The organism is Marivivens aquimaris (genome assembly GCF_015220045.1).
GTDB classification, from domain to species: domain Bacteria; phylum Pseudomonadota; class Alphaproteobacteria; order Rhodobacterales; family Rhodobacteraceae; genus Marivivens; species Marivivens aquimaris.
In genome coordinates this window covers 1-57,671 of record NZ_JADBGB010000006.1, presented here as the reverse complement: position 1 = coordinate 57,671, position 57,671 = coordinate 1, and the positions used below count along the sequence as shown (strand labels likewise).

At 59.7% G+C, this 57,671-nt stretch carries 49 protein-coding genes and 2 pseudogenes (1 of these 51 running past the window's edge); 22 read left to right on the top strand and 29 right to left on the bottom strand.

Annotated elements, in window-relative coordinates; genetic code table 11:
* The 6 genes from IF204_RS19525 to IF204_RS19500 all read left to right on the top strand — a co-directional run.
* Window positions 1-119, top strand: partial view of a TrbG/VirB9 family P-type conjugative transfer protein gene (locus tag IF204_RS19525; protein ID WP_194098728.1) — the final stretch only. Its footprint begins 604 nt before the window's first position; the window shows 119 of its 723 coding nt (coding positions 605-723); its start codon lies beyond the left edge, outside the window; it ends in the stop codon at window positions 117-119.
* 2 nt (window positions 120-121) lie between these two features.
* Window positions 122-1,546 carry a TrbI/VirB10 family protein gene (locus IF204_RS19520; RefSeq protein ID WP_194098727.1) on the top strand — a complete coding sequence of 475 codons (1,425 nt, stop codon included), beginning with the start codon at window positions 122-124 and terminating at the stop codon, window positions 1,544-1,546.
* Entirely contained in the window at window positions 1,546-2,559 is a 1,014-nt protein-coding gene (virB11, locus tag IF204_RS19515) for a P-type DNA transfer ATPase VirB11 (protein ID WP_194098726.1), read from the top strand. Before IF204_RS19520 ends, virB11 begins: the two co-directional genes overlap by 1 nt.
* A 92-nt stretch (window positions 2,560-2,651) precedes the next feature.
* Window positions 2,652-3,734 carry an ABC-three component system protein gene (locus tag IF204_RS19510; RefSeq protein ID WP_194098725.1) on the top strand — a complete coding sequence of 361 codons (1,083 nt, stop codon included), beginning with the start codon at window positions 2,652-2,654 and terminating at the stop codon, window positions 3,732-3,734.
* Window positions 3,722-4,213, top strand: a complete 492-nt coding sequence (locus IF204_RS19505; protein ID WP_194098724.1) for an ABC-three component system middle component 2 — start codon at window positions 3,722-3,724, stop codon at window positions 4,211-4,213. Before IF204_RS19510 ends, IF204_RS19505 begins: the two co-directional genes overlap by 13 nt.
* Window positions 4,210-6,057: a hypothetical protein gene (locus IF204_RS19500; RefSeq protein ID WP_194098723.1), complete on the top strand. Its 1,848-nt coding sequence runs from the start codon at window positions 4,210-4,212 to the stop codon at window positions 6,055-6,057. Before IF204_RS19505 ends, IF204_RS19500 begins: the two co-directional genes overlap by 4 nt.
* A 15-nt stretch (window positions 6,058-6,072) precedes the next feature.
* Here IF204_RS19500 and IF204_RS19495 read toward each other — a convergent pair whose 3' ends face one another.
* The 7 genes from IF204_RS19495 to IF204_RS19465 form a co-directional block, all read right to left on the bottom strand.
* Window positions 6,073-6,888 carry a GIY-YIG nuclease family protein gene (locus tag IF204_RS19495; RefSeq protein WP_194098722.1) on the bottom strand — a complete coding sequence of 272 codons (816 nt, stop codon included), beginning with the start codon at window positions 6,886-6,888 and terminating at the stop codon, window positions 6,073-6,075.
* A gap of 73 nt (window positions 6,889-6,961) precedes the next feature.
* Window positions 6,962-8,308 (bottom strand): hypothetical protein, encoded by a 1,347-nt coding sequence (locus tag IF204_RS19490; protein WP_194098721.1) that lies wholly within the window; start codon window positions 8,306-8,308, stop codon window positions 6,962-6,964.
* A gap of 122 nt (window positions 8,309-8,430) precedes the next feature.
* On the bottom strand, window positions 8,431-10,344 hold the full coding sequence (locus tag IF204_RS19485) for a type IV secretory system conjugative DNA transfer family protein (protein ID WP_194098720.1): 1,914 nt from the start codon (window positions 10,342-10,344) through the stop codon (window positions 8,431-8,433).
* A gap of 15 nt (window positions 10,345-10,359) precedes the next feature.
* Window positions 10,360-12,288: a relaxase/mobilization nuclease domain-containing protein gene (locus IF204_RS19480; RefSeq protein WP_194098719.1), complete on the bottom strand. Its 1,929-nt coding sequence runs from the start codon at window positions 12,286-12,288 to the stop codon at window positions 10,360-10,362.
* Window positions 12,281-12,901, bottom strand: coding sequence for a helix-turn-helix domain-containing protein (locus IF204_RS19475; protein ID WP_194098718.1), 621 nt, complete (start codon window positions 12,899-12,901; stop codon window positions 12,281-12,283). Before IF204_RS19475 ends, IF204_RS19480 begins: the two co-directional genes overlap by 8 nt.
* A gap of 413 nt (window positions 12,902-13,314) precedes the next feature.
* On the bottom strand, window positions 13,315-13,491 hold the full coding sequence (locus IF204_RS19470; RefSeq protein WP_228069695.1) for a hypothetical protein: 177 nt from the start codon (window positions 13,489-13,491) through the stop codon (window positions 13,315-13,317).
* A 634-nt stretch (window positions 13,492-14,125) separates the two neighbouring features.
* Window positions 14,126-14,464 carry a DUF736 domain-containing protein gene (locus IF204_RS19465; RefSeq protein WP_194098716.1) on the bottom strand — a complete coding sequence of 113 codons (339 nt, stop codon included), beginning with the start codon at window positions 14,462-14,464 and terminating at the stop codon, window positions 14,126-14,128.
* Window positions 14,465-15,584: 1,120 nt separating this feature from the next.
* Here IF204_RS19465 and IF204_RS19460 point away from each other — a divergent pair.
* From IF204_RS19460 to IF204_RS20365, 4 genes are all read left to right on the top strand, one after another.
* Complete coding sequence (locus IF204_RS19460) at window positions 15,585-15,956, top strand: TIR domain-containing protein (protein ID WP_156209801.1); 372 nt, start codon at window positions 15,585-15,587, stop codon at window positions 15,954-15,956.
* Window positions 15,957-16,014: 58 nt separating this feature from the next.
* A complete protein-coding gene (locus IF204_RS19455) occupies window positions 16,015-16,521 on the top strand; it encodes a TIR domain-containing protein (protein ID WP_050524416.1) in 507 nt (168 codons plus the stop codon).
* A 77-nt stretch (window positions 16,522-16,598) separates the two neighbouring features.
* Window positions 16,599-18,038 (top strand): SIR2 family protein, encoded by a 1,440-nt coding sequence (locus tag IF204_RS19450; RefSeq protein WP_050524417.1) that lies wholly within the window; start codon window positions 16,599-16,601, stop codon window positions 18,036-18,038.
* Window positions 18,039-18,070: 32 nt separating this feature from the next.
* Window positions 18,071-18,580 (top strand): toll/interleukin-1 receptor domain-containing protein, encoded by a 510-nt coding sequence (locus tag IF204_RS20365; RefSeq protein WP_194098715.1) that lies wholly within the window; start codon window positions 18,071-18,073, stop codon window positions 18,578-18,580.
* 13 nt (window positions 18,581-18,593) lie between these two features.
* On the opposite strand, the gene IF204_RS19440 is transcribed toward IF204_RS20365, so the two are convergent.
* The 6 genes and pseudogenes from IF204_RS19440 to IF204_RS19415 form a co-directional block, all read right to left on the bottom strand.
* On the bottom strand, window positions 18,594-20,762 hold the full coding sequence (locus tag IF204_RS19440) for a DEAD/DEAH box helicase (RefSeq protein ID WP_194098714.1): 2,169 nt from the start codon (window positions 20,760-20,762) through the stop codon (window positions 18,594-18,596).
* Window positions 20,763-20,767: 5 nt separating this feature from the next.
* Complete coding sequence (locus IF204_RS19435) at window positions 20,768-22,075, bottom strand: ATP-binding protein (RefSeq protein WP_194098713.1); 1,308 nt, start codon at window positions 22,073-22,075, stop codon at window positions 20,768-20,770.
* Window positions 22,068-24,596, bottom strand: a complete 2,529-nt coding sequence (locus tag IF204_RS19430; RefSeq protein ID WP_194098712.1) for a tellurite resistance TerB family protein — start codon at window positions 24,594-24,596, stop codon at window positions 22,068-22,070. The genes IF204_RS19435 and IF204_RS19430 overlap by 8 nt, the downstream gene beginning before the upstream one ends.
* 116 nt (window positions 24,597-24,712) lie before the next feature.
* Window positions 24,713-25,999, bottom strand: a complete 1,287-nt coding sequence (locus IF204_RS19425) for a Fic family protein (RefSeq protein ID WP_194098711.1) — start codon at window positions 25,997-25,999, stop codon at window positions 24,713-24,715.
* A gap of 327 nt (window positions 26,000-26,326) precedes the next feature.
* Window positions 26,327-26,941, bottom strand: coding sequence for an SMC-Scp complex subunit ScpB (gene scpB, locus IF204_RS19420; RefSeq protein WP_194098710.1), 615 nt, complete (start codon window positions 26,939-26,941; stop codon window positions 26,327-26,329).
* A gap of 2 nt (window positions 26,942-26,943) precedes the next feature.
* Window positions 26,944-27,647 (bottom strand): annotated as a pseudogene (locus IF204_RS19415) (DUF1403 family protein).
* Window positions 27,648-27,760: 113 nt separating this feature from the next.
* On the opposite strand from IF204_RS19415, the gene IF204_RS19410 reads away from it, so the two are divergent.
* On the top strand, window positions 27,761-28,870 hold the full coding sequence (locus IF204_RS19410; protein WP_194098709.1) for a tyrosine-type recombinase/integrase: 1,110 nt from the start codon (window positions 27,761-27,763) through the stop codon (window positions 28,868-28,870).
* A gap of 12 nt (window positions 28,871-28,882) precedes the next feature.
* On the opposite strand, the gene repC is transcribed toward IF204_RS19410, so the two are convergent.
* The 4 genes from repC to IF204_RS19390 form a co-directional block, all read right to left on the bottom strand.
* Window positions 28,883-30,163, bottom strand: a complete 1,281-nt coding sequence (gene repC, locus IF204_RS19405; protein WP_194098708.1) for a plasmid replication protein RepC — start codon at window positions 30,161-30,163, stop codon at window positions 28,883-28,885.
* 220 nt (window positions 30,164-30,383) lie between these two features.
* Window positions 30,384-31,400, bottom strand: a complete 1,017-nt coding sequence (locus tag IF204_RS19400) for a ParB N-terminal domain-containing protein (protein WP_194098707.1) — start codon at window positions 31,398-31,400, stop codon at window positions 30,384-30,386.
* Window positions 31,397-32,755 carry a ParA family protein gene (locus tag IF204_RS19395; protein ID WP_194098706.1) on the bottom strand — a complete coding sequence of 453 codons (1,359 nt, stop codon included), beginning with the start codon at window positions 32,753-32,755 and terminating at the stop codon, window positions 31,397-31,399. Before IF204_RS19395 ends, IF204_RS19400 begins: the two co-directional genes overlap by 4 nt.
* Window positions 32,756-32,966: 211 nt before the next feature.
* Complete coding sequence (locus tag IF204_RS19390; RefSeq protein ID WP_017470241.1) at window positions 32,967-33,305, bottom strand: DUF736 domain-containing protein; 339 nt, start codon at window positions 33,303-33,305, stop codon at window positions 32,967-32,969.
* 596 nt (window positions 33,306-33,901) lie between these two features.
* On the opposite strand from IF204_RS19390, the gene IF204_RS19385 reads away from it, so the two are divergent.
* Window positions 33,902-34,237, top strand: coding sequence for a hypothetical protein (locus tag IF204_RS19385; protein ID WP_194098705.1), 336 nt, complete (start codon window positions 33,902-33,904; stop codon window positions 34,235-34,237).
* Between the two features lie 121 nt (window positions 34,238-34,358).
* On the opposite strand, the gene IF204_RS19380 is transcribed toward IF204_RS19385, so the two are convergent.
* The 11 genes from IF204_RS19380 to IF204_RS19330 form a co-directional block, all read right to left on the bottom strand.
* Entirely contained in the window at window positions 34,359-35,270 is a 912-nt protein-coding gene (locus IF204_RS19380; protein WP_194098704.1) for a DUF2493 domain-containing protein, read from the bottom strand.
* A gap of 298 nt (window positions 35,271-35,568) precedes the next feature.
* Window positions 35,569-36,615 (bottom strand): DUF7146 domain-containing protein, encoded by a 1,047-nt coding sequence (locus IF204_RS19375; RefSeq protein WP_194098703.1) that lies wholly within the window; start codon window positions 36,613-36,615, stop codon window positions 35,569-35,571.
* Entirely contained in the window at window positions 36,612-41,003 is a 4,392-nt protein-coding gene (locus IF204_RS19370; RefSeq protein ID WP_194098702.1) for a strawberry notch-like NTP hydrolase domain-containing protein, read from the bottom strand. Before IF204_RS19370 ends, IF204_RS19375 begins: the two co-directional genes overlap by 4 nt.
* Before the next feature lie 125 nt (window positions 41,004-41,128).
* Window positions 41,129-41,428 carry a type II toxin-antitoxin system RelE/ParE family toxin gene (locus tag IF204_RS19365; RefSeq protein WP_194098701.1) on the bottom strand — a complete coding sequence of 100 codons (300 nt, stop codon included), beginning with the start codon at window positions 41,426-41,428 and terminating at the stop codon, window positions 41,129-41,131.
* A complete protein-coding gene (locus IF204_RS19360) occupies window positions 41,421-41,672 on the bottom strand; it encodes a type II toxin-antitoxin system ParD family antitoxin (protein WP_093037612.1) in 252 nt (83 codons plus the stop codon). Before IF204_RS19360 ends, IF204_RS19365 begins: the two co-directional genes overlap by 8 nt.
* 50 nt (window positions 41,673-41,722) lie before the next feature.
* Entirely contained in the window at window positions 41,723-42,364 is a 642-nt protein-coding gene (locus IF204_RS19355; RefSeq protein WP_194098700.1) for a hypothetical protein, read from the bottom strand.
* Between the two features lie 106 nt (window positions 42,365-42,470).
* Entirely contained in the window at window positions 42,471-42,947 is a 477-nt protein-coding gene (locus tag IF204_RS19350; protein ID WP_194098699.1) for a DUF6915 family protein, read from the bottom strand.
* A gap of 1 nt (window position 42,948) precedes the next feature.
* Entirely contained in the window at window positions 42,949-43,332 is a 384-nt protein-coding gene (locus tag IF204_RS19345) for a DUF6878 family protein (RefSeq protein ID WP_194098698.1), read from the bottom strand.
* Between the two features lie 79 nt (window positions 43,333-43,411).
* On the bottom strand, window positions 43,412-43,708 hold the full coding sequence (locus IF204_RS19340; RefSeq protein WP_194098697.1) for a hypothetical protein: 297 nt from the start codon (window positions 43,706-43,708) through the stop codon (window positions 43,412-43,414).
* Window positions 43,709-43,824: 116 nt separating this feature from the next.
* Window positions 43,825-44,205: a DUF3768 domain-containing protein gene (locus tag IF204_RS19335; protein ID WP_194098696.1), complete on the bottom strand. Its 381-nt coding sequence runs from the start codon at window positions 44,203-44,205 to the stop codon at window positions 43,825-43,827.
* A 126-nt stretch (window positions 44,206-44,331) separates the two neighbouring features.
* The gene (locus IF204_RS19330; protein WP_194098695.1) at window positions 44,332-46,503 is read right to left on the bottom strand and encodes a ParB/RepB/Spo0J family partition protein; all 2,172 of its coding nucleotides are present in this window, start codon (window positions 46,501-46,503) and stop codon (window positions 44,332-44,334) included.
* A gap of 299 nt (window positions 46,504-46,802) precedes the next feature.
* On the opposite strand from IF204_RS19330, the pseudogene IF204_RS19325 reads away from it, so the two are divergent.
* The 10 genes and pseudogenes from IF204_RS19325 to IF204_RS19290 form a co-directional block, all read left to right on the top strand.
* Window positions 46,803-47,864, top strand: a pseudogene (locus IF204_RS19325) (hypothetical protein); the annotation flags it as partial.
* Between the two features lie 163 nt (window positions 47,865-48,027).
* Window positions 48,028-48,621: a TetR/AcrR family transcriptional regulator gene (locus IF204_RS19320; protein WP_194098694.1), complete on the top strand. Its 594-nt coding sequence runs from the start codon at window positions 48,028-48,030 to the stop codon at window positions 48,619-48,621.
* Between the two features lie 2 nt (window positions 48,622-48,623).
* On the top strand, window positions 48,624-49,703 hold the full coding sequence (locus IF204_RS19315) for an efflux RND transporter periplasmic adaptor subunit (RefSeq protein WP_095591008.1): 1,080 nt from the start codon (window positions 48,624-48,626) through the stop codon (window positions 49,701-49,703).
* 4 nt (window positions 49,704-49,707) lie between these two features.
* The gene (locus IF204_RS19310; protein ID WP_194098693.1) at window positions 49,708-52,758 is read left to right on the top strand and encodes an efflux RND transporter permease subunit; all 3,051 of its coding nucleotides are present in this window, start codon (window positions 49,708-49,710) and stop codon (window positions 52,756-52,758) included.
* 434 nt (window positions 52,759-53,192) lie between these two features.
* Window positions 53,193-53,546 (top strand): transposase family protein, encoded by a 354-nt coding sequence (locus tag IF204_RS20360; RefSeq protein WP_194098692.1) that lies wholly within the window; start codon window positions 53,193-53,195, stop codon window positions 53,544-53,546.
* 129 nt (window positions 53,547-53,675) lie between these two features.
* On the top strand, window positions 53,676-54,575 hold the full coding sequence (locus tag IF204_RS20170) for a DNA-binding domain-containing protein (RefSeq protein ID WP_228069693.1): 900 nt from the start codon (window positions 53,676-53,678) through the stop codon (window positions 54,573-54,575).
* 212 nt (window positions 54,576-54,787) lie between these two features.
* Window positions 54,788-55,012, top strand: coding sequence for a Mu transposase C-terminal domain-containing protein (locus tag IF204_RS20355; protein WP_407658952.1), 225 nt, complete (start codon window positions 54,788-54,790; stop codon window positions 55,010-55,012).
* Complete coding sequence (locus tag IF204_RS20350; RefSeq protein WP_407658951.1) at window positions 54,969-55,073, top strand: hypothetical protein; 105 nt, start codon at window positions 54,969-54,971, stop codon at window positions 55,071-55,073. The genes IF204_RS20355 and IF204_RS20350 overlap by 44 nt, the downstream gene beginning before the upstream one ends.
* Before the next feature lie 322 nt (window positions 55,074-55,395).
* Window positions 55,396-56,283 carry a TniB family NTP-binding protein gene (locus IF204_RS19295; RefSeq protein WP_322743315.1) on the top strand — a complete coding sequence of 296 codons (888 nt, stop codon included), beginning with the start codon at window positions 55,396-55,398 and terminating at the stop codon, window positions 56,281-56,283.
* Window positions 56,189-56,980 carry a TniQ family protein gene (locus IF204_RS19290; RefSeq protein ID WP_040610016.1) on the top strand — a complete coding sequence of 264 codons (792 nt, stop codon included), beginning with the start codon at window positions 56,189-56,191 and terminating at the stop codon, window positions 56,978-56,980. Before IF204_RS19295 ends, IF204_RS19290 begins: the two co-directional genes overlap by 95 nt.
* On the opposite strand, the gene IF204_RS19285 is transcribed toward IF204_RS19290, so the two are convergent.
* Window positions 56,977-57,671 (bottom strand): cation diffusion facilitator family transporter (locus IF204_RS19285; protein WP_194098691.1); only part of this gene is annotated, 695 nt, incomplete at its 5' end. The two genes, IF204_RS19290 and IF204_RS19285, sit on opposite strands and share 4 nt — an antisense overlap.

The following is a 57,671-nucleotide window of genomic DNA, read 5'->3' as shown; positions in this document are numbered from 1 at the left end:
GGACCCAGCAAGGCAATACCGTCCGCGTGCTCGGGGTCAACACCTACTGGACGCTGCGCATCGGCGACGAGGCGATCTGTGCCTGGCGCGACGAGAGCGCGATCTATGTGAGCAATTGACCATGGCCGATCAAACCCCTCCTGACCTTCAAAACCGCCTCGATCAATTCAGCCAGCGCGGTAAATCCAAACGCCGGGGTAACAGCCTCGGGGTCGGTGCGCTCGCCGCTGCCCTCGCCTTGGGCGGTGCCGGGGTCGCGTATTTCCTAGCGACTGGCCTGCAGGAGGGCGACAGTGCGCTCGAGACCTCCGATGTCGAGACCTTCCAGGACCGCCGCCCCGGCACCGGCGGGCGGCTGGAGTTTCCACCCGATGAGACCGAGCAACGGGTCAATGACGCGCTGATTGCGGTCGAGGAAGCGCTCGATGTCCCCGCCGCCCCTGCCCCCGAACCGAGCGCCGAAGTGCTGGCCGAGATCGCCAAGCTCCGCGAGGCGCTTGCCGCCAGCCAGGCCGCGCGCAATTCGGAAATCCAGTCCGCCGTCGCCGACCTGCGCGAAGCCTTCGACGAACAGAAGGCCGCGCTTGAAGCGACGCTCGCCGCCAAGGAAACCGAGCTTGCCAACCTGCAGCGCCAGAACGAGGCCCGCATCGAAGGGCTGCAAGCCATGCTCGATGCCGAACGCGCACAACGCGAAGGCCTCGAGGCCGAGCTCGATCGCGAAGGGTTGATCGCCGACCAGCGTCTTCTTGAAGAACGCCGGCGTCAGGAAGAGGAGCAGCGTCAGCGTGAGGCCGAGCGGGTTGCCGAGGAGCTTTTGACCGCGCAGATCAAATCGCCAGCGGTGGTCTTTGCCGATGGTCCACGTGGTGGCCAAAGTGGCGCGGCGTTGGCCGATCCGGCGACCGCTGGCACTGGCGGCCCGGTCCTCTCGGGCAATGAGCAGTTCCTGAAAAGCGCGCGCCCACTCGAGGTGCAGGAGGCCGCCCGCCTCGCTCATCCTGAACGCACCCTGACCCAAGGGTCCGTCATCCAGGCCGCGCTCCAGACCGCCATCAACAGCGATCTGCCGGGCTCCGTGGTCGCGGTCGTCTCCGAGCCGGTTCCGGCGTTTTCCGGGGACCGGATTCTGATCCCCCGGGGCTCCCGCCTTTTTGGCCAATATCGCTCCGGGATCGAGATGCACCAGAAGCGCATCTTGATCCTCTGGACCCGAGTCCTGACACCGGACGGCACCTCGATGGAGATCGCCGCCGTGGGCGGCGATCAACTCGGCCGGTCGGGCCTCACCGGTCTCGTTGACACCAAGTTTGCCGAGCGCTTCGGCGGAGCTGCACTGATTTCCGTGATCGGAGCGGCACCGGCCGTGGCGGCGGAGAGTGCCAACAACGAGACGACCAGCATCGTGTTGGGCGATGTCGGCAGCAACCTTCAGGACGCGGTCGGTTCGGTCATCGCCGACCAGGTCTCGATTGCGCCGACCATCTATGTCGATCAGGGGGCGTCGGTCACCGTGCTCGTGGACAGGGATGTGGTGATTTACTGATGGAGCAGGCGCCACCAGCCTCATACCTCGAGCGCTACCTCGACCCGTTCAGCGACCTGCTGAGACGCGATGACGTGGTCGAGATCGCGATCAACACGGATGGCAAGGTCTGGCTCGAGGTCGCGGGCGATGCCACCATGCGCCATGAGGGCCAGACCGTGGACCGGACCACCGCGCTCAACATGGCCCAGACCATCGTCGGCGACGCCAAGGCCCGCGTCTCTGAAAAGAACCCACTCGTCTCCGGTAAGGTGGAATATGCAGGCCGTCCGCTTCGGGTCCAGGTCGCCGTACCGCCCGCCATCGATCGCGGTGCCTCGATCACCATCCGCCTCTTCGCCTTAGGCAGCGTTCAGGACTACGCCCCTGCCTATCTTTTCGGCAAGGCCGTCTCGCTTGATGCGCTCCGTGCCGAGAAGATGAAGAACATTGCCAGTCTCGCCAAAGAAAACCTCGAGGTCGCGCTGCAGACCCTTGTCGAAGCGCGGCTCAACGTCCTGATCAGCGGAGGCACCTCAACCGGCAAGACCACCTTCGCCCGCCACCTTCTGACGCATGTGAGCGAGCATGAACGACTGATCACCATAGAGGACGCCTTCGAGCTCTTCCCCGGCCAGCCCAACACCGTCGCCCTCCTGGCCGACCGCGGCGCCGGCTCGCAACGCAGCGCCAACGCCCTCCTCCAGGCTTCCCTCCGCATGCGCCCCGACCGGATTATCGTCGGCGAGCTGCGCGGCGCCGAGGCCCTGACCTATCTCGAGGCCATCAACACCGGGCATGGCGGGTCGGTCTCCACCATCCACGCCGAAACCGCAGAACTCGCCATCGACCGGCTGGCGATCATGGTTCTGCAGGCTGGCACACCGCTGACATTCGCCGAGGTGCGCGAATACATCCGGAAATCCATCGATGTGATCGTCCAGCTCGGGCGGGCCGAGGGGAAGCGGGGGATTACGGAGTTCTATCTGCCGGGTGGAGACAAACGCCGCCCCGATCACTCTTTTCCAAGTTAGGCCTATCGCACTACAAATTGCAGATTGATCACCGAGGAACACTTGATATTGTGACAACACTTTTAGGTAGAGAAATCTGATAATTGGTCTCCATGATCGAGTTCGAATGCGCAATTAAGGAACTTCCCCACGATACGACCCTCTCCGCCGCAGGCTTTGAGGACGGCCCAAAGATCGATCCTTTAAGGCTGATCTTCACCTACGACTCCGATGAGTGGGAAACATTCGTCGATGAGTGGGTTCATTCACTGAAGGAGATCTATGCCGACGTGGTTCGCCCGACCGGTTCCGGCGACAAAGGGATCGACGTGGCGGGTTTCATGGATGCCGACTGCTTCTTGGGTGACTGGGACAACTATCAGTGTAAGCACTATGCACGACCACTTGGCTTCACAGACATCGCGCCAGAGATCGGGAAGATTCTCTGGTACTCGTTCTGCGGCGACTACAAAGCACCAAAGGCCTGCTTCTTCATCGCCCCAAAAGGCACAACACCCACTCTCGATCTGCTTTTGGGCAATGCATCCAAGCTAAAGGGAAAAGTGATCGAGGGATGGGAAAAATCCATCTCCAAAAGGGTGACTGACAAGCAGGTTATCGAACTCGTCGGCGACTTCTCGAAATACGTGGACAACTTCGATTTCCGTATCTTCAGTGCTCCTGCAGCACGAAAAGTGATCGAGCAGCACGGCAAGACTCGATATCACCAAAGGCGGTTTGGTGGCGGACTTCCGCCTCGGCCGAAGTCGGAAATGCCTCCCGAGGAAGTCGAAGCCCACGAAAGGAACTACGTAGACCGGTTGCTCGAGGCCTATGCGGACCATGCCGGCGAAGCGCAGATATCCTTGTCAGAGATCACAAAGTGGAAGCCTCTCAACGACCATCTCAAACGCTCTCGTGAAGCGTTTTTTCACGCTGAATCCCTACGTGTGTTCGTTCGCGACAAAACCGAACCCGGCACATTCGAGTCGCTTCAGGATGAGATCCACGATGGCGTCGCTGACACGCATGACAAATCACACCCGGACGGCTACGCGAGAGTTGTCGCAGTGACGGACATGGCTCAGACCTTGGCTCTCGATGCGCATCCCCTTAATAGAGCCGCACGGCCGGCGGACAGAAGAGGCGTTTGCCATCAACTCGCCAACGATGGAAGGCTGACATGGAAAAAGTAGACAGCCTGGACCGATCACCATTCAACGGCGCGCTTGAGACCGGGTTACGAGCGGTTATGGCCCTGCACGCAAGTTTTCCGCGGGAGCTCGACATTCAGCGGCTCACTGCTCTCGACTACCTGGTCGTCAGAACGAGTTTGCTTGATGGCCCCGAAGACCTGCATCCGTCGACGCCGATCACCGCACCGGTGACACAGGTTAGGAGAAAGGCGGTTTACGCGGCGCTGGATCTACTCATGTCTCGCGAACTTGTTGAGCGTTCAATTACCGATCAGGGGATCTACTACCGTGCAGGGGAGTATTCGTCCTTCTTTGTTGAAGCATTGACCACATCGTACGCGCAGCGCTTGCTCGATCGTGCCAAATGGGTCGCGCAGTACTTCGAAGAGTACAATGAAACCCAATTCGACGCGTTGATGTCTGAGCTCTTGGATGACTGGGTCGCCGAATTCCAAGACGATTTCACAGGTTCCGAATGACCTATCGCGGGATTCAAATCGAAAGCCTTGCTTTCCATGGCCCCGATAAAGTACCGGCCATTGTCACATTCAACGCAGGCTTGAATGTTATCTATGGTGCATCGGATACCGGGAAATCCTTCATCGTTGAAACCATCGACTTCATGCTTGGTGCGAAGGGTCCACTAACCGACTTCAAAGAATCCAATGGGTATGACCGCATTCTTTTGGCGGTTTCATCTGGTGATGAGAACTTCACCATTGCCCGAAGCATGTCTGGAGGGGCATTCGAGGTCTTTGATGGTCTGTTTTCCGATACCCTGCCCGATGGGCAGGGCCGAGCATTGGGTGATGTTCACAGCGCAAAAGACACTGAGAACCTGTCGGCGTTTCTGCTGGATAAAATCGGACTATCCGACAGAAAAATAAAGAAAAACCAAAAAGATGAAACTCAGAACCTAAGCTTCAGGAATCTCGCACGCCTGTGCATCGTCAACGAGGAAGAGATCATCCAGAAGAGGTCGCCGCTTTCGGATGGCAACTATACCGCCGACACAGCAAACACGTCTGTGTTCAGATTGTTGTTAACCGGGCTCGACGATTCCGCTTTGACAGCAATCTCTCAGAAATCTCCGGAAGAGCAGAAGCGAGAAGCGCAGCTTGAGCTTCTAGATCAGCTAATAGGCGGCACAGAACGGCGTATTAAGGATCTCTCCGGCAACAAGGACGACCTGGAAGCGCAGGAAAACCGCCTTTCTGCAGCTATGGAAGAGCGCTCGAACCAGCTTTCCGTTACTGAGGAATATTACAAGCGCATATCCACTGACCGCCGCAGTTTAATGAAACGCCGTGAAGACAACCGAAATCGCCACGCCGAAGTCGCAACGCTTCTAGTGCGCTTCCAACTTCTGAGAGAACATTACCGGTCGGATATGGAGCGCCTTTTGAGTATTCAGGAGGCGGGCAGCATTATCGCAACGATCGATGCCAATGTTTGCCCAGTTTGTGGATCGTCCGCCGAATATCACAAGACCGACGTTTGTGCAGGTGATGTGTCTCGAGTGACTTCTGCAGCAACATCTGAAATCAAGAAAATTGACCGCCGGGCCGGGGAGTTGGAAGAGACGATCGCCTCTTTAGAAAAGGAACAACGTCGGCTTGAAGGCGCTTTGCCGGGTATTGAGGCAAGACTTCGAGAACGGGAAACTGAACTGCAGCAAGTAGTTGCCCCTGATCTCCGAAAACAACGAGCTTCCTACAAGGAACTTGCAGACAAAGGTGCAAATGTCCGAGAAGCCTTGGGGCTGTTCGATACGATGCAGGATCTGCTGGCACGCAAATCACAACTAGAACAGGTGGGTAGTTCATCGGGAGAGACCACCACTTCAGTATCTCGCCTTACCGACACCATGGTGGCGCCTTTCTCCGAGTTGGTCGAAAAAACTTTGAAGAGCTGGGCCTTTCCGGGAAGCGACCGCGTGCATTTCGATTTGCAGGTCAAAGACTTGGTGATCTCAGGGAAGGCCCGCACATCACACGGAAAGGGACTCCGAGCGATCACTCAAGCTGCTTTTTCGATCTCACTTCTTGAATTCTGTGCGTCAAAAGACAAACCGCACCCTGGGTTTGTCATACTCGACTCGCCGTTATTGTCGTACAAAGAACCAGAGAGCGCCGACGATGACCTGAGTGCCACCAATCTGAACGGAAACTTCTATCGATATCTCCTCCAACTTAATTCTGATCGGCAAGTGATTGTTGTCGAGAACACAGACCCCCCATCGGATGTCGAGTTGGGCGACCGCGTCGAGCATTTTTCAGGGATGGAGGGCGAAGGTCGATTTGGATTGTTCCCCGTGTCATAGAAGAGCTTGGCAAAACTACCCAATCTTGTCACTCGTTTCAGCTTCATACCACTCGGCAACACGCTGACAAAGCAATCCGACGAAGACTTCAAAGATGAGGGGCTCGGTCGCGCCGTCAGGAAAGAAGGAGGGATGGGCGTTTTCATCCATCGTCCAAGTGCCAATGACTTCCCCATCCTTGGTAATCACCGACCCATCCTCACAGAGGTTGATCCTAAATCGCAACGGTTCGCTCAGCGAAACGCCATAGGCCTGCACCAACCCAGCCGCTTCCTCCTCGGTCCACTCGACCGGCTCAAGTGCGATTTCCGGTTGCCTTGGCGACTTGCGTTCGGTCTTCCGGCGGGTCTTTTTGACCGCCCATGGCGGCTCGTAATTTTGCGCAGCGGCGTCGACTTGGCGTCGCAAGTTCTCGGGGTGAAATGCCCCGCAGTCGCTCTTTTGATCTTGGAATACTGCGGCGCTGCCAACCACCTCCGGCATTCGGGACAAACTCTTGGCGATGCTCGGGAGAGATGTGTTGAAGCGGGGTGCATAGGTACGGATCGCGGTGCTTTCTAGTTCGTCCATCTCGTCCGGAGAGCAAGGCGCGAAAGCAATCGACCAAGGCAGTTTCGTGTCCGCTACCCTGTGGTAGTGGTTGCCCAGGCTTTCGATTGAGCGCCTGACCAGGTCCCAGGATTGCCCAACATAGACGATCTCACCCGCGCAGCCGATCAGGTATATCCCGGACGAAAAGCGCCTCGTGGCAAGAAGTCGATCGAAATCTTGATGCCGATTTCTCAAGAAAACCTGACGTTTCCATAGATGGTAGAGAGCGCTGCTTTTCATTTGGATTGAGAGATGATGGCCATTACTGAAAAATAGGAATGCGGTGTTTGTTTCGCAATCTATAGCGTGCCACCTATCTCAGCTCCGCCCTCACAAGCCCGGCAAATCCGCCCTCCTTGAAATTACCACTTCTGGCCAGACTCGGAAAATCTGGCAGCCGTTCCAGTTCAACCGAGGGAAGGAATATTGTCGCGGAACAGGCTGGCAACTTCGCGCATCGCGCCTCAAAGTACATCTTGGATAGTGCGCGAGCCACAGCATAGGCACCAGCCAAGTCGATTTTGGAAACGCGGGTTCGGTTAATCGGCAACAAACTACCCTTTTGAACAGTAGGCCCAACTTCGAAATAGATCAGTTGGCCGACCACCCCGAGACGGATAACGTTGCACCTATTCCCTCGTGAAATCGAGACCATCGGTACGAGATCACGCAGCCAAACCTTGTTCTGATCGCACCACTCCAGGGCTCGTTTCAGCATCAGCACACCGCCAATCTGCTCCTTCCAGATTGGGCAAAGGTGCTGAAACCCCGCGAATCGAACACATGGATCGTCTCTCGCATCGTTCGGCACTAGGTCTCCTTCGTATGTCACCCGAGGAGACCACAACGCCTCTTCGAGCCGAGGGGCATCCTCCATGCCGATGTGGAGGCCTTCCATGGAGACCTTCCTCGTCGGGGATATCTCCCGATAGCGCGCCTTCATCAGGCTAACCTGCGGAAGCTCCCGTGTGGTCTGCTCGAAGAGGGATGGCGTGTTGGGCCTGAAGATGGTCTCAGCGACGCCGCGCGGTGCGTCCGCGTTGATATCGTGATCAACCAGCCAACGGAACGGAGTCCCAAGCTCCATAGGATCATCGCGCATTAGCGAAAGGTGCGGCAAACCTTTCTTCAGCGCGGCCCGGATCTCGCGAGTGTCCTGCTGCTCAGCCCCCATCACCTGTCCCATCACCGTCTGGCGATCGTGGTCGCTTTGGCGTGTCCGCAACGCAGCTTCTATTCGCTCACGTTCTTCCACTGGCAACTGGCGTCGGTGATAGGTGATGGAAACATCAACATCACCGTAGTCGTCCCGCTCCTCCAAGGCGCTGCCAAATAGCTTCAAGGTGATACGTTGCAGACGATCAGGGTCCGAATTGATGATCTTCGCACGGTTTATCAGCTCTAGGACGGTAGCATTGACTTTTTCAGGATCGATACGTTTTCGCTTCTTTTCCAAGGCCAGCCGATTGCCATTTGGCGTAAGCGTCCAGAAGAGGAGCTGTCCTCGGACATCCGAGGGTTCGATGTAGCCAGCCACGGCCAACGCCCGTAGAATCTCATCAGCATGAAGCGCGTCGCAGTCAAACGTGCGAATGACTTCTTCCAGACCAATTCCACCACCAGGCGTCGCGGACCGAAGAACCGAGCGAGCTTCGTCCAAAGAGACACCTTCGATCGGATTGTGCTTTGGATTTTCCGCGGCCTCAACTCTCAAAAGAAACTACCTTCCAGACCAAAACGATTTTCCCGGAACCACTGTAGGTTAGAGGGACCGTCACGTCATCACCCACCCAATAACTCCTCGATGAAATCCTCCTGCCGGTCGAGCGCCGCCTCCCATTCCTTCGGCACGGCCGCTTCGCGCTCGAGCTTCTCGGGCTCGGGCTGCCCGCGCCCGGACTCCATCGGCATCACGCTCATCGCGCGCGCTTCGCGGCGCTGTGAACGGTCCCGGACAGGCGCGCGTTCGGCTGCTTTCACCTGCTCGTCTGCGCCGGTCTCGTCACCACCATCGCCGCCCCAAGGTCCCACACCTTGCACGCTGGGCGGATAGGGGAATGGCTTGCCCTCCTGGCGGGCCAACATAGCCTTGAAGAACGGATCGTCGTAATACTTGATCCGGCTCGCCTTGATCGGGTGCTGCGGCGAGGCGAGGATGATCACTTCGTCGGGATCCATGAGGCGCGCTTCAGTCTCGGAAAGCAGCGGCCGTTCCTCCAGCCGCGCCGAGGTCGAGGTTGCGCCGAGGAAACCCTTGTTGCGGCCGTACATTCGGGTGACAGCCTCGCGTGTGGTGCTGCCGACGGCCGCCGAGACCTCTTTCACCGTCCGCTGGTCCCGCGGTGTGATGTAAAGCTTCAGCCCTGCCCCGTTCTCAAGACTTTCGCGGCCCTCGGGCCCGTAGATCCGGTCGAGCGAAGCCAGCGACTGCGCGATCATCGCGACGCGGCCGCCGTAACTTGCCAGCGAATGGATCGCGCGTTCCAGATAGGGCATCGCCCCCATCTGCTGGAATTCGTCGATCATCATCATGACCGGCCAGGGCTCATCCGGGCCCGGCTCGTTCAGCCGGATCGAGGCGATGAGGTCGGCGAACATCAGGCGCAGGAGCGGAGCGAGGGTCGCGATGTGATCCTCGGAGACGGCGATGTAGAGCGATTGCGGGGTCTTGCGGAAGGTCGAGAAATCAAAGTCGCTCGCCTCGGTGGCCGAGCGCACCGCCGGGTTGTCCCATTGCTTGAGACCGGCGGTCATAAGTGCCTGGATGTTCGAGGTCAGGAGCCGCGATGAGGCTGAGGCCGCGTTGGTCCATAGCTCGCGCAGAATGTCTTCTTCGGCCTCGTCGGCATAGGTCTTGTATTGCGCGTTCTTGTACTCGCCGCCGGCAACGATCTTGTTGACCTCGCCAAGGTTCGGCGTGCCGCGCTGGATCGCCAGCAGACAGGCTGCGACGAAGATCGACTTGCCCGCCTCGGAGAAGGTGTCGAGTTGCTTGTTGTCCTTATCGAGGAAGAGGTCGGCCAGGATCGAGACCTCAGTGAAGCGCTGCGCGAAGCTCGGGGCCTTGGCGATCCGGGCGAGCGGGTTGTAGCGATGCGTGGCATTGGCCCAGTCAAAGGGACTGAAGCGATAGACCTCGTCACCGTTGAGCGCCCGCAACCGGGCAGTTTTCTCGAAGTTCTCGCCCTTCACATCGAGCACCACCACCGAACCTGCGAAGCTCAAGAGGTTCGGGATCACGAAGCCGACACCCTTACCGGCGCGGGTCGGGGCCACCATCATCACATGCGGGATGGTCGTCGAGGAGATGAACTCCGCCTTCGAGGCCGGGGCACCAAGCTTGCCGCAGACGAAGCCCTTACCGGGGGCCTGCAACATGCTGTTCTTCTTCAGCTCCGCCTTGGTCTGCCAATGGGCCGATCCGTAGTCGTCGCGCTCTTTCTTCCAGGTCCAAGCCAGCGCGAGCGCGCCGAGGCCGATGGCTCCGAAGCCGACGGCGCCAAACCCCACCTTGAAGGCCTCTGGGTGCGCCGCGCGTGTGACTGTGCTCGCCTTCCAGAGCGCCAACATGTCGAAACTCTGAAACCCGGTTTTCAGGGCCAGGGTCAGGTAGAAAGCGGCGACGATGGTGCCGATGACAGCGCCGCAAATCACACCGAAGAGGAGCGCGGCCCAGAGGGGAAGTGTCTTGGTCATGGTGGTCATCCCCCCTCAGAATTCCATCTCGTCATCGAGACCGCGGTCGCGGCCAAGATCGCGCCCCAGCTCCTGCGCCTCTTGGCTCCCGCGCAGTCGTGCCACCTCGGTCGCCTTGTCCTGCTGCAACCCGGCGGCGCGGTCGGTGAAGACCTGATCGCCGGTCTCCTCGAAGGTCATCTCCAGGAACTCCTGCGTGACGGTGATCTGGTCGAGCTTGCTTGGCAGGGCCGCATCCAGCACCTCGTAGTTCCCGCGCCGGAGTTCGGCCAAGCCTTCCTCACCCAATTCCTTGAAGAGCTCCGATTGCAGAGTCCGCTCGACCGTCTCTTCCTGTTCCTCGGTGAGCTTGCCGTCCCGCAGCATGTCGGCGAGGTCCTGCAGGTAGGGATTGGGCGTCCGGTCGTCTTCGTCGATGAGTGGCAGGATCTCCTGTTCTTCGTCCGCAAGGGTCCGACCGATCTCGACGCCCAGTTCCTTCGCCCGTTCCATCAGCGCGTCCATCACGCCGTCGACCTTTTCGAGCGCCGCATCGAGTTGGTCGTCACTCGCGGTCTCCACGCTGAGACCGTCCTTCGCCAGCACCGCGTTCATGTCCCGCTCGACCCAGTCCTGCGCCATGCCGTAGTTCCGCGTGCCGCCCGCCGAGATGCGCGCCACCAGTTCCTCGCTGTCCATGCCTGCCTCCTCGGCGCGCTCGAGCACGTCGCGCAGCCCTTCGTCGTTGCCGGACTGAAGCGCGGCGATCAGCACCTCGCTGCCCGCCCCCGGCGGATAGGGTTCTTCGAGTTGCTTGCCGAACCGCGCCCGCAACTCCGGATCCGGCACCATTTGCGAGAGGTCCGCGATGATCGGCGCGGCCTTGGCTTCAAAAGCGGCCCGCTCCGCCGGGTCCAGTTCCTCGGCCTTGAGTCTGAGCGCCTCAATCGTGCGCTCGGAATAGTCGATCGCATCACCGACGGTCTTGATGTCCTTCATGTCTATCTCTCCTTCGGTGAAGTTCCACGGCGTGCCGGAGCCGAGCCCGCCCGCCATGCCCCGCACGGCGCGGGCCATGTGGCGCTGGTCCATCCGGTCCAGCAGGTCGGCGAGGTTCTTGTAGTCCTTGGCGAAGCCCACCACCTGCGCCTGCGCGATTGCGGATTCCTGGGCCGTCATGACAATCTCACGCGGCAGGCGGGCCTCTTCCTTGGCGCGGTAGATCTCCTCGATCCCGGCGGACTTTTCGAAGATGCCGCGCTCGAGCCGGGTGGTGGCATCAAGCATCACGCCATAGCCTTCCGCGATCTCGGCCTGCTTCTCGCGCATGAGCTGCGGCGACATCACGCCCTCGGCCCAACAGGAGAACCAGGTGCCGTTTTCGACGCCGCGGTTGTTCAGGATGATGTGGGCGTGCTTGTGCGCCCGGTCGTCATGGACAGCGAGCACATAGTCCCATTGATCGCCGTATTCGCCGCTCTCGAAAAAGTGCTCCGTCCAATCCATCGCGATGTCGCGGACCTGGTCGACCGTCACGTCGGTCGGGAAGGACAGCAGCATATGCGAGGTGAAGCCGAGTTTGGTCGAGCCGCGCCAGGTTCCGGCCCAGTCCTCGATGATGTCCTCTTTCTGCTCCTGAGAAAGCACCGCCGCATCGGTCAGCGCGTTGGTCATCGTCGAGTAGGTGTAGACCGCCTTGTCGTTGATGTAGGAGAGCTGCGCCCCGAGGGACACCCGCGTCTTGCAGCCCCCGGCCCGGATCCGTTTGAAGACCGCCGCGCGGCTTTGCCCCGAGGCCGCCTTCAGCGCGTTACGCGCCGACAGGGATCCGACGCGTGCGAAACTGCGACCCTGCCGACGACCCGCCAGCCGGGCATCGATCCGCGCCGCGGCCTGACCCCGGATGCGCTCATCCTCCCAGAGCCGCCCCATGACCGAGGCGTAGAGGGCGAGGGGATCAGCCATTTCTGACGAGCCTCAAACCTGTCACGGTCTCGCGCGGGCTGCCCTCCAGAACCGCGCTCTCCGCCCCCTGCCCGTCTTCCTTTTGCGGCCACTCCTGAGCACGCAGCGACTGCGCCGCATCCTTCAACCGGCCCATCTCACGGCTCATGGACTGCGCCAGATCGAGCAGTTCGATCAGCACCGCGCGGTCCGCCTCCGAGACCTCGAGCCGACCGCGATGCACCGCCTTGGCAAGCACCAGTCCGGCGTCACTCACGTCCTTCGCCTGACGCCATGCGGCACAGAATTCCTCGACCAAATCACGGGGTATATCGAGGAAACCGCACCGTCCGCGCAGCACCGCATTCAGCGCCTGCGACCGGTTGGCATAGCCTCTTTCGCGCCATTCTGCATCGAAGGCATCCAGCTCGGATCGACTGGCCCGGAACGCCACCGTATCGCTCGGATCGCGCACTGCGATCCCATCGCCCGCCTCCTCTTTCGCGAGCCGGTTCACGTGGCGCGGAGAGATACCGAACGCCGCCGCCAGCTCCTTCGCGCTCTCCCCCGCCGCAAAGCGCCGCGCCACTTCGATGCGCTCTTCAAGCTTCAGGTTTTTCGCTGGCCTCCTCACGAGTCAGACCCCTCGGACAAAATGTGCAAACATTGGCCATATCCTGCCAACATCTTCCTTCTCTCATTCGCTTATACATCAATACATCACATTGCGCAATATTACGTTTTGCATGCTGTGTCTTTTTGCTGGCATTGGACGTCATCGAGACCCCTCGCCGCGGCGCGACATGGAACGGGGTCCGCCCTCATCGGTGCAGGACAACCAGGTCGCAAAAGCTTCCGAAATTTGCGCTCAAACAGCACGCGACGAGAGGCAAACTGAATGCCCGAACCGGTCACGGATCGGGCGCGACGAACACGAAAACTGCCCCGCGCGGGATGACCCGGGTCATACCCTCTGAGGGCGGCACGATGCTTCAGAGAGACGGCGTCAGACCCCTGCGGATCCGAGGACCCGCAGGAGTGTCTGGGTCAGTGACCCAGTCCCTGATTGCGCAGATCGTCGTAGCGGTTGCGGGCGATCAGTGCCTCGGTCTCGAGGCTGTCGAGGGTCTCGGGATGGGCGTCTTCATCGAAGGCGGCGAGGTAGGCCTCGAAGGCCATGTCGGCTTGCAGCTCGGCGAGGTCGATGGATTGTTCGAGTGTCATGGTGTGATCCTTTCCGTTGATCGTCGTTGGACGGATCGTGGAAAAGACCGGGGGCATGAGAGCGGGCGGCACCCGGTACGGGGCGGAATGAAATGGAGCACGCCGGGGGCAGGTTTGTTGTGAGCGATGCCCCGCAGCGCTCAAGGCGTCAGCCGTCCAGAAACCTGCCCCCGGCGTTGCCGACCGCTCGACCCCGGGCTAGCGATCTCTAAGGCCAACAGGTCGACGGAAAGGCGCGCGGCTGTGACACGGATTGGAGACGATGCCCTCCAGACGCATGACGTTCATCTGCGGATTGCACCCTCGCGGCACAAGGTGAGTTCGGCGCCCTGGCAGCTTCGCCGACACGACCCAAGCGCGGGTTGCTCGAATGAGAGAAGGGGTGCACTTGCCTCGCTCAGTGCGCTGCCAGCTCTCCCTGCGGACATTCGGCTCCGCCTCGGGTTCCCACGGTCCACGCTGACACTGAACAGAAAGATCGGAGCCGCATCTGCGACCTTTCCGGTCTTCCTACCCACCTCTGCGTCCGCGTCGGAAATTTGCGGCATCCTTCGGACACCGATGGTGCGCCGATCGAAGACTAGTTCCCCGGAACGAGGAAAAGCCAGACCGCCGGAGCGGACTGGCTGTTGGCTTAGGCGGCGTCTTTGGGACCCCAGGGGATGACGGCCTGCAGGGACAGATCGTCCTGGTTCGCGGCCTTGCCGAGGTTCGCGTTGAACCCGTGGTCGCGGATGGTCAGCGTGTAGTAATCGGTGCCGGTCTCCTTGTTCTGCTTCTTCCAGATGCCGCCGCACTCGACCAGCTTGCCACGCGGGGAGCGGCCGAGGACGCGGTGCGTGGGGGCCATCGGGTTTGTGCTCGCGACGGGTTCGACCGTGATGTCGAGGTCGAAGGTCAGGGTCGAAATGGAGCCGACGCCCTTGGCGGTTTCGATGTCGGCGCTGGTGAATTTGATGCAGTTCGTGGTCATTGCTCTTCTCCTTTTTTGCGTTGCAGCACGAAGTGCGGTCATGCAGCTGGCCAAGGCCCGGCCACACCGAAGGCGAAGCGCAGCGGAGAGGGGCAGGCGCCGGTCTTTTTGCTCCGCGCGGAATGGCCCGCAGGGTCAGGGGAAAAAGATCGGCGACAACCTTTGTGGGCGGGACGACAGCTGCGACCAGCATGTCATGCAACTCAGACAAAAGGAGAAGTGCAGTGGCCGCGAAGGAAACTGGGTGAACAGCCAATAGAACGACCGGGCGCGGTGTCTTTTCAGCCCTCTCACCCCGAGCCGCAGCCGGACGGGTTCGCGCTTTGCCGAGCCTTGCCCAACGTGGCGCGCCAGCGCACATCCGCAGGCAAGCTGGTCGAGTGTGGTGCCATCTGACTGAGCGATTTGAAGCAGACCGTCGAAGCATCTGCACCGGGCGCGGTTCATCCCGATTTTGAACGGCCCCTCTTCGGCAGCCCAATCGTTTGCGATTTCTTGCATCGCAATGATCTCCGGTCCTCTGCCAATTGCTGCCAATGCAATCCGGCAGTCGTCGAGCATCGTTTACGGTCAATGATGGCAGAACAGCATGTCCGGCAATGCGAGGAATACTGCCGGCGGAGGCGCGCTGGACGAGACCATTGAGGCAATCCGCCCCGCCCTAGCGACCGTTACCGAATGGCCGAGATGAAGCGTTGCCACGACCATGCGACGGCTGGTCGGGATGGCTCCGGAGGAGACTGCCCGGCCAGCAGCACGTCGCAGGGAGAGGCAGCGTTTCATCTCGGTGAGGCCGGCTGCGTGCAGCCGGCCGAGTAGGGCGCGGTCCTGACCAAAGGACAGGAGGGGCCATGATCAATAGGACGGGACAGCAGAGGGACAATAGACCTCCTAAAGTTCTATCACCCACGGCCACGAGCCGAAAATGGCCGCACTAGTTCCGCACGTAACAACCGTCGCTTTGAAACATTAGGCACCCGAGGAAAACCGATTACTTGCGGTTGCTGTACTGATGTTCGCCACTAGAAGTTGCAATCGCAGGACGAACGCACCACAATATATCTAGAGTCGGCACTAGATGTTCTCTGCCCACCCACAAGCTCCACGAGACGAGGTAAGATTGAAGACACCGATTTTTGTAAGCTTCGACTTTGACAACGACCGACGGCTAAAGGATTTCATAATCCAACAAGCTCGTAGGCCCGACTCGCCGTTCCAAGTCATCGATCACTCGTTGAAGGAAGCAGCTCCCGAGATGAGTTGGGAGGCCAAGGCTTATAGGGCAATCGGTAGAGCCAGGGTTGTGCTCGTCATGGTCGGTCCTCAAACGCACCGCGCGCCCGGTGTATTGAAGGAAATCAAAATGGCCCGGGATCAAGGGAAAAAGGTGGTACAAATCATTGGCTATCGAGACGGAAACTACACTCCGGTCAAGGATGCCGGGCAACTCTATCGTTGGAATTGGGAAAACCTAAGAAAAATACTTAGCTAAACCGGCTGCGAACTCACATTAGATCAGTCACGATTCCACCCTAATCCGAGGAACCCAAATGGCCCGTCGCGTTTTCTTTAGTTTTCACTTCAATAACGATCACTCACGCACCCAGCTCGTACGGAATATGAACTCTCTTGAGGGCAACAGTCCCGTGACGCCCAACCGCTGGGAAGAAATCAAAAATACAGGCGAAGCCGCCATCAAGAAGTGGATAAATGACAATATGGCAGGGAAATCCTGCGTGGTCGTGCTAGTAGGAAGCGAAACAGCATCCCGGCAATGGGTTCGGTACGAAATAAGAAAGGCCTGGGAAGAAGGGAAAGGCGTCCTTGGCATTCATATCCACGGACTCAAAGACTTGAACGGCAATACTTCCACAAAAGGTACCAGTCCCTTTACAGACCTCAAGGTGTCTGAAGATGGCAGACTTGTGACGCTGGGATCAGCTCCGACACTGAAGAATCCTGCCGGAAGCACGAGCAAGGATATCTACGCCAGCATCCAAACTAACATCGAAAGCTGGATTGAAGAGGCAATCCAAAATCGCGCCAAGTACAAATAAGATCACGGACCAAAACTGGGCTTCAGTGCAATCTGAACCAGGAATATCGGCAGACTTTTATTCGGAGCATTATCCACATGAAGAAAGACGTAGAACGCTTTGTCGAAAAGTTTGTCGAAGAAATCCGCTCCGAAAATGCAGCTGTATTCCTTGGCGCGGGTGCGTCCAAAGCTGCAGGACATGTGGACTGGTCGGAGCTTCTTGCGCCGTTGGCGAAAGAGCTTGAACTTGACATCGAAAAAGAGAGTGATCTTGTCGCTTTGGCGCAATTCTACGAAAACCAGACCCGAGACCGGGCGACGATCAATCAGGCGATATTGGATGCGTTGGGTCGAAATGTCGAACCAACCGAAAATCACCGAATACTGGCGTCCCTCGACATCCCGGTTTTCTGGACGACGAACTATGACCGGCTTATTGAGGACTCTCTTCGTGAAGCTGGTAAAATCGCAGATGTAAAATACACGGTTCCCCAGCTCGCAACCACGAGATCGAAGCGACATGCCATCGTCTATAAAATGCACGGTGATGTTGAACACCCGGCCAACGCAATTCTAACAAAAGATGACTACGAAAAGTACTTCAAGACTCACGGCGCATATATTACGGCACTTTCTGGGGACCTGGTCTCAAAGACATTTGTCTTCATTGGGTTCAGCTTCTCTGACCCCAACTTGGACTACATTCTTTCGCGCGTTCGCGTAACGTTTGAGAAGAACCAAAGACGGCACTTTGCATTCTTTAAGAACCGATCACGGCAAGCGGACGAGAGTGACGAAGATTTTAGGCTCGCGCTGACACGACAACGCCTAATGATTGAGGACCTGAAGAGGTTCAACATTCACGCAATCTTGGTGGATGAGTATGAAGAAATCACGGAAGCGCTTCGAGAGGTGGCACGGCGTTTCCGCATGAGAACCATATTCGTTTCTGCTAGCGCATCTGAATTTTCGCCCTGGGGAGAAGACGCAGTTACGGGCTTTATGCGAAAACTCGGTTCGCTGCTGGTTGAGAACTCACTTCGGATTAGCACGGGCCTCGGTCTGGGCGTAGGCAATGCGCTTTTCACCGGAGCCCTAGAGGAGGTGTATAGAAATCTAGATCGCCAGGTAGATGATCACCTGCTTGTTCGCCCATTTCCTCAGTTTGTCGAAGATAAGGATGAACGCGAAAAGTTGTGGAAGACATACCGGGACGATTTCATTCCTTCAGCTGGAATGGCAATTTTCTTGTTTGGAAACAAGATCGTTGAAGGAAAGGTCGTTGAAGCGAATGGGATGGTTTCCGAGTTCGAAATCGCTGCGGAACACGGCCTCGTCTTGCTACCAGTGGGTGCCACTGGTTCCACCGCTGGTGCTCTTGCGAAACGCATACTAGAGGACCCCACATCTTATCCGAGTGTTCCCTCAGAGCTACTGCCACTCATTGAGAAGCTGAATGATCCTGTGACTTCGTTGGACGAACTCCTGCAACCGATCGTGGATCTGGTTCGCATCACCGAAAAGTTCGGAAAGTAACGATCCTTCCCTTGAAGCTGCGGAGAAATACCATGCCAATTTCCATGACAGATATCAGGCTCCAAGCACGAATGGGGGACAGGCGTGTTGCGAAGTCGCTGGCTGAAGCCCAACAGAACAGACTCACTACAGCATTCCTTTGCCATTCCCACCAAGATCGCGACCTCGTGCAGGGCCTGATTAACCTACTGACAAGGGCGGGTTGGCACGTATATGTGGATTGGATGGACAATTCCATGCCGAGTAAACCCAATCGGACAACCGCAGACAAAATCAAGAAGCGCATCAGGGAACTCGACTATTTCCTGTTTCTTGCTACCTCAAATTCAGTTTCTTCGCGATGGTGTCCTTGGGAAATCGGCTATGCCGATCCATACAAGTACCCCGAGAATCTACTGATAATCCCTACGCGCGAGGGTACGGTCACCCATGGGAACGAATACTTGGATCTTTACCGAAGGATTGATGTACGTACGGATGGGAGCTTCGCCGCAGTTGATCCGGGGTCACTATACGGCACCGATTTACGGAATTTGAGGTAATCGGGCATGATTGTCATGGTCTCAACCGCTCTGACAACCTGCTAAGGCAACTAAGATCGACCTTGGAAGAACACGCGTCGAGAACCAATAATTCGTGATGCAGATAGGGGTGGAACTTTTCCGAAACAAGGTTTCCAGCATCACCGAAGAGGTCTCGCGCATCTTTCGCCGAAATCCTTCCAAGCACCGCCCGTAGATCGGGGGTTTCGTCCCCGTTCTCCACCAGCAGAAACCCGTCGTGCTGCTCGACTGAAAACCCCTCGCTTCTCAGAGCGAGCGCGAGGGTTGATGTCTTCACCGTACCGACCCGCGTCGCAATGACTGATGTACGCTCGCCGATGCTGCGTATGTTATTGGCCCTAAACCCCAGCTGTTCATAGTGAGCACGCGCTTCCTCGAGCATCATCAAAGAGACTGTGTCCATGTAATCTGGGCTGGAATCCCCCTCGAGCACGGCGAACATTCGGTCGATCACCTTGTCATGAATGTCCCCAGCATCGCCGCCGAAGACTGGAGGCACACCAGCCTTCGCGGGCTTGACGACGATGACCTTTTCACGATCATGGATTTCTTGAACCACCCAACGCCTACCAGAAAAAATCAGCAGCATCCCGGGAGCAAGAACATTGTCGATTGGTAGGGTTCCAAGATCCCGCCCCTCTGCAACCAAACGGAATTCTTCAGGTGTCTGAAACACGGCAGAGAAGCTGTAATGCTCAACCAGCTTTTCGCCTGTCGGTCCCAAGAGTAACAGCCCACTTGCGGCTTGTTCGATCAAGCTGGTTTCAGGATGACCGATCGCACGCAATACATCTGCGAATATATCGGTTGTGACCTTTCGAAAAGGGCCTTCGCGGCAAAGGACGTTGTAGACCGCGCTTGCAGACGCACCGCCGCGCTGCGCAATAACTGATAGTATCTGATGGACGAGCGTCGAAAGGTGAAGGGCTTGCGGTTTTGGTGGTTCGCACCAACCTTCCAGCAGCAGGTCTATCATCGCGATGGACCTGATCAGGCCGAGGCGAAGACGATCCACGAAGCTACTCTCCGGCGTCAACTTGGCTTCGGCAGCGTACTGCCTGAGAATGGCCGGTTGTCCTTCACGCCGGCCTGACCGGCCAAGCCGTTGTCGCAACGCCGCGACGCTGAATGGCGCGCCAATTTGAGCCACGCAAGTCACGTCACCGATGTCGATTCCAAGCTCGAGCGTCGACGTGCAAACGGCGGTCGTCGGTTTGGCAGGATCCTTTAAGCGCCGTTCTACGAAGTCACGGTGTTCTCGGGAGAGGCTCGCGTGGTGGGGATAGAATTCCTGTGGCAGGTGCTCCCGTTCGCAAAGCTCCCGCAACCGATCTGCGTAAATCTCGACCCGTTGGCGCGCTCCGGCGAAGACCAGGTTGTCACTGCCTCGAAGGTGTTTGAACAGATGGGCTGCTATCGCGTCCGTTGCGGATGGGCTGTTTTCATCCTCATCGCCTGAGAGGTAGCCGCGAAGCTGAAGCTTCAATTCTGCCTCGCCGCCATCTGCTTCGATCAGCTGGACAGAGCTTGCTGCGTCAGGGCGAAGATAGGCCTTGGCGAGGTCCATGTCGCCTAGCGTAGCTGACAGACCTATCCGACGGATTGGGCGCTTTATCGCGAGCTCGAGCCTTGTGAGCAGTGAACGAAGCTGGACACCGCGTTCGCTATCCAGAACCGTATGCAGTTCGTCGATCACGACCGCCCGCGTGGCCCCAAATAGGCGGGCAATTTCCAAACCGCGACGAATGAAAAGCGCTTCAAGGGACTCTGGGGTTATCAGCAGGATCCCTTTTGGAGATTTCAACGCGCGCGTCTTGATCGATTGCGAGACATCCCCGTGCCAGGGAACAACCGGAAGCTCTGCTTCCTGGCAGATGCCCTCCAGCCGCATGGCCTGGTCCGTGATCAAGGCTTTCAGCGGACCGATGTAGAGCAGGTCGAAACCGGTGCCGCCCGACGGCTCGTCAAGCACCTGTGAAATCAACGGCAGGAACGCCGCCTCGGTCTTTCCGCCCGCCGTGGACGCCGCAACGATTAAATCGGCGTTGGTCTCGTAGATCGTCCGGATGGATCGCGCCTGGATGTCGCGAAGTTCGCGCCATCCTTTCTGGCGTATCCATTTCTGCACAGGCCTCGCCAGTTTGTCGAACGCACTGCTCATCGGCGTCAGAGCTTGAAGCTGATCAGGTCATCGTCACCGGGGTCTTGGGTGCCAGTCGCCTCGTCTACCTCAGTCATGTCTTCGCCGAGGTCTTCGGACACCTCGATCTTTTCGATCAGATCGCTCCACTCGACACCGGGGTTTTGCTCAAGCACGGAAAGCAGGTTCACGAATGCCGTCACCGTATTGCGCGGGGTGCGGAAGTAAGCTTCACCGATCCGGTCCGAGCAATGCGCCATAAAGGCTTCGAGCGCGTCGTCCGGCAGAGCACCGGCATCGTCCTGCATGATCCGCCGGACATTGGCCAGAAGAACGAAGAGATCTTCAGGGGTCAGGCTGGCCAGCCGGACAACGGGTCCTGAAAGGTCGACCAATCCGTCTCGCGCGAAGGTGTTCTCGGCCAAACGCGATTGAAGGGCTTCGTAGCTGTAGAGCCCTCGACGGGTGTTCATCAGAAACTCCGGGGTCCCGCCCATCAGAAATCCGAGGTTCTCGGCACTGCCCTGCAGCACATCATTCAGGATCCGTAGGATCTGTTCGTAGTTTGCATTGCGGGCCTGCGACGATGTGAGCTTGTAGAGGTTCACCATCTCGTCGAGGCCGACGAGTAGGCCTTTGTAACCGGCTTCACACACGAATGCCGACATCAGCTTCAGATGGTCGTAGACACTGGCATCGTCGATGATCGTTCGCACGCCAAGCGCCTTGCGCGCGTCGGTACGTGTCGCGAATTCACCGCGCAGCCACCTCAGGGCCGCGGATTTCAACTCGTCGTCGCCGGTCTCATGGCCTTCCCAATATCGACGGATGACTTCAGCGAACTCAAACCCCCCGGTAAGTTCTTCGAAGTGGCCAAGGCGTTCACGGATGACAGACCCTGTTGGCAGATCTCGTTCTTCAGCGTCTCTGTGAGCCTGGCTGACAAAACGCTCCACCACACTGGCCAATGCCCCACCATCGGGCTTTGTCCGCGTCGAGAGGTTTCGGGCCATCTCGGCATACAGCCCCCGAGCTTGTCCGCCGGTCGCGTGAATGCGCCGATCCGGCGCCAGATCGGCGAACATCACGACCAGGCCTTTCTCCAGAGCCACGAGGCGGATCAGGTTCATGAAGAACGTCTTGCCCGATCCGTATTCCCCGATGATGAACCGGATCGCCGATCCGCCATCGGATATCCGGTCCATGTCCTTGACGAGCTCTTCAATCTCTCGGACGCGGCCAACCTGAATATGGCGCAAACCGAGTTTGGGCACGACCCCGGCCCGAAGCGCCTGTACGATTGCATCGCGTTCACGTGGTTTCAACTTAGACATCCCTGCCCTCCGCACTCATCTTTTCTTTTACCGCCTCCGCAATTTCCAGAGACACGTCATATCCATCATACTCGTCGAGCAGTGCTTCGTTGTAGGTCTCAAAAGCCCATTCATTCACGACTTCCAAAGCCCCGGATGCCATCAACCCATGCGAGGCGCAGATCGTCTCGAACTCGGTTTCAGACCAATGCTCTCGAGTGACCAGTTCGAGGACAAGGGCGCCGTGTTTCGGGTCAAGCCCTACCAGCTGGCTTTGGCTGGCAGGCGCGGAGGCACCACTTTCTTCCTCTTCAACATCGAAAATCTGACCGAGGACGGACGACACGCGCTCGGTGTCCGAACGGATTGCCGCGATCCGCGAAGCGTCGAGCTTCGGTCCGCTGGCTTTTTCAAGCGCGGGTATAGCTTCGCCCGGGCGACCCGGTTGCGAGGCAAGAACGGTGCGTGGACCATCCGCAACTTCGCCAGCATGCAGGTCCGAGTAGGCCAGCGCAGGATCAAGGCCCAAGGCCTTGTAGATCTTCTCGATGCTTGCAACTTCGTCGGAGTGAATAATGCCATCGGCATGTGCTGCACCGACCAGCGCTGCCCGCATAGCGGCTTGGCTGTCTTGGCCCACCTCCTTCAATTTGCGCCGCAGAAGCGTCATGTCCGGTGGCACGGCCAGGAACCATTCAAGGTTTGCACGCAGCCTGCGGCGTTCCTGATCGCTGAGGGCCGCGGCAGCAACTTGCTCTTCCAACGCCCTGCGTTCAGGCTCCGCGATGCGACCATCCGCATGAGCAACGAACGACCCAAGTGCCAATTCGATTAAGGCGCTTCGATAGCTGTCGGAAACGTCCTCCAGTCGCTCGATAGGCTCGCCCAGACGAAACAGCACAACAGGCTCTTCCGCCTTGGGCGACCGGAGCGCAAACCGAGGGTCGGGCGCCAGACCGAAACCGAGGCGCGCGAGCGCGTCGGCCGCTCCTGTCATTTGCCGTTTCCCGATCTTCTCGTCCGTTTCTCCCTCCAGACGTCCGATCACCTCTTCAAGCGGCACCAATCCCCCCCGATCGACGATATCGGCAGCCCAAGATTTCAAGCGGTTCATTTCCTCCGATGGGAAGGCATCCCACAGTTCAGAGGGCAATAAGGCATGCGCTTCCACGCTTCCGCGGCCATCAGGGTTTCGGCCCAGGAAGCGACTGAGCTTGTCGAGGTCGTTCATCACCTCGTCAGCCAACTCCTGGGCAATCTCGACCGGTTTGCGCAGACCGGAAATATCCGGGACCGGCTTGCCATCAACGGTTGGGTTGGCAGACCCCTGAAACTCGCTCGAGGCGGCCCTATAAGAAGCCGTGAGTGATTTCCGGGGTTTGGTTACTTTGAGCCCATCAGGGAAACGCCGATCAAACCGCATACGGAAAAGAGCGACGAACTCGTCACGGCATCGCGTCGCGGGAGTTCTCAGATTTGTTTCCGGATGGCAGATGAGCCAACTCAGCAACCAGTCAGCTGTCAGGTTCTCGCCTTTGTCGATCCGAGCTCCGATTGCGTATTTGAGTGAGAACGGAAGTTCCCAGCCCTGCTTCTCAAAAATCGGATCGATCGCGTCGAGGTCGGTTTCGGCAAGCATCGCTATGTCGAGGAACTCACCCAAATAGCGCCTGACGGAGTGGTTGTCAGGGTAAAGTGACTGCAGCCGCCGAACTTCCTGGACGATATCCTTTGCGTCTTCATTGGACTGATCAACGAAGAAGCGACGCTCTAGCCCGTAGAAGTACAGGAACATGTAGCCGGGGTTGTAGGAGGCATCGTTTCGCCCGCTGGCCAACCAGTCGAGGTAGGTCGCCCGGCACTGAGGTGAGATATCCGAGTACCCAGGCCAGTATGGCATACCTTCTCCAGCTTTGTCGGGTCCAGAGCGCGCGACCGACAGGGACGGATCGATATAGGCTCGGCATTTGTCACGATACCCGTAGGTGTTCAGCAAGGGGGGCGTGCCGACATAGACCATCCCGCCGATGTTGCGGCCGGCCACGCTAGCTGTTTCGCTAGACGGGACCCACCCGCTTTTCGTTGGTCGGGGCGATTCGCTCGATGCCATTCGCGAGGGCTGATTTCGTTCAGCGGCCGCGGCAAGTGCCGGCGCCGCAGACTTTCCAGCCCGAACGATTTCAGCGTAGTCCTGCTTTGGTGGAGAGTAGGCCTGCACGGCAGCCGGTGCTTGAGACGCCTTGGCTTCGCGAGTTCGTTCGCGCTCACGCTCGATACGCTTGTCGTAGGCACTTGGGCGCGGCACCGGCTCAGGTCGGGGGGGGTGGGTTTCGGAACTCCCCTCAGCTTGCGCCTTTGCAGCGACTTTCCGCGATCTCCGTTTTTCTTGCCACCAGACCAGAATGACGGGAACACCAAATGCAAACAGCATCTGGCCACCAACCGGCCAACCCTGAAGCATTATGGTCACCACGACCATGCATAAGAAAAAATACAGGGCGAGAAAGAAAGTAATTCGGAAAAACTTGAGTATTGAAGACATTATCGGAACCCTCTCCGAACCACACTATTTTGGATGCCCATCATTGCAACGACTATCGCAATGATTGAATGCGCTTTTGATGCGTAGACGTTCTTCGGTCCGGTTCGATCAACGATCTAGCGCAGGTTCACTCCTTTCAGGTCGTCTGGTTTCAGCCGATAGCGGATTACGTTGCCTTCATGGAGCCCAGCGATCTGCTCACGAACGTAAGCGACAACATCCGCTCGATCAGCTTCGGGCACGCCAGCAGCCAAAGCCATCTCATCAACCGCATCGTTTCGGAACTCCTTGAATTCGAGAACGCAACGCCGGACAGCAGCGCGAACGAATTCCCGATATGCAAGCGCAGCCTTTTCCGGGCTCTCCACCTCAGCGCGAAGAATTCGGTATTTCTCCGCAGACGCCAAGTACGCGTCCATGTAGACCTCACGCAGCAGCGCGACATTGTTCAATTCATAAACCCCGATGAGCCCATCGATATAGTCGCTGTCGTCCATCGTCGTGAACGACATCGGCGCAAGATCCGACTTTAGAAGTGGGATGTTCGAGGCCACGCGCGAAGTTCGCTTGTTAACGTCGGCAAAGGCCTGGAGGTACGGAATGTGCACCAAGAGGAAAAAGGACTGCTCGAACGGATCGGTGATCTGCGCAGCCTTGTGGAGCAGGATGTCGAACTCCTCTGCAATCGTGACCGCATCGTCGAGCGGTCGATAGCTCGAGTGCGAGATCCCGACCGGCATCGCTCGCAATCGGCCCGACATTGCCGGATCCGCCAGGAGTCCGTCTGAGAGCAGCGCATGAATCGCGAACAGATCGGGACGCCGAAGCCCTATCTCATCGAGATTGTCGACGACATACTGGATGGCTTCCTTATGGTTGAGGATCATCAGGGCTTCTTTTCGATCCTTTCCCGCAGCTTCTTCGCCAAACCTGATCAGTCGCTCGGTCTGCAGAATATCGTAGGTGTTGCCCTCCATCCTGGATGATGCCCAGCTAAGATCAACCAGAAGCTGTTCAAGGATCCGGCGCGCGTATGTTCCGGCAGGAATTGCGCCGCCCTGCGGACGGCCGGCCTCCAACAGTCTTTCGCGGTCTGGTGCAGACAGGTACCAGGTCTTTTCTGGGACGTAGGCGTCGAGAAACTCCGGTCGATAGGATACCGGCGCTCGCCGGTTATATGGCGTCGACAAATGCGCCCGGACGACCGCGCCCCCGGCAATTCTGTATCCTGTCGCCCTGCCCTTGCCGGATACTTCGAGGCGCCCCTCATCCACCATGCGCTTCAAGAGACGCCATACGGTGGTTTCGCTCACATCCCTTGCAATGCCCTTCCGGATGGCATCGCGCCCAGCACCCGGGTTCTCACCGACAAAGTCGAGAATGTCTTGATCCGACAGGGCCATGAAACGATATCCTGCAAGCGTGAAACGATTAGGATATTGATACACCTACACTTTTCCCAGGCGCAAGTTTTCGTTGCGCGGATTTTGCAACGATTCAGGCGTCAGGAAGCAAAAGCCAACTTCGTCAATAGCACGAAACGATTATCACCTTGAAATTGTGAATATTTCTGGCGCCCCACATGAATCGTTGCGCTGCAGATGAAACGATAACCAGAACGACCGAGTTTGCGCCAAGCATCGGCAACGGAGATCGGCAAGATTCGAAACCATGGTGAGGTAAAACAGTGCTCTCTCAGATCCTTAGCGCCCAACAAGATCGGCAACTCGCTATCCGAAATCGACTTGTGGTGCTTCGCCCACAACCCCGGCATCCACCAGCTGCTCCCGATCGGGAAGATTGCGGAGGCTATCCAACCCGAACGCGACAAGGAACTGCTCGGTCGTCACGAATGTATAGGGCGCCCCGCGCCGAGGCGACCTTGGCCCGGTCCCGATCAGGCCACGCGCATGCAGCCGCCCGATCAGCTCGCGGCTGATTTCCTTGCCGAAGATGTCTTTGAGGCCATCGCGGGTGATCGGCTGGTGATAGGCGACGGCCGCCAGGACCGCGATGTCGAATTCGCTCAGGTCCAGCAACTGATCCCCGACATCCGCAGCCGCGCGGATCGCGGGCGCATAGGCGGCTCGCGTCCGAAACATCCAGCCGCCGGCGACTTGGGCGATCTCGAACGCCCGCCCCTCCAGATCGGCGGCCAGATCCTCGACCAGCAGATCGACCGTGGCCCCCTGCCCCACCACTCGGGCCAGATCCTCGCGCGGGACCGGCGAGGCAGAGGCAAAGAGCACCGCCTCGATCCGCCGCATCCATTCGCGCCAGCGCAGCTCCGGCGGCAGGTCGGCGAGTTCGCGGTCAAGATCGAGGTCGGAACGATCCTTCGCCATCCCTACACCCCGTAGAGCCGGAACGTGTCGCGCCCGGTCAGCTCGCGGACCGCGCCAAGATCGACCAGCCGGTCGCAGAGCCGCCGCGCGGCGCGATCCGGCAAAGGTCATCGCCTTGCTTGCGCAGGTCGGCGCGCTTCAGGCCCGGGGCCAGCAGCGGCACGAGACGGTCCCAACCAAGCGCCTCCGCGAGGGCCGCATCCGCGAGGATCAGCCCTGCTACGTCTGCGTGCGGCGCCTCGCGCAGCACCGCCTCCAGCACCATTGCGGCACGGGTCACCGGCCCGCCTTTCCCCGCGTCGAGCCAGGTTGCGATCGGGCCCGGCTCGAGGGTCGGCAACGCCCGGCCCAGAGCTTTGATCGACATCGGCCGCTCCACCGCGCGCCGCCAGGCCAGGCAGGTTTCGCCGGCCGGTCCGGGCAGGTCGCCGGGGCACAGAAGGTGCACAACGTCACGCAGCTCCCCTGCCCGCTCGGGACGACCGGAAAACGCAACACAAGCCTCAGCCGCGCGCAGCGCCAGTCGCTCTCGCAACAAGGCTTGGGGGACTTCCTCGCGTCCCAACACAAAATGCAGGTGGTTCAGCGCCGCGCCCGACAAAAACGCCACATCTTCAAGGGTTTCGGCCCGCGCCGAGGTGACCCAGCCGGGTATCCTGGGTAAGGTGCCTAAGTCGCTGGCGTGATCCGGTCGGGCAAATGTCATGCCCAGAGCCTACACCTGTGCGGCGCTTTCTGCCAGAAAATAGCGCAAAAACCGCCCCGCCTTGTGGTTTACAGTCATGTCCAATAAGTTTGCATTATCGGACATTAAAGAATATGCTCAGCGGCATGTCAGAAAACACCGAGAAATCGAGCTCAGACGTGCCAATCGGGTCTTCGGTCAACGAGGACAACGAGAGAGATCGCCCTGACGGCGAGTCCTTGAGCCTGCCGTCCTTTGTCGCCGGTTCCGGCATGCTCAATCGGCTGGTCGATACGGCCCGCGACTATGCGCGCGCGGCGGCGTCTGACAATACGCTGAAGGCCTACGCGAAGGATTGGGCGCACTTCACGCGCTGGTGCCGGATGAAGGGCGCGGAACCGCTGCCACCTTCCCCGGAGATGATCGGGCTTTATCTCGCCGACCTGGCGTCCGGGTCAGGCCCCGCCCCTGCCCTGTCCGTCTCAACCATCGACCGCCGCCTGTCTGGTCTCGCATGGAACTACGCACAACGCGGCTTTTCCCTCGATCGCAAGAACCGGCACATCGCTACGGTTCTGGCAGGGATCAAGCGAAAGCACGCGCGCCCGCCGGTGCAGAAGGAAGCGATACTGGCAGAAGACATCCTCGCGATGGTCGCCACCCTGCCCTATGATCTGCGCGGGCTGCGGGATCGGGCAATCCTGCTGCTGGGATATGCCGGAGGCCTGCGCCGCTCGGAAATTGTCAGCCTAGACGTCCACAAAGACGATACGCCGGATTCCGGCGGATGGATCGAGATCCTGGAGAAAGGCGCCGTCCTCACGCTCAACGCCAAGACCGGCTGGCGTGAGGTCGAGATCGGCCGCGGTTCCAAGGAGCAGACCTGCCCCGTGCATAGTCTCGAGCAATGGCTGCACTTCGCGAAGATCGACTTCGGTCCGATCTTCGTCGGCACCTCGCGCGATGGTAAGAAGGCATCCGAAACGAGGCTCAACGATAAGCATGTCGCGCGGCTGATCAAGCGCACGGTTCTAGATGCCGGTATCCGATCCGAATTGCACGAGAAAGAACGCCTGGGACTTTTCTCCGGTCACTCGCTGCGTGCTGGTCTCGCGAGTTCAGCCGAAGTCGACGAGCGCTATGTCCAGAAGCAGCTGGGGCATGCCTCGGCAGAGATGACTCGTCGCTACCAGCGCCGACGCGACCGGTTCCGCGTGAACCTGACCAAGGCTGCCGGCCTCTGAGCCCCTGCCCCATCACGCCGCCTGCCCGCTGAGCCTGCCATAGAAGCTGCGCTCGAGGTGCAGCTCCCCTGCCCCGGCCTTTTCGACCATCCCGCGCAGATAGCCGCCCGGCGAGGAAACTTCACCCGCACAATGCTTCTCGAAGACCAACGCCAGCGCTGCTGTCGCCACCTGTTTGCCCAGCCGGTCCTGCGCCACGTTCCAGGCATGCTCGGATACCCCAATCATCGGCCTCAGTTGACCAGCAACCCGGTGCAGATCGCCCCAATCCTTCAAGAACCCGCCCATATTGCGCGCCCAGGACGCGAATTCGGGACAGGCCTGCATCACAGTGGGCAGATCCAGCGCGGCGCGCTTCTTGCGCACCTCGGCAACCCACTCTTCCAGATCCCTATCAACCTGATCTTCGGGTTGAGCATTGGGCACCACGGCCGCGACTTCCTCATTTTCTGAGGAATTACGAATTACAGGATTAAGTTGGTTTGTAATTAGTATATGAGGGTCAGAAATGACCCCCCTGGGGTTCATTTCTTGAGTCTTCTCAGAAGCTTGCTCCATGGTTTCCGGCGTGTTTTCCACAGGTTGGACGATCTCAGTTGCCTTGAGATAGGCTGCCTCGACACGCTCCTGAAGCTCCCTGAACCACGTCAAGAGCCCGGCAAGCTGCTCGGAAGCTTCGTGGCGGCGCGGAAGCCGGTCCAGAAGCTCCTCGAAGAGACCCGTGAACTGCACCCAAGGGCCGCGAAGCGTGCTGCTCACGGCCGCTTCGATCCGCGCGCGGATCATGCGACGTGCCACGGTGATCTGGCGCTTGAGGCGTTGGCAGAGCTCGCGCTCCGCCTGCAACTCGGCATGAAGCTCCTCGAACTCTTCGGCGCGCGCCGAAAGAGGCGATAGATCGAAGCCGTAGGCCTCGACGATGCGCCCCTCGGCGTCCCTGCGACCCCAGCGCTTGCCGTTGGGGCTGTCCTGGAAGGAGATCACGCCGATCTCGGCCAGGCGCCGTGCATGGCGCTTGAGCGCGGAGAGCGAAAACCCCGTCTGCTCCATCAGATAGGCATTTGACGCCCATACGATCGGGCGTTGCCCCTCCTCCCAGTCCTGGGCCTGGGTGAAGGCCCCGAGCGTGTCGAGGAGCATCATGTCTCCGGCCTTGAGGCCAATGTAGGCCCCTACCCGTTTCACGGCCACGAAGGCCCGTGTTTTGGGTACAGCTACCTGTTCACCGGCTTGGGCAAGCTGCTCTGCAATGCCAAGACCCGGTGTCGGCTTGCGCCAACCTGTGTGTTTCATGCCTGTTTCTCACCTCCAGTTATGTGGAGGCAAAAGAAAGCCGTTCGCTCAGAAGCGTTCGTCGTTGACAGTGATTCGAGAGAGACTTATCTTCAAGGCGACCAAACCAATAAGATTAGCTCTCAGGCCCTCAGCTTGGGGGCTTTTCTTTTGCCTTTAGATCACATTCTTCCTTCTTGCTCGTTGCCTCAATGTATGGAGATGCACCGGTATTCAGGCTCTAGCCCGCCGGTGGAACCTCCTTATTCTTTGCCAAGAAGTCCGCGATCAGATCGCTCAACTCCTCAAGCTTCTCTTGGCTCAGCGGTACGCTTGCGGCTTTGATCGAGAGATTGCCGTTCGCTGACGTGAGCGAGAGATTACGACCCCCTACCTTGCGCTTGGCGGTGATCTTCTGAACGGACTTTCTGACTTGCTTCTTCGGCTTGCCCTCAAGGCTGGCCAGCGCTTTTTGCAGATCCTGGAAGCTCATGTCGTAAGCGTTCTTGAACGCGTTCAAGATTTGATCTCGAGCCCCGAAAACTGCGCGAGCGCGCGACACGATACTCTCGTGGACACCAATACGTGCTGCAAACGCTACCGCAGTCGTCTTCTCACCAGACTCACGAAGCGTCTCGTACATCTCTCCGATAGCCAGTAGGCGCTCGAATGCGCCAAGGTTCTCCCTTTCCTCGTTTTCCCGGAAACGGAGGAACAGCATCTCGAACTGCGCGTTCTCCGCGCCTCGCTTCTCTGGGGACGCCAAGATTGCTCGAAGCTTAAGCCCCAGGGTTTTCGCTGCAGCATGACGACGTCTGCCGGTCAGCATGATAAAGCGAGCATCCGCGACGTCTGTTGGGTTCAACGGGTCAGGCTTCCAATTCGGATCCTCTGGCCAGACAAGGATGGGCGTGTCTTGGCCGTTGATTTCGATGCTCTTAAGAAGCGTTTGAAAGGCCTCTTGTGCCAGCCAGTCATCACGACGATCTGAACCTAACGGATCCTGCACTTGTTCCGGTGAAATCTGAAGCTCGTGACGGCCGTTCAGAATGTCTTCGACGAGCTGCGCGCGACCCTGCTCGACCGCTGCCTGCGATTGGGCAAGTGCGCCGGCCTTCCATGCACTACCCGCTCCCTTGAAAGGTGCAGTAGTAGAAGACGGTGCAGTGTCGACTTTTGCCTCGTCGCCATTGCCACTCGGCTCAGATGATTGGCTCAAAGCTTTCGAAACCAGCGACCTCGGGATAGTTCGCTTCATGCTGCGGTCTCCCCATCATCGTCATCATAGAACGTGTCCATCCAAGCATTCGCATAACCACGTTCGAGGCCTGGCCACAGACGGCTGACGATTGCATCATTCACCGCGTCTGCGTTCTCGATAAATCTGTTGATACCTTTTCGTTTGCCAGGCGTGTCAGGCTCATATTCGTAGACCGACTGATAAACGTCTGAAGCGTTCGAAATCGCGTCTGACCGAAGATAGAACACGGGCAAGATCTCCGTGGGGCAGTGCTCGAGAAGATTGCCAATGTGGTTGAGATCCTGACCGTTGGAACGCTGCACAATGGTTGGCAAAAGCATGTTGGCACCCGAGCCAATATCGATACGCTCATGTGCTAAGATGTGCTGCAGCATACCTAGCAGGCCGGTGACAAAGGTCGACAGAGTTGCGATGTCGAACCCCTTCATGGTCTGAGGAATGACGAGGGATGAAGAGGCTATCACATTGTTGAGCTGGAAAAGCGTCAGCGCCGGTTGATAATCAATAATGATGCAATCCAGCGTTTCGTTCAGCGCATGCTCAAGTCGGACAGGATCGACCTTTCCATCCGTAACAAGTTCATTGGGAGCAGTTGCCGGAGGGTGCGCTTCTTTCCAGCGATCAATCGCGTCCCGAAGGTAGCGGTAGAAACTCTTGCCTGCAGGAGCTTCGCGAACCAAGCGGGCGATCTGAATTTCGCCCTCAGAGGTCTCTCCGTGCGCTGGAACCAATCGAAGCCCTGGCCAAGAAGTCTTCAAAAAGAAGCTATCCAGCGTCTTCGCAGAGTGCTCCGTGTACGGCGCCTCCTCAGACTGGAAGAGGCCCGCGAAGTCCACCATCGATGGCGTTTCTTCAGTAGGCATTTGAGACAACCCCTCACCGCCTACAAAGTAAAGTGTGATCGTGCTCTGAGGGTCCGCATCCATCACGCCAACACGCATTCCGTAATGTAGGCTCAGGTACTGTGCGAAATGTGCAGCGCTAAGGCTCTTGGCGGTTCCGCCCTTTTGGCTGGCAAATGAAATGACTGGAAGCGGATCGCCGGGCTTGCGCCACGCAAGATAGTCAAAAGAACGCTTTGCAGACGCCGCCATCAAAGCGCGCATATGCATCAGTTCATGAAGGTTGAAGACACGCTCGCGTCCAACGTACTCACCCTTTGGAAAGTCGTCGTTACCATTCGCAAACTTGGTCAAGTATTGGATGCTGACGTTCAAGAAGCGAGCGCACTGTCGCATCGACCATGTGCGCTTGATACGATGGCGCAGCGTCAACTCTTTGTTGACGGCGACCATTGTGCGCTCCAGACCTCGTGACAGGTCGGTCAAAAACTGTTCTAGACTTCCGCTCATATCGCTGCCCCGACTTCGGTTGATTCCGAGTTCGACTCGTTTCGCCACTCATAGTAGCACTATTATGGGCGCAATTGGAAGATACCACGCGCCTACCTGAATTCAGGAGTATGATTAGAGGCGGTGAGGTGCAAAACGATCTAATCTTGAACGCGTTCAAGATCGACTTGCGGGTGCTGGGCCCGAACGATGTCGGGCCCAATTCTTCAGATCAAGCGGCGTCTTTCGGCCCCCAGGGGATGACGGCCTGCAGGGACAGATCGTCCTGGTTCGCAGCCTTGCCGAGGTTGGCGTTGAAGCCGTGGTCGCGGATGGTCAGCGTGTAGTAGTCTGCGCCGGTCTCCTTGTTCTGCTTCTTCCAGATGCCGCCGCACTCGACCAGTTTGCCGCGCGGGGAGCGGCCGAGGACGCGGTGCGTGGGGGCCATCGGGTTCGTGCTTGCGACGGGTTCGACCGTGATGTCGAGATCAAAAGTCAGGGTCGAGATGGAGCCGACGCCCTTGGCGGTTTCGATGTCGGCGCTGGTGAATTTGATGCAGTTCGTGGTCATTGCTCTTCTCCTTGTTTGCGTTGCAATGATGGTCACCTTGCAGCTGGCCAAGGCCCGTCCACACCGAAGGCGAAGCGCAGCGGAGAGGGGCAGGCGCCGGTCTTTTTGATCCGCGCGGAATGACCCGCAGGGTCAGGGGAAAAAGATCGGCGACAACCTTTGTGGACGGGACGACAGCTGCGACCAGCATGTCATGCAACTCAGACTAAGGGAGAAGCGCGGGGGCCACGGAGGAAGGTAGGGGAACAGCCGACAGTCAAGAACGCCAAAGCGATCGTTGCACAGTCACACATTCTCTTTGGGTACACGCCACGTCTCGTCGCAACGCGACACCGGCCCGTGTTCCGTTCCTTGGTCGGGTCATCAGGGGCCTCAAGCAGAAAGCGATCTGACAGGCTGGAGAAGATGAAATGCCAAGACGAAGACATGCGCATCTCTTCCCGACGACTTCAATCCCGGCCGCGTTGCGAACTTCGAGGATGTCCCGTATGGCAGCGCGAAACTGAGCAACGACGCATGCGACTCGGAAGATCAGGTAGAAGCTCGGACCCGTTCCAATCCCGATACATGTCGGCATAAGTGAAGAGGATAAACAGTTGGACGGCGCAACACCGAACGTGGTCACCGAGGATGGCCTGCGCGATCTGCTCTCAAGTGGCTACCTCATCGAGGTGATCTGCAACCAGACTGCCGAGAAGCGCCACAACAGTTGGTATGGCTCTTGGGTCGTGCACGCGGTGACGGAGGATGGCCAAGACGCGAAGATGCTTGTCACGAGCCGTAGCGTCTTCAAGTTGCGCGAGTTCAAGACGATCGTCGGATTGGTCGGTTTCCTGGCCGACATGGGGTGCCATTCGGCGAACATCCCGCTGATCGCGGGACGGCGAGAGCGTCACGAGGCTGCAGGAAGTCCCGCGACAGCGGCCAGCTAGAAATCCTCATCCGCACACTCAGCAGTCTGACAGACCAAATCCCGCAGAACTGCGCACCTCTGCGAACTCATAGAGCGAACCGCACAGGGGGCTCTGACTGATGTCATTGTAGAACCGGGGCCTAAGCCCCGATCCTCTTGATGCGGATCCCGAGCTTGCGGGCCTTGTCGACGATGTTCTCGGTGATACCCGAGCCGGGCGTGGCGATCAGCCCCTGCGGCATCGTCTCAAGCATCTTGTCGTTGCGCTTGAAGGGGGCAGCCTTGCCGTGGCTCTTCCAGTCGGGCTTGAAGACCACTTGGGTGACGCCTCGAGTATCTGCCCAACGGGCGGCGATCATCTCGGCGCCCTTGGGCGTGCCACCGTGCAGGAGCACCATGTCGGGGTATTTGGCATGGGTGGCATCGAGGACAGACCAGATCAGATCGTAGGCCTGATAGTCCCCGCCCGAAAACGCAATCCGCGTGCCTTCGGGGCAGTGCACTTCGGTCTCCTTGCGGCGCTTGGCCGAGAGATAGGCCCGACTGTCCACCACGGCGGAGGTGAGGCCGCGATGCGAGACGCGTGATCCGGTGCGGGGCAACCAAGGAGAGCCGGTGGCGGCAGAGAAGTGGTCCACGGCCAGATCGCGCATTTGTTCGAAGGCGTCGCGATGGTCCCAGAGCTTCAGCCCGATCATCTGGAGGCGCTCGAGTTCGACCGAGGCGACCTCGGAACCGTCCTGGATGGCCAGACTTTCCCGGACCTCGAATTCGTTGTCATCGAGGAGCTTCTGGATATGGGTGAGCCGGCGATGGAAGATCGAGGTGAGGGACCAGAGCATCTCTTCGAGATTGTCTTCCAACTGGCTGCCGGTGAGAAGGCCAATGGTGGTGTCAAAGAGCGTCGCCATGGCGAGTTCGACCTCGTCGGGCTGGGGCAGGGGGCGATGATCGGTCTCGCCGGGCCCAGGCGTTGCACCGTGAAGTGCGAGGTGGTCGAGGATGGCGGAGGTCACGCCGGTTTCCTCTTGGATGTCTGTCTGATGGGGCATTGGCTGGTTCCTCTGTTTGATCTGACCCGATTTGGATGGGGCGATACCAGGACCGGCGGCGACCGGGCCGCATCCGTCAGGATCGGAGCGAAGCGGAGAATGCGCCGCGGGCCGGAAAATTGTCTCCGCGAGGAATGAGCCGCAGGCTCAGGGGAATTTTCCGGGTAGCGGCGCATTGCTGCCCGGGCGAGGGGCACTCAGCCCCGACCCGCCGGTCCATCGCTCCCCTTTTCCAAACGGGATCAGATCGAACCGGCGGAACCTTTGCCCTGTCGGACATCCCCGGGGAGGTTCGCGCTCATTCGTCCTCGATCTCCAGACCTTGTGCTTTCATGGCCTCGAGCAGGGACCCGCGCAGCGCATCTCTGCCGAAAGCCAGCAGATCGTCGTTGAAATCGCCCAAACGCGACACGAGTTCACCACAGGTAATTCCGAGCGATTCCAGTTGGTTACGCAATCTCATTGATGCGTTGCGTCCTGCCTCGTCATTGTCCCGCGCGATCCAGATGCGCTTGATGCCCGGCGGCGGGATGAAGAGGCCGAGATGGGTGGCGGTGAGACAGGAGGCGAGGTCGAACTCCGGGAGAGCGGTGCCGACCGAGAGGGTATTCTCAAGACCTTCGCCGACGATGAGATCGCTGCGAGGTGAGCCGGACCAGAAACGGATGGCATGGCCTTGCAGCTGCCCCAGGATCCGTTTCGAACTTTCGATCTCGGCCAAACCGCCGGTGGACAGGTCGAGATAGGTGCGCGCGCATCCGGTGATCTGGCCCCGATTGTCGCTGATCTTCGCGAGCAGGGCAGGGGCCTTTTGCGGCAGATCGAAGTCGTCCTCGCCTTGCCACAAAAAAACCCGGGGGTGAAAGCGCAGGGCAGGTCCAAGCCGTGTTATCCCGCGAGTTTGCAGATAGGTGGCAGCCAAGGTGCCCAGGACCGGCTTGCCAGCGGCAAAGAGTTTGCGCGCCCGCGCGATGCGTTTGCTGGAATCTGCATTCGGGCGCTCAGCTCTTTGGGTTTCACGAGGTACGGTGGGGCAGGGGGCCTCGCCGAGGAAAGACCGGGCCTCCCTCAGCGTTTCCTTGAGCGTGACCGACCCGAGCCGTTCCTGCAGCAGGTCTATCAAGTCGCCATACTCACCGGTCGCGAAATCCTGCCAGGACCCGGCTTTACGACCGCCCTGCGCCCGCAGCCGGATGGCAAGGCTCTGACCCTTGGCGCCCGAGGTATCGCCGACCTGCCAATAGTTGCCCTGCTTGCGTCCCGCGGGGAAATACTGGCGGCAGAAACTCTCGGCGCGGTCTGCCAGATCGGCCGAGAGGTCCGCGATGCTGTGCCGCGCGCTCATGCGGCGGCCTCCGCGGCGCTGGCGCCAACTGGGTGCTGGGCGAGGACACGCGCGAGCATCTCGGTACCATCTACCGGGATGAACACACGCGTCTTCCACTGGATCACCTCGGTGAAACAGCCCATCGCCTTCAAACCGGGCAGCGCCGCGCCCGATGCGCCGATCAGCTCGAGCCTCGGCTGTCCCATGACAATAGAGCGGCGCAGTTGGTAGCCGCCAAGGAGGCTCAGGGTCGTCTTGGCCTCCATCACCGCGCCGAACACCTCCTCCGGCGTCATCTCGATCTGGCAGTCCAGCCCGAGCCGCGCGTAGACATTGAGAAGCTGCTCCTGGCTGACCAGACGGCCGATGGCACGTTCCCCATCCTCGGTCTGCAGCCGATAGATGCGCATGTTATCGGCGGGCAGCCGGTCCCAGATCGGCAGGAGCAACCCGCAGATCAGCGTGATCTTGGATGTCGTAAACTCCGGCACTGCGTCAACCTCGGCCCGCCAGAGCTGTTCGAACACCGCATCATCGATCTCTTCCCAGTGCGATTTAGAGAACTCGGAAAGCGCGAGGATCTCGGTCGTCATGGGTCGTAGCAGTTTCACCCGCAGGATCGGCACACCATCCTCGTCCATGAAGGCCGGCGCTTTCACCATCAGCGCCGCGCGTTTGGAGGAGGTGTTCCAGCAGAGCGTGGCGCCTTTTGTATCGGCGCAGATGGCTTTGACGCGAGGCAGGGCCAGCGGATCGTTGCGATCCGTGCGCTCGACGGTGAGCGCGGTCGCCGTTGCCCCGGTCGCCTCATGCTCGAAGATCACCTTCCGGTCGGTGATCACGAATTTCTCGGCCTTGAGCGTCTCAAGGCCTACATCGAGCGTGCCCGCCTGGCGCGCGTCCTCGATGATGGCCGAAAGAAACCCGCCGAAGGCCTCGAAAATCGCGTCCTGCATGTCGATGCGAAGTGCCAGACAGCGGTTCAGGAACTGCTGGATCGGCGGCAGGTTTTCTTTCATCGTGCCATCCGCCTCATCAAGCGTCAGGCCGGTCATCTCCTGGAACTTCGCGTAGGAACAGGCCTCGATCTTGCCCGCGCGCAGCTTGTAGAAGAACTGCCGTAACGCCGCCCGCGCGTAGGGACTCTCGAGGTTGTCCTCTGCGCGGAACATGTTCTGACCGCCGGTCTCGCGCTGTCCCTTGGTAATCGCCCCGAGCGTGTCGAGGCGGCGCGCGATGGTGGAGAGAAACCGCTTCTCACCTTTCACATTGGTCGCCACGGGGCGAAAGAGCGGCGGCTGCGCCTGATTGGTCCGATTGGTGCGCCCCAGCCCCTGGATCGCATTGTCGGCCTTCCAGCCGGGCTCCAGCAGGTAATGCACCCGGAGGCGCTGGTTCTTGGCCCCCAGATCGGCGTGATAGCTGCGTCCGGTGCCACCCGCATCAGAGAAGATCAGGATGCGCTTGGCATCATCCATGAAGGCTTGGGTTTCTCCCAGGTTCGACGAGGCGGGGCGGTTCTCAACCTTGAGCCGCCCCTCAGGCGTTTTCACGATGCGCCGCTTGCGCCCCGTGACCTCGGCCACGGCGTCCGCACCGAAATGCCAGAGGATCTGGTCGAGCGCGCCCTGCACCGGGGCGAGGGCACCAAGATGCTCGACAAGATCGTCCCGCCGCCGCTCTGCCTCTCGGCAGATGATCGGATTGCCATCGCCATCGAGGGCGGGGCGCGAGCGCAGATCGCCGTTCTCGTCGGTGTAGGGCTCGAAGAGCTGCGTCGGGAAAGAATGCATCAGGTAGTCCATGATGTTCTCCCTTGGCGTAAAATCGACCTGCAGATCGTCCCATTCCGAGGGTGGGATCTCTTCGAGGCGACGCTCCATGACCGCCTCGCTGGTCGAGACCACCTGGATCACCGCCGAATGCCCCGCAGCGAGGTCCGCCTCGATAGAGCGGATCAGCGAGGGGCATTTCATGGCGGTGATGAGATGGTTAAAGAAGCGCTGCTTGTTGCTCTCGAAGGCCGAGCGCGCGGCGGATTTCGCCTGGGCATTCAAGGTGTCCGTCTCGGAGGAAATACCCGACGCCTGAAGCGCCGCCTCCAAGTTGGTGTGAATGATCTGATAGGCATCGGCGTAGCTGTCGTAGATCGCGACTTGGGCAGGTGTCAGCTCATGCACCAGCATCTCGTACTCGACCCCGGCATAGGAGAGGGACCGCGCGAGATATAGCCCGAGCGCCTTCAGGTCACGCGAGATCATTTCCATGGCCGCAATTCCCCCAGCCTCCATCGCGGCAACGAATTCGGCCCGTGTCATGAAGGGGAAATCCCCGGTGCCCCAAAGGCCAAGCCGCGAAGCATAGGCGAGATTGCCGACGACCGTCGCGCCAGTGGCCGAGACGTAGAGCACGCGGGCATCTGGCACGGCGTTCTGCAGTGCGAGGCCAGCGAGGCCCTGCTGGGACGCCTTCTTGTCGCCACGGTCGGACTTTTCGCCGGCGGCATTCGCCATGGCGTGGCTTTCATCAAAAGCAATGACCCCATCGAACCCTTCGCCGAGCCAGGACGTCACCTGGTCGAGGCGGGAGGCTTTGCCCTCGCGTTCGGCTGAGCGCAGCGTGGCATAGGTGACGAAAAGGATGCCTTCGGGAAGCCTGATGTCGCCGCCCTGACGGAACTTCGAGAGTGGAACGATATCGCTTTCGCGCCCCCCGAGTGCCATCCAGTCGCGCCGCGCATCCTCGATGAGCTTGTCGCTCTTGGAGACCCACACAGCCCGGCGTCGTCCCTGCAGCCAGTTGTCGAGGATGATGCCCGCGACCTGCCGCCCCTTGCCGCAGCCGGTACCATCACCGAGGAACCAACCCTTGCGCAGGCGGAAGGCGCCTTCGTCCTCCTCGGCCGCTGCCATGAGCTGGCCTTCGATCTCGCCGCGCTTGAACCAGCCCTTGAGATGCGTCTGATGCGCATTGCCCGCGTAGATGACGCTTTCGAGTTGCGGTGCGGAGAGAAGGCCGTCCGCGACGATGCTCTTCGGCAGGAGCGGGCGGTAGGTCGGCACTGGCGGCGGGACCGAGGCCATGGCGGCGGATTGCACCAGCGCGGTCGGATGTTCAGCCGCGCCGTCGATCCGGATCGTCTGAAGGTCATAGGCCTCGTAGACCGTGTCCTGCAGCGCACCGTCGGGTTCGGTCCAGGCTTGCGGCAGGTAGTCGAGCGTGGTCGTCTCGATTTCATCAAAGGGATGTTTGGCGCGATCTGCAGCCAGCGCACGGCTTTCTCTGCGGGCGGCATTGCGCAGGGCATGGAGGTTGGTGCGGGTTGGCCGAGACGGGTCCGAGAGGGCCGATGTTGTTGGGCAGGGTGGGGGGCTGCGGCGCTCCGGGCAGTGGGTCAGCACCGCGTTGAGAAGATCGGCCGTTGTCGCGCAGATCGGATGGTAGGTGGTCGCGTTGTCGACAGGTGCGGTCTCGCTTTCGTAGACTACACGCTTGTCGATTACCGTCAGCCGCGTGTCGATCGTGGTGCCATGCCGTGCGAAGACCTTGCCGTCGATGGCAGCGGAGAACACCACTTCAGCGCTTTGGCCAATCCGCTGAAACGTCGACTGGAAGGATTTCGTCGAGGGTCGGAAGCTTTCGCCAGTGATGAGGACAAGGCGTGCGCCCGGCGAAAGGCGTGCCAAGGCGGACAGAACGTGCTGACTGGTTGCTTGGTGGAACCGGCCTTCAACATGGTTCGCAGCGGAGAAGGGCGGGTTCATCACGATGACCGAGGGCGTGATCGAGCGGTCGAGCCGATCGTCGATCGAGGCGGCGTCGTGGCCTGATACGGCGGCATCGGGGAACAGGTTTTCCAGCAGGGCGCGTCGCGTTTCGGCGAGTTCATTCAGCGCCAGGCGCGCGTCTGCAATTCGGGCGAAACCCGCCAGCATGCCGGTGCCGGCCGAGGGCTCGAGCACCAGGTCGTCATCCCGAAACTCCGCCGCCTGTGCGACGATAGCGGCGAGCGGCAAAGGCGTTGAGAATTGCTGCAGACGGACACTGTCTTCGGAGCGCCGTGTTTGGGACGGTGCCAGACCGGCGAGGCGTTCGATCATGGTGAGGAAGGCCTGCGGCGAGGGTGCCTGTCGCTGCATCAACGCGCCGTAGCGCGAGAGCATCAGGATCTGGGCGGTCTCGGCGGCCTCGTAGGCATCTTTCCAGACCCAGGCACCGCTGGCGTCGCTGGCGCCGAAGGCATCTTCCATCGCGGCGCGCAGCGCGGCAGCGTCGATGGACCTGCCGGCCTCGAACAGGGGGACGAGGGTTCTCGCAGCCTGGATCAGGTTGTGGGCGAAGCGCGAAGCATCAGGCAGGGCAGGGGCCTCGGGCGCAAACGGGGCGGAATGGGGGTGAGCGTTCATCGGCAATCTCCGGGGTTGAGGGTTGGCCCCAAGCCCCGCGCGCACTCTCTCACCCGGGAGGGGTCACCCCTCCCGCCCTGCCTCTCGCTCTTTCTGGCAAAGCCCCGGTGCGTGTTTGCCCGATGTCAGGCCGGCCGCAGATGTCGCGGCAAGTCCATGGATTGATGCAGGACCCGGATCACGAATATCTTGTCCGGGAGCACTTCGTAGAACACGAGGTGCCGGCCCGTGATCAGCTTGCGCGCACCCCGCAAGAGATCGGAACAGTCCACACCCATTTGAGGATTGTCTATCAGCCCCGTCACTGCGCGATCGATGTCGTCGAGATAGCGGTCCGCCTGCGCCTCGCCCCAGTGTCGGTACGTCTCGACCCAGATGTCGACGAGATCGGCTCTTGCCGCCTGGGAGTGATGAATGTCACGCATCAGGAGCGCCGGAGCGGCTCCGCGCTTCGCGCTTGATTTCATCCATATCGAGCGGTCCGGCATCACCGGATTGCTTGCCCTCCATCAAGGCAACCCGAAGCCGCGCCCGCTGACCTTCCTGCTCCTCCATAAGACGCAAGGAGGCACGGATCAACTCGCTGGTTGACCCGTAACGGCCCTCCTTCAGCATCAGGGCGATGAATTCGTCCCAATGGGGACCAAGTGTGACGCTTGTACTTGCCATGCCCACCTCCAGAATACGCATGAATAAGATATATGAGTACTGTGATCAATTCAACTCGGGGGTGGGCTTGCGCCCAGCTCGCCAGCGGGTCTGTGTACATCCTGCAAGTTCAGCTGGTCCACAAAAGCACACGCCTCCGACAGGCAGTCCAGCTCATAGTGCCCGACGAACCCCCAGCAGGCGTCGACCTCCTCGCCGTCCTGCTCAATGACATAGCCATAGACCCGACCGCCAAGATAGGCATCGTAGCTGACGATTTCGCCGCGCAGGATGTCTTCAGCCTTCTCGCGCAGCGCCTTGGTGACGCGTTTCACACCGAACTCTTTCCGAACCGCCTCGAGCGTCACATAGACGTAACCGACCTGACCGGAATCCCACGGGCAATGGAACCCGATCGTGTTCATTGCGAGGCCGGAATGGTCGTAGAGAAACACGGGCAGCAGGACGGACTTGCGTTCGGCGCGGTCCCGCAGCTGGTCCATCGAAAGGTCGCTCTGCGCTGAGACGCCCGAGAGATCGCGCAAGAACGCCTCGGGGCTGTCGAAGAAGTGGCTGTCACCCAGGCGGTATCTGCGGTGCCAACAAATCAGCGTGCCGAGGTTGGACCACTCCCGCGGGCTCTCAGCGTCGGGGTCGTGGTAGATCTTGATGGTGTGGCCGCGGTGGGCCTCCTCATAGACAGGGTCGTGCATATCGATGTCCTTTCTTGAAACGAAATCGACCCGCCCGGCCGGTAGAGGCTCGAGCGGGTCGGTCAGAGTGCTTTCCGAGGGGCGTTGGCGTCATTGCCCCCATGGATCAGGCGGCGGCGCGGTTCTCGCGATGCTGGACGTGCTCGACAGAAACCTTCAGCAGCCAATCCTCAAAGCCGAGAATGGTCTGGTGATTGGCGACTGCTTCGATCCAAGCCGCGCGCGGATCGCTGCTAATCTGCGTCAGGTCGTTGTCGATCCGCCCATTGGCCATCCACGGCTCCGGCTGAATGCGGCCAAGCCAATCCGCCAACGACGGGATGCGCCCCTGGCAGTCTTCGCGCACATGCTGTTCGCAGATCCAGCGGATCGGCACGACCCGGCCCGCACTGTTGGTCAGGCTGCGCCCGAACAGCCGCTCGGCTTCGAAAATCCCAAGCGTGTGATGCCGATGTGCGCGATGGGTGAAAACCGCGAGGTGTTCCTTGGACGCATCAAACCAGTCATGCACGAACTGATAGTCATCTGGAACGCCGCCGAACTTTCGGGCCGAGCTTTCGGCGTGGTGGAGGGGATGTGCCATGTCAAAGCCCCTCGTGTTCGGTGGTGTTGGTCTCGATATAGCGGTTCGAGTGGCTGACATCGATCTTGTCCGCCTCGAGTGCCCAGGTCAGTTCGCCATAGCCACCTTCGTTGTTCTCAAAACCGGGACTCAGCGCATAGGCAAAATCCCAGCCGAAGTCTTCGACCCGGCGCCGCAACTCGTCCGTCAGGGTGACCGTGTCAGGGGCCACCACGACATCCTCGACATTGCCGGAATCGCCGTAGCCTTCGTATTGCACCTCGATGCTCCTCACACCGAGGGCCCGCAGCTGACAGAGAAGGGAAGCGCGGGTCTCGACCCGTTGCTCGGCTGCACGTCTCTGGGAGTCGAGCATCTGTGCGTAGAAATCAGTCGCTTGTGTCATGTCTTTTGTCCTTTGGAATTGAGGGAAGGGGAGGGCGACCGCTCAGCCAGGCCGCCCCGGAGGCTTCCTTTGGCGGGCTTCAGGCTGCCGCGGTGCCGCGTTTCTCAGCCGTCCGGTCAACCAGGTTGAAATAGAGGTTCTCGGTCGCGCGCTTGAACCCCGGTGGTTTGCGCGGGGCGAGGCAGCGCACCGAAGCGCTGCAGCTTTCGCCATGTTCCATGGCGAACTGCGTCACCTTGTCGATGAGGTCATCCATGCCCGCGGCCTGGATGCACTTTTCGGGGTAGCTCCCCAGCATTTGGAACTGGGTAACAACGAAGGCGCCGTCACGATGCGCGGGATAGAGGGTGATCTGGTAGTCGAGTGTCTTGGCCATCTCTGGTCTCCTGCAGCAGGCCGGACGCGATCATCGCACCCCTTGGAACCCGCCAGCCCGAAAGGACCGCCTTTTGTGCAAGGGCGGTCCAGGGCGGCGATTGGGGGTGGAGGGCGTCAGTATTCCGACGGCAGAAGCAGGGTCAGGACGCGGCGCGTTTGCGCGGGATCGGAGGGCTCAGGCGAGCCATATTGGTAGTCGACGTCGTACAAATCGACCTTGAACCAGACGGTTGTGCCATCGAGGTCGATGACGCCCATCTCGTGCCAACACTGCGGGTCGCTGTCGGCATCGAACCCGTCAAACGCGGCAACACAGCGGGTTAGCTCCAGTTGGGCGTCGGGCCCAAGCGCCGCGACGCCGCGTGTCATCACGAACTGGCCCTGCGGGGCATCGGCGACAGGGGTCGTGCCGAGGATCGAGCGGCGAAACGCATCGTTTTGCGCGGCGATCAGCGCGGCTTCCCGAACGGGATCGAGATCGAGTGTGGTGGTCATGGGATATCTCCGGGACGGGCCAGCCGATCCGATATCGGCTGTAGGCAACCCGTCAGCCGGAAAGGGCCGCCCTCGATGTGAGGACGGCCCAAGGCTCAGGTCAGGTTCAGATCGGTGTTTGCTGCGTCAGGCCGCATCCCCGCTGAGGAAAGCGGGCAAGGACGATGGTTCATCGCTCTCCGCCTCGGCCAGAGGATCTGCCGCGGGCACGTCGCCTTCCTCGGCCTCGGGCGCATCGCCAGTCATTTTGGCGTCAGCCTCCGTCGCACCGGCAAAGACCATCCCGTCAGGCAGCCAGCGCGTCGTCTTTGCAACCGTCGCGGCGTTGAACCCTTCCGTCTCGCCCGCCGTTTCCGCGAAAGCCCGTTCCATCGCGGCCGCGATATCGCCCTTGCGCTCGCGATTGCGATCTTCGGCGTAGTCGTCGCCGATCAGCTTGCGCGCAGTGGCCACCGCATGCCCCTTGTTGACCCGACCCCAGTAATTCTGCGCAGTCGGGCGCCAGCAGGCCGCCACATCGACGTCAAGCCGCGCGCCGATCTCCTCGATGATCGTGGAAGGGCGATTGTCGGAGGAGAGCTGCGGCTTAACCGCCAGACCCGTCGCCCAGGCGAAAAGCGCCTGCTTGTCGGCAATGGGCAGCGCCGACATGGCCCGGAAGTCCTCGGGTTTCTCCAGCTTCATCCAGTCCGTGGCGAGGTCCTGTTTCAGCGCCTCGAGCATCTTCTGGGCGACGGTGTCCGTGTGCAGCACCTCGCGGTTTTGCGCCTGGAAAGGACGGACCGAGATGTCGAGCGCCTCGTTATTGTAGGACCGCCCCAGAGCCTGTTCGCAGAGCGCATAGAGCATCGCGTCGAACGCTACCTCGAAATCCGCCGCCAGATGCGCCCGCAGGATGTGCTGACGGGTTGCCCGCAGATCGTCGGCGAGGCTTGCTGAAATCCCGTCCGCCTTGCGCAGCGTGGCGGCAGGGTCGGAGTTCGGCACCGGCGTCGAGGAGGTTGGCGGCGTCACCTGCGGACGGGCAGGGGAGGGGGCGCCATCCGCATCTGCGGTGGTCTCGCCGGGCTCGGGCGCGGCTGGAATATCCTCGGGCCGCACCAGACCCTTCTCGACGCGCAACGCCCCGTCATGACCGATGGTCAGAACCACGCCAGCGATAGCACGATATTCGTCCGCGTAAGGTTGCCGTTCGCGCTGCAGGGCTTCGATCTCGCGCAGGCGCGGCTCGATGGCGTAGTACTCTTCGGTTTCAGCGTCGGTCCAGTCCTCGCCGTCATTCTGCGCCGCCAGTTCTTCCTCGCGCGCAATCAGACGCTCTTCCTCGGCGAGCAGGTCCGGATCGGGGTCGATATCCTGTGGATAGACCCGCCCGAAACTGCGAAACGCGCCGTAGTCCACCGAGAGATGCACTTCGACCCATTTCCACGCCGCCTCGAAGGGTTTGGCCGCAGCCTGCAGTTTCTCAATGGCGAGGCGCTCGAGGAGTTCGGGGTTTTCCATATGGGCACTCGCACGGTCGTCGAAGAGATCGCGTAGCAGAATACCGCCCGCCACCTCATAGGCCTCGATGCCAACAAAGCGCCCGAGGGCCGAGTTCGCCGAATGCGCCGTCTCGGTCAGCTGGCGTTTGATGCTCTGTGGATGGATGTGATAGCCGCCCTTCACTGCGTTCCAGACCGCAAGCTGGCGATCATGGTCGTCGGTCAACGTGAAGGCCATGACGCATTCGAGGGTCAGATCACCGGCACGGAACTGCTCGATGATTTCCGGCGCGACACGGGCAAGCTTAAGCCGGCGGCGCACCAGGTCGACCGAGACGCCGAACTTCAGGGCGATCTCGTCTTCACTGCGCCCCTCGCCGATCATCGCCTCAAAGGCCTCGAACTGGTCGGCCGGGTGCATCGCCGCGCGCTGGAGGTTTTCCGTGGCGGAGGTGAGCACAGCATTGCGCTCATCTTCGACGAGGCAGGGCACCGGGTGATCAACGGGAATGACGCCGTCCTGTGCGAGCTGCTTCAGCGCCTTGAGGCGGCGGCCGCCAGCATCGACCGCAAAACGTGTCTCAGACAGAGCATGAACCACCAGGTTCTGCTTGATGCCTGTCTCACGAATGCTGGCAAGGAGCTCGGCGTCATCGCTGGCGCTTGCCGCAACCTTGCGCACGTTGAGCGGGCTCGGCTCCAACTGGTCGAGTGAGATCATCCGGACGCCGGCGGCGCCGTCGGGCGTTGCCGGTCCAGTGCCTTCGGTCTTTTTCTTGGTGGCGGGTTTCGATCGGGTCGTGGTCTTGGCCATGATCAGGGTCCTTGTCATGCCGGACCCGGAAGAGCCTCTCTCTATCCTTTCAAGCCCGGCACCCGGGCTTCCCTTTCTCTGGCTCTTTACAAATGCGGATCACGTGAACAATCGACCGTTTGTAAACGAATGCAAGTAAGTGCTCTCTCGTCGTGCTCGTCCAAAAACCCTTGGTTTCCTTGTGCTGAGCCCGATCTGAGAGGTTCCGCCGACAGCCGCGCACGCGTACCATATAAAGAGCGTGGGCAACTGCATCAAAATCACTTGGGTAATGTGCAAAAACACAGTATTTTGCACATATGAGACCACAGGCCTCTACTTTGAATGATGATTTTGACGACCCCCTCATCACAATCGAAGGGGAGGAAGAGGCTCGCGAGGATGATCTCTGGTTCCTGCCTGGGCCACTCGAAGAAGAGCCGGATGATTTGCCTCCCGGGCCGCGGGCAGAACCGCCCGACACTGCTGTCATCGAAGACTGGACAAGGGCAGAGGGGCTTCACGCTGCGCGGCTGGCCCGCGTGGCTGGACGCCTGGGGGCTCTGGATGACCGGCTGCTGCGAGGCCCGGAAGGTTGGCGGCATCGGCTCGCGTTGATCGAGGCGGCGGACCTCAGTTGGTTTGCAGGGGATCGGGTGAGTTTTGATCGTCTGGCGCTCTGGGTATCGATGCGGCTGTCAGGTGCACAGGATGACCCAAATGCGCTGGCACGCGCCCACTGGGCTGTTCGACGCCTGACAGGCGGTCCCGGACCGGAGGCCGATTTGGCCGCCTTCCTGGATCGCCGCGACCCCGAGAATATTGAAGACAGCGCTGAGCGTTTCGGGGATCGCGCAGGCGGATGGCTGGACGTCATGGCCGCTGCGGGCGACTTGCATCCAATCACGCGGGCTTGCATGGGTTTTCATCTCTGGGGCTTGGCGGGCCTCGGTGGGCACGACGACCTGATGGAAGCCGCCGTCACCGCGTCCAGGATCGCGGCCAGCGACGGAAGCGGCGCCATCTTCGCACCGCTCGCCATGGGCGGGGCAGGGGGGCTGCGTGTCTCGGGCTTGCCACCCGAACGCCTGGCCCACTGGCTGGATGGGATGAACAGCGCAATTCTAACGGCGACGCGAACACTTGACGATATCGAAGCGTGGACCGCGCGCGCAGAGACCATCATGGCGCAATTGTCTGGCCGCACGCCGGTCGCCTTGCGAAACACTTTCTCTCAATGGCCCTTGGTCTCCGCCCCAATGGCTGAGTCCATGACCGGAGCCAGCCGCGCCGCCGTTCAGCGCAATCTGGCGTGGATGGAGGCAAAGGGTTTGACCCGCGAAGTGACTGGGCAGGGGCGATATCGGATGTGGCGCATCGATACCGAGGGTATGCGCACAGGTCGCAATGCCTGACCCACAAGACCGCACCAGGCGGCCGACTAGGAGAACCGCGGCTTTCTGGACGCAGTTTTACAGATTTACAGATTGACAATCTTGGTGCTTTTGTCCACTTTCGGCCTTCATGCAAAGGCAGAACGGGTCGATGGCCGAACTGGAATCAACAATATTGGACGCAGCACTGCATGTCTTTTCGCGTTACGGCGTGAAGCGCACCAGCATGAGCGCCCTGTGCGAAGTAGCGAGCGTGTCGCGTCAGACGCTCTACAATCATTTTCGCAACAAGGACGATATCCTGCGCGGATTGATCAAACGATACACGGACCTTGCCCTTGCAGAGATCCACGCAGACTTGCAGGCGGCGAATTCATTGGGGGCCAGGCTTGACCTGATCTTCGACCGAATGGTGGTCCGTGGGTACGACACGATACAGACAATGCCGAATGCGCAGGATTTCATCGACGGGGTCAATGCCGTCAGCGAAGAGGCTCTGCAGCAGTCGGCCGAACGTTTTCGCGCGGTAATCTTCGACACGCTTGTACCGCATGCGCAGGTTTTTTCGAATAGGGGTCTGGACGTGGCCGAGCTGTCGGACTTCGTGCAGCGTGCGGCCAAAACCGCCGGCATGACCGCACGGGATCGCGCAGACCTGATTCAGCAACTCGTAACGCTTCGGCAGCTTTGCACCACGGCTGCCTCGCAACCCGAGGCAGACCCTACAGAGAACAAGGAAGGCTAAGCATGGTCAAAGCTTATGAGATTGCCCATCGGGCGATGCGATTCACTTGCCGTTTTGGCGGTATGCTGGGCATTGCGTTGGGAGTGATCGTCACGGCGGCCCACGCGGACGACGCTCCTTTCGTGAAGCTTGCGCCAGTCACCGCGGGCGCGTCCCAATTAGAGCGCGTTTTCTTTGGCAAGGTTGTTGCACGGGCTACCGTTGATCTGGCGTTTCAAGTCAGTGGACAGATCGTCGAATTGTCGCTGGACGAGGGGGCGGCGGTCTCCAAGGGCAGCGCGTTGGCTCGGATGGATCTGGAGCCTTTTGAGCTGGCGCTGGAACAAGCGCAAGCGAACGAAGATCAGGCACGGCGCACTGTGGAACGGTTTGAAAAGCTGGCCGGGTCTTCGGTCGCGGAAACCAACCTTGAGGATGCGCGGACAACTATGACAATCGCCGATGTTGCTCTGCGTGACGCACAGCGGAACCTGGAACATGCCACGCTGGTTGCGCCCTTTGACGGTATTGTCGCCTCGCGTCTGGTGCCGAATTTCTCAACGGTAACCGCTGGCACGCCGATTGTGCGGCTGCACGATCTGTCCGAACTGCGGATCGAGATCGACGTACCCGAAACGCTATTTCAGCGCGCGGGCCAAGATCCCAACGTGGTGTTCACGGCCCAATTTCCGGCAAGCGATCGCAGCTTCCCGCTTGAGGTGCGTGAATACAATGCCGAGACGGCGGAGATCGGGCAGACCTACTCCATCACGCTTGGCATGCCCTTGCCCGAAGATCTGATCGTTCTTCCGGGGTCCTCCGTCGAAGTCACAGCGGTCTTGCAAACCGGCGGTCAAAGTCTTGAGGTGCCAACCTCAGCCGTCGTGATTGGGAATGACAATGAGACCTATGTCATGGTCTTTGGCCCGACCGGAGCCAGCAGGGGCACTGTGACCAGAACCCCAATCACAATAGAGCCGACCAATCGCGGCACTGCTCAAGTCGTTGAGGGTCTGAGCGACGGTCAAGAGATTGTCGTCAGCGGCGCGAGCGCGCTGGCCGATGGCACTGCCGTGCGCCGCTTTATTGGCTTCGGAGACTAACACCATGGATGTTGCGCGCGGATCCATCGACCGCCCGATCTACACTTGGATCATCATGTTGATCTGCCTGCTGGGTGGTATCTGGGGCTTTGCGAACCTCGGCCGACTGGAAGACCCTGCCTTTACTATCAAGACCGCTGTGGTTGTCACCCAGTATCCCGGCGCTTCTGCCGAAGAAGTGTCGCGTGAGGTAACTGAACCGCTGGAATCCGCGATTCAGAAGATGGGCGAGGTCAAGGACATTGAGTCCATGAACCAGCCTGGCCTGTCTTGGATCACTGTGAACATGCAGGATACCTATGACGGCTCCGAGTTACCCGAAATCTGGACCAAGCTGCGCAATCGCGTGGCCGAGGCGGCGTTGCCCAGCGGGGCGACGCCGCCCTTTGTGAACGATAGCTTTGGAGATGTGTACGGGCTCTACTATGCAGTCACAGCGCCGGGCTTCTCCGATGCAGAGGTGAATGATCTATCTTCCTTCCTCAGGCGGGAGTTGCTGCTGGTGGATGGCGTGTCAGATGTTGTGCTCTCAGGCGTGCCTAACGAAGTGATCTACATCGAGCCGCACCTTGCGCTTACTGCGACGCTGGGTATTCCGCCCGCCGCTGTTGCCGGCGCCGTGAACAGCGCCAACGAGATTGTTGACGGTGGCATGTTGTGGGGACCGGATGGGCGAACTCTGCTCCAACGGCCCGAAGGATCCGATAGCGTATCCGAAATCGCAGCCCTTTCTGTCGGCGCGGGTGGACAGGTCCTCAACCTTTTTGATTTTACCGATATCTTTCGTGGGCGCGAAGCCAACCCCAGTCTGATTACCCGTCATAACGGGCAGGAGGCCTTCACACTTGGCGTTGCGGGCCTTGCAACAGAGAATATCGTCGAAGTCGGGAAGCGGGTCGATGCCCAGCTGGACAAGTTGCGCGCGGAGTTGCCGCTCGGCATCTCGATCCAGTCGATCTATCGCCAACATGTTGTGGTCGAAGAGGCCTCGAACGCCTTTCTCGTCAACCTTGCCATGTCGGTTGGTATTGTGGTCGCGGTTCTGGCGGTTTTCATGGGGTGGCGCGCGGCCATCGTTGTGGGATCCACGCTGCTGCTGACCGTGGTGGGGACGCTGTTTTTCATGGCGCTTGGTGCGATTGAGATGGAGCGTATCTCGCTGGGTGCTTTGATCATCGCAATGGGGATGCTCGTCGACAACGCCATCGTGGTGGCGGAGGGCATGCAGATTTCAATGCGGCATGGCAAATCCTCGCGCGACGCCGCCACAGAGGCCGCAAGCAAGACGCAAATCCCGCTGCTGGGTGCGACCGTGATCGGCATCATGGCCTTTGCCGGAATTGGCCTGTCTCCAGATGCCACGGGGGAATTCTTGTTCTCGCTCTTTGCGGTGATCGCGATTTCGTTGCTGTTGTCCTGGGTGTTGGCCCTGACCGCGACCCCTCTTTTGGGGCATTACTTTTTCAAGAAAGGCGAAGAAGGGACGGCAGATGGGTATGATGGCGCGCTCTTCCGGGGCTATGCCGCCGTGCTGCGCGCCTCTTTGAAACTGCGTTGGCTGGTCATTCTTGCGCTGATCGGCGGCACCGTTGTTTGTTACGCGATGTTCGGCCAAATCAAGCAGCAGTTCTTTCCCGACAGCAATACGCCGCTCTATTTCGTGCATTACAAACTGCCGCAGGGCGCATCAATCCACCAGACCTCTGATGATCTCGCGGTTCTCGAAGACTGGTTGCGCGACCGCGACGCGGTTTCTGCCGTGACAGCCTTTGTCGGGCAAGGGGCGGCGCGGTTCATGCTGACCTACCAGGCTGAGGATCCGAACCCCAGCTACGGTCACCTGATCGTGCGCGTGGACTCGCTCGAAGTGATCGAGCAAGAGATGGACGCGTTGGAAGCCTTTGCAAATGCAAGTCTTCCGCAGGGTGAATTCCGGGTAAAACGGTTGGCCTTTGGCCCCGGCGGAGGTGCGCCAATCGAGGTGCGGTTTTCTGGCCGTGACCCTGATGTATTGCGCGCCTTGGCAGATCGGGCGATTGCCCGGATGCAGGCCGCTTCGGACAACATCATCAGCCCGCGGCAGGACTGGCGCGAACGTGAATTGGTGCTGCGCCCTGTTTACGCTGCGGAGCGCGCACAGAACGCGGGCGTGTCCCGGACTGACATCACAGAGACGCTACAATTCGCCACCGAAGGAAATAGCGCCGGGACCTTCCGCGAAGGAGATCGGCAAATCCCTATCGTGATCCGGGCACCGCAAGATGCGGCGATCGCGCTGACCGATCACATGATTTATTCAGAGAGCGGTGGCACCCTGGTGCCTATGGAACAAGTAATCGAAGGCTTCCGCTTCGTGCCGCAAGACACGCTGCTACAACGTCGAAATCGCGAAGAGGTGATCACCGTCGGGGCTGATATTCCGCGCGGCCTGACAGCGGCAGAGGTGCAAGCCGAGGTCCAAAAAACCATTGAAGAGATGGACATCCCCGAGGGCTATACCATGGAGTGGGGCGGAGAGCTTGAAAGCGCGTCCGAGGCCCAAGCCGCCCTTGGCGCGCAATTGCCATTCAGCGTCATTATCATGGTGTTGATTTCGGTGCTTTTGTTCAACGCGCTGCGCCAGCCAATCATCATCTGGCTTCTGGTGCCAATGGCGGTCAACGGCGTGAGCCTGGCTCTACTGGCGTCAGGTTTGCCGTTTACATTTACCGCGCTTCTGGGGCTATTGTCGCTGTCGGGGATGCTGATCAAGAACGGCATCGTGCTGGTTGAGGAGATCGATCTGATCCGAGCAGCCGATCCGGCTCTGTCTCTGGACGAGGCCATTGTCAGTGCCTCCACCTCGCGTCTGCGGCCGGTGTTTCTGGCCGCGGCGACGACAATTCTTGGGATGTTGCCACTGTTGTCGGATGCGTTTTTTCAGTCGATGGCGGCGACGATCATGGGCGGGCTTGCCTTTGCCTCGATCCTTACGCTGATCGCAGCACCCGTGCTGTACTACGTCTTTTTCAAGCGCGGCGCCGAGCGGGCCACTACGGTCATGAGCGCCGCATAACCGAGGCTGACCAAGCGGTCTGGGCTCTGTGTCACGAGAAAGGGACACAGGCTGGATGAGTTGCGAGGCGTGTCCGGAAGATTGGCAATGTTGTATAGTAATTACTTCGGTTCTCGCAGCGCCGGAGCTGGAAATATCCAGCTTCCGAAGGTCCAAACTTGGGGAGCAGCGCACGTAGATACGGACCTCTACATCAAAACGAGGGAAGTTCAGGGTAGCAGGTCACGCGATCTACGCATTGGTAACGATCGTTTCAGCAACAGGCACTAAGGCACCGGATTGCTGCACGACACGCCCAGCTAGCTCGCAACCCTGCTGAATGCTTGTGTGTAGACTGAGCCCCCTTAACAGGTGTCGCGTAGCCCTTAATTGGGTTCTGCCTCAATCTGTGTGGTGCAACTATCCTGAGCTTGGAGCTTTCAGGAGGGATAGTCGTGATTTCAAAAAAGCACTGGTCGCCCGGGAGCGACGTTTGGGTTCAAGGCGTTAAGCGGCGTGATTCCGGCGAGTGGCTTGTATCGGGCGTTTTGGCACCGAGAGGCATCTGCCCAGATTGTGGTTTGCATTCTCGGCGTCGTCACGGGTGGCGGCAAAGGCGACTGCAGGATTTACCCGCACATGGCGACAAGGTAACAGTCGCACTCTGGGTCTGCAGATGGCGATGTCCCGCTTCCACGTGCCCGCGACGGACGTTTTCAGACTACACCTCGTCAATTGCGCGCCCATTTGCACGTCGAACTTCGCGTGCTGATGACATTGTCGGTCACCTGGTGTCGCGTAGCCCTTAATTGTGAGATGGGAAATCCAACGAAATCAACGGCTGAGTTTTGCCCTTAAATATGAGATTTTGCCTTTAATTCTGATATTTTTGCCCTTAAACCTGAGACAGGGTTCACAGACATTTGCGGCAAATATCGATGAATGATGATGGCGAAGACTCCGTTGCCGTTGGTGCTGAAGAGGCGCGCAGGGCCGCGGTGCTGCGCCCTCTTGTTCAGGCATATCTCAATGGGACTGGCAGCCTGGAACGTGGCATCAATGACGCCGTTTGGGAGCTTGGTGTCAGCAGGGCGACGGTCTGGCGTTGGATAAAACGGTTGGCGGAAGAGGGTGGGCGCACCAGCGCTCTGGCTCCGCGGAAACGGGGCCGCCCGACCGGGACGATGTTAATATCCAGCAAAGTCGAAGCGGTAATCGAGGAGCACCTTCGCCGCTATTTCTTGCGCCGGGAGCGTTCGAGCTTGTCGCGCGTCGTGACAGAAATCCGCAGCGCTTGCTGGCAGGAGGGCTTGCAACCGCCGACACGGCGAACGGTTCAGCGTCGTCTGGATGCGATGGATGCCCGCGAAGTTGCGAAGGCACGAGAGGGCGCAAAGGCGGCCCGCCAGAAATTTGCGCCGGTCACAGGTGAGAACAAGGCCAGTATGCCACTGGAGATCGTCCAAATTGATCATACACCGGCGGACATCATTCTTGTCGACGGCTTTGAACGCAAACCAATTGGGCGGCCTTGGGTCACGCTGGCGATCGACGTCGCAACGCGGATGGTGACCGGATATTACACCTCTCTCGAGGCACCTTCGCGTCTGTCAGTGGCGCTTTGCCTGACACAGGCGGTGACCCTCAAGGAGGAACTTCTTGCGGAATTGGCGTGCGATGTTCCTTGGCCGGCACAGGGCAAACCGCACAGCATCCACGTCGATAACGGTCGCGATTTCCGGTCGCGCGCCTTTCGGTCGGCCTGTGCGGATTGGGGATCGATCTGGTCTATCGACCGCCAGCAAGTCCTCACTTCGGTGGTCACATCGAACGGTTGATCGGCACCATGATGGGGCCGTTCACCTGTTGCCGGGAACAACGCAATCCTCGATCGCGGCAAAGGGCGACTATGACGCCGAAAGCAAGGCCACGATGACGTTGAGCGAATTCGATCGCTGGTTTGCTCTGGAAATCTGCCGTTTACAACAACAGCATTCATTCAAGTCTTGGCTGCACGCCCGTTGCCAAATGGGAGGCGCTCTCAGAGCAAATGACAGGCGACATCCCCTTCGAGATGGAAGCCTTTCAGGTGAGCTTCCTGCCGAGTGAACTGCGCAAGATCAGGCGTGACGGCATCCATCTGTTCCAGATAAGGTACTGGTCCGATGCCCTTGCAGGCCACATTGGGCGCGGGGATGGAAAAGGTGGTCGTTCGCTACGATCCTCGCGATATCTCAATGATCTGGGTCGAACTGGACGATGGCCGGTATGTTGAGGCGCGTACAGAAACCTGGAAATTCCGCCCGTCTCGCTCTGGGAATATCGCGAAGCGATGAGGAAGGCCCGTGCCCTTGGCAAGTCCGGGTCTAATGAGCTGGTGCTGGCTGAGCTGATCCGACAGCAACGCCAGATCGAAGCTGAAAGCCGGGGCCTGACGAAGGCCGAACGCAGAACCCGTGAAAGAAAAGGGACATTGAAGGGCACGAACTCGGCCGTCTCGACAACCGAAGGGCTGCGCCCGATCGATACGGGTGATACATCGCGCCCATTGTTCAAGGTGGAGAGATGGTGAATTGAGGGCAGGGACAACTGAAAGAAGACGGCCGGATCGCCCTCATTCAATCGGATATCTGGATCGGCTTTCCTCGGGCGGAACAGGTGTTGGACCGCTTGCAGGGCATGGTCGAAGCGCCACGACAAACCCGTATGCCTGGGCTTCTTGTGCATGGCGCCTCCGGGATCGGAAAGACGATGATTGCCCGAAACCTGTCGCGCAAGTACGCACCAGAATACGATCCGGCGTCGGGCATCACCCGCACACCGCTTCTGCTGTTGCAAGCGCCGCCCGCACCTGATGAACGGCGGTTTTACCTGCACATCCTGGCCGCCGTCGGCGCCCCGGCGACGGCTCTTAGCGCCCGCGCTCAAAATGTGGCTTCCCTCGAAGTCCGTGTCATCGCGCTCTTACGCGACCTTGGCCTGCGGATGATCATGATCGACGAGGTCCACAATCTCTTGGCCGGGACCCACCGCGAACAGCGCCGATTTCTCAATGTCCTGCGGTATCTCAGCAATGAACTCGAGGTGTCACTGGTCTGCCTTGGGGTCAGCGAGGCCGTCGATGCTATTCGCGGTGATATCCAGCTTGCCCGACGGCTGGACGAACATCATCTGCCAAACTGGCGCGACGATGCCGAGTTCTCGGACATGATCCAGACCCTTATTGCTGCCATGCCACTGGAAAAGAAGTCCAACCTGAAGGTCAAATCTCTCAAGCAGGTCTTGGCACTGACCGGTGGGGTGACCTCGCGCATCTTCGCTCTGGTCAAGGATCTTTCCATCGACGCCATTATCACAGGCGAGGAATGCATCACCGATGACGCAATCGCAAAATGGACGCCGGTTTGGTCGCGCCATGCGAACCCCATCGGCGGCTCCAGAAGTCCCGGGTGTGAAGCCGCACCCGCTGCCCAAGACTGTCGCGCCGCTGCCAGACGAGTTGTTGTCAGGTTGGTTGTCTCGGCTGGCGGCGGCCAACTACTGTGATGATGCGGAACTACTGGCTCATCTCAGAATCGATACCGCGCATGGCACCGCCTTGGACTTCAACGTCGACGCGGCTGCGGCGGCGAAGATTGCCAACGCCGCACGGGTTAACCCAGATGTTGTTCGATCTTTGACCTTTCCGGCAATGACGCCACGAGAAGCCTCACTGACGGCTCAGATGCCATTCCAGCATTGCCTGCGATGCTCCAGAGAGGGTCTTTTGCTCAGGCATTGGAGGCGGGCCTGGGCATTTGACTGCCAAGTTTGCGGGACGAGACTTGTGCAGACCCTTGGCAAACTCCGTGAGGAACAAATATCTGGAAAACTGATATACCGAGCGCGCCGCGGGGCAGAGATGCTTGAGTGCGCCGCGCGCTCGCGCGGCCCCAAGCAACTTCGGCGCGCAATGCGCGCAGTCACCTTTGCCATGTCACTCAAAACCTTCCGCGGGGATCCGTCGTTCGCTGTCCAGAACCCCAGATCGGAAGTTAGGCTGTTCTGCCTCGCCGCAATCGCCGCCGCTCGATCTCATCCCTTGGCTAAGGCAGCCATCGTCAGCAAAAGCATCGACGACTATGCAAGGGTTGCTCTCTTGCGCGCCTTCGAGAAGGAGCCTCGATTGCTTGCCGCGGTTGATCACATCGCGCAAAGGTGCGCGAGAAACAGGGGCCCCATGACAGCCGTATCTCACAATTAAGGGCAAAAATTGTCGCCAAACGCGTCGCGTCTCAGATTAAAGGGCAACGCGACAGCAGCCTTTGCAGCCGCTATCTGGACTATATCAAGATCCCGCGCGTGGCGCTCGTCGAGACACTCTGTTTCGAGCTGCAGCGTGACCATGTGAAACCCATGCTGTTCCGTCAGCCGCCGATAGGCCCGGTTCAGCAGGTCCGCGGCCTCTGCGGGCTCACCATGGCGGATATGGGCAGAAAATGCGTGTTTGCCGCTGGTCAGCGTCCAGGCATGCACATGGTGAACGTCCAGAACCCCGTCCTGGCCGCGCAGGTCCGTCGTCACAGCCTCGAGATCCGTTCCCTCTGGCGTGCCTTCCATGAGGATGTGGACCGCTTCCTTGATGACGCCGACGGAGGCCCAGAGGAGAACCACCCCGAACGCCATGCCGAGGATCGGGTCAATCGCCAGAAAGCCGGTGAACTCGATCACTAGAGCGGTGACGATGATCAGGAGGCTGCCGACAAAGGTCTGGATGATGTGCCAGAGCGCACCACGGGCATTCAGATCGTCCTTGCTCGATTGCCACATCAGCCCCAGCGAGATCACTTCGGTGACCAGGCCTCCGAAGGCGACCCAGAGCATGGGACCCGTGGCCAGGTGAATCGGATTCCCGAGCCGCATCGCGCCCATCCAGATCACCAGAAGCGCCATAC

Excerpts from the sequence above, each read along its gene's own strand:
- IF204_RS19520 (WP_194098727.1), top strand. The coding sequence starts at position 122 with ATGGCCGATCAAACCCCTCCTGACCTTCAAAACCGCCTCGATCAATTC.
- virB11 (WP_194098726.1), top strand. The coding sequence starts at position 1,546 with ATGGAGCAGGCGCCACCAGCCTCATACCTCGAGCGCTACCTCGACCCG.
- IF204_RS19510 (WP_194098725.1), top strand. The coding sequence starts at position 2,652 with ATGATCGAGTTCGAATGCGCAATTAAGGAACTTCCCCACGATACGACC.
- IF204_RS19505 (WP_194098724.1), top strand. The coding sequence starts at position 3,722 with ATGGAAAAAGTAGACAGCCTGGACCGATCACCATTCAACGGCGCGCTT.
- IF204_RS19500 (WP_194098723.1), top strand. The coding sequence starts at position 4,210 with ATGACCTATCGCGGGATTCAAATCGAAAGCCTTGCTTTCCATGGCCCC.
- IF204_RS19495 (WP_194098722.1), bottom strand. The coding sequence starts at position 6,888 with ATGAAAAGCAGCGCTCTCTACCATCTATGGAAACGTCAGGTTTTCTTG.
- IF204_RS19485 (WP_194098720.1), bottom strand. The coding sequence starts at position 10,344 with ATGACCAAGACACTTCCCCTCTGGGCCGCGCTCCTCTTCGGTGTGATT.
- IF204_RS19480 (WP_194098719.1), bottom strand. The coding sequence starts at position 12,288 with ATGGCTGATCCCCTCGCCCTCTACGCCTCGGTCATGGGGCGGCTCTGG.
- IF204_RS19470 (WP_228069695.1), bottom strand. The coding sequence starts at position 13,491 with ATGACACTCGAACAATCCATCGACCTCGCCGAGCTGCAAGCCGACATG.
- IF204_RS19465 (WP_194098716.1), bottom strand. The coding sequence starts at position 14,464 with ATGACCACGAACTGCATCAAATTCACCAGCGCCGACATCGAAACCGCC.
- IF204_RS19455 (WP_050524416.1), top strand. The coding sequence starts at position 16,015 with ATGGCCCGTCGCGTTTTCTTTAGTTTTCACTTCAATAACGATCACTCA.
- IF204_RS19450 (WP_050524417.1), top strand. The coding sequence starts at position 16,599 with ATGAAGAAAGACGTAGAACGCTTTGTCGAAAAGTTTGTCGAAGAAATC.
- IF204_RS20365 (WP_194098715.1), top strand. The coding sequence starts at position 18,071 with ATGCCAATTTCCATGACAGATATCAGGCTCCAAGCACGAATGGGGGAC.
- IF204_RS19440 (WP_194098714.1), bottom strand. The coding sequence starts at position 20,762 with ATGAGCAGTGCGTTCGACAAACTGGCGAGGCCTGTGCAGAAATGGATA.
- IF204_RS19435 (WP_194098713.1), bottom strand. The coding sequence starts at position 22,075 with ATGTCTAAGTTGAAACCACGTGAACGCGATGCAATCGTACAGGCGCTT.
- IF204_RS19430 (WP_194098712.1), bottom strand. The coding sequence starts at position 24,596 with ATGTCTTCAATACTCAAGTTTTTCCGAATTACTTTCTTTCTCGCCCTG.
- IF204_RS19425 (WP_194098711.1), bottom strand. The coding sequence starts at position 25,999 with ATGGCCCTGTCGGATCAAGACATTCTCGACTTTGTCGGTGAGAACCCG.
- scpB (WP_194098710.1), bottom strand. The coding sequence starts at position 26,941 with ATGGCGAAGGATCGTTCCGACCTCGATCTTGACCGCGAACTCGCCGAC.
- IF204_RS19410 (WP_194098709.1), top strand. The coding sequence starts at position 27,761 with ATGCTCAGCGGCATGTCAGAAAACACCGAGAAATCGAGCTCAGACGTG.
- repC (WP_194098708.1), bottom strand. The coding sequence starts at position 30,163 with ATGAAACACACAGGTTGGCGCAAGCCGACACCGGGTCTTGGCATTGCA.
- IF204_RS19400 (WP_194098707.1), bottom strand. The coding sequence starts at position 31,400 with ATGAAGCGAACTATCCCGAGGTCGCTGGTTTCGAAAGCTTTGAGCCAA.
- IF204_RS19395 (WP_194098706.1), bottom strand. The coding sequence starts at position 32,755 with ATGAGCGGAAGTCTAGAACAGTTTTTGACCGACCTGTCACGAGGTCTG.
- IF204_RS19390 (WP_017470241.1), bottom strand. The coding sequence starts at position 33,305 with ATGACCACGAACTGCATCAAATTCACCAGCGCCGACATCGAAACCGCC.
- IF204_RS19380 (WP_194098704.1), bottom strand. The coding sequence starts at position 35,270 with ATGCCCCATCAGACAGACATCCAAGAGGAAACCGGCGTGACCTCCGCC.
- IF204_RS19375 (WP_194098703.1), bottom strand. The coding sequence starts at position 36,615 with ATGAGCGCGCGGCACAGCATCGCGGACCTCTCGGCCGATCTGGCAGAC.
- IF204_RS19370 (WP_194098702.1), bottom strand. The coding sequence starts at position 41,003 with ATGAACGCTCACCCCCATTCCGCCCCGTTTGCGCCCGAGGCCCCTGCC.
- IF204_RS19365 (WP_194098701.1), bottom strand. The coding sequence starts at position 41,428 with ATGCGTGACATTCATCACTCCCAGGCGGCAAGAGCCGATCTCGTCGAC.
- IF204_RS19360 (WP_093037612.1), bottom strand. The coding sequence starts at position 41,672 with ATGGCAAGTACAAGCGTCACACTTGGTCCCCATTGGGACGAATTCATC.
- IF204_RS19355 (WP_194098700.1), bottom strand. The coding sequence starts at position 42,364 with ATGCACGACCCTGTCTATGAGGAGGCCCACCGCGGCCACACCATCAAG.
- IF204_RS19350 (WP_194098699.1), bottom strand. The coding sequence starts at position 42,947 with ATGGCACATCCCCTCCACCACGCCGAAAGCTCGGCCCGAAAGTTCGGC.
- IF204_RS19345 (WP_194098698.1), bottom strand. The coding sequence starts at position 43,332 with ATGACACAAGCGACTGATTTCTACGCACAGATGCTCGACTCCCAGAGA.
- IF204_RS19340 (WP_194098697.1), bottom strand. The coding sequence starts at position 43,708 with ATGGCCAAGACACTCGACTACCAGATCACCCTCTATCCCGCGCATCGT.
- IF204_RS19335 (WP_194098696.1), bottom strand. The coding sequence starts at position 44,205 with ATGACCACCACACTCGATCTCGATCCCGTTCGGGAAGCCGCGCTGATC.
- IF204_RS19330 (WP_194098695.1), bottom strand. The coding sequence starts at position 46,503 with ATGGCCAAGACCACGACCCGATCGAAACCCGCCACCAAGAAAAAGACC.
- IF204_RS19320 (WP_194098694.1), top strand. The coding sequence starts at position 48,028 with ATGGCCGAACTGGAATCAACAATATTGGACGCAGCACTGCATGTCTTT.
- IF204_RS19315 (WP_095591008.1), top strand. The coding sequence starts at position 48,624 with ATGGTCAAAGCTTATGAGATTGCCCATCGGGCGATGCGATTCACTTGC.
- IF204_RS19310 (WP_194098693.1), top strand. The coding sequence starts at position 49,708 with ATGGATGTTGCGCGCGGATCCATCGACCGCCCGATCTACACTTGGATC.
- IF204_RS20170 (WP_228069693.1), top strand. The coding sequence starts at position 53,676 with ATGAATGATGATGGCGAAGACTCCGTTGCCGTTGGTGCTGAAGAGGCG.
- IF204_RS20355 (WP_407658952.1), top strand. The coding sequence starts at position 54,788 with ATGACAGGCGACATCCCCTTCGAGATGGAAGCCTTTCAGGTGAGCTTC.